Annotated in this window: 54 protein-coding genes and 1 tRNA gene; 33 read left to right on the top strand and 22 right to left on the bottom strand. The window is 70.9% G+C overall.

What is annotated here, in order from left to right:
• Positions 1 to 10 precede the first annotated feature (10 nt).
• Both ACERZO_RS42165 and ACERZO_RS42160 read right to left on the bottom strand, forming a co-directional pair.
• On the bottom strand, positions 11 to 685 hold the full coding sequence (locus ACERZO_RS42165; protein ID WP_003081747.1) for a Crp/Fnr family transcriptional regulator: 675 nt from the start codon (positions 683 to 685) through the stop codon (positions 11 to 13).
• Positions 686 to 832: 147 nt separating this feature from the next.
• Entirely contained in the window at positions 833 to 1084 is a 252-nt protein-coding gene (locus ACERZO_RS42160) for a hypothetical protein (protein WP_013230551.1), read from the bottom strand.
• A 227-nt stretch (positions 1085 to 1311) separates the two neighbouring features.
• Between ACERZO_RS42160 and nth the strand changes: the two genes are divergently transcribed.
• Genes nth through ACERZO_RS42140 form a run of 4 tightly spaced genes read left to right on the top strand, consistent with a single transcriptional unit; the run spans position 1312 to position 4472 of the window.
• Positions 1312 to 1995 (top strand): endonuclease III, encoded by a 684-nt coding sequence (gene nth, locus ACERZO_RS42155; RefSeq protein ID WP_372671586.1) that lies wholly within the window; start codon positions 1312 to 1314, stop codon positions 1993 to 1995.
• Positions 1992 to 2591, top strand: a complete 600-nt coding sequence (locus ACERZO_RS42150; RefSeq protein ID WP_372671585.1) for a TlpA family protein disulfide reductase — start codon at positions 1992 to 1994, stop codon at positions 2589 to 2591. The genes nth and ACERZO_RS42150 overlap by 4 nt, the downstream gene beginning before the upstream one ends.
• Positions 2588 to 3283 (top strand): NUDIX hydrolase, encoded by a 696-nt coding sequence (locus ACERZO_RS42145; protein ID WP_372671584.1) that lies wholly within the window; start codon positions 2588 to 2590, stop codon positions 3281 to 3283. The genes ACERZO_RS42150 and ACERZO_RS42145 overlap by 4 nt, the downstream gene beginning before the upstream one ends.
• 4 nt (positions 3284 to 3287) lie before the next feature.
• Positions 3288 to 4472 carry a MarP family serine protease gene (locus ACERZO_RS42140; protein WP_372671583.1) on the top strand — a complete coding sequence of 395 codons (1185 nt, stop codon included), beginning with the start codon at positions 3288 to 3290 and terminating at the stop codon, positions 4470 to 4472.
• Here ACERZO_RS42140 and ACERZO_RS42135 read toward each other — a convergent pair.
• Entirely contained in the window at positions 4469 to 5353 is an 885-nt protein-coding gene (locus ACERZO_RS42135; protein ID WP_372671582.1) for a TetR/AcrR family transcriptional regulator, read from the bottom strand. The two genes, ACERZO_RS42140 and ACERZO_RS42135, sit on opposite strands and share 4 nt — an antisense overlap.
• Before the next feature lie 110 nt (positions 5354 to 5463).
• On the opposite strand from ACERZO_RS42135, the gene ACERZO_RS42130 reads away from it, so the two are divergent.
• Positions 5464 to 6561, top strand: a complete 1098-nt coding sequence (locus ACERZO_RS42130) for an FAD-dependent monooxygenase (protein WP_372671581.1) — start codon at positions 5464 to 5466, stop codon at positions 6559 to 6561.
• Here ACERZO_RS42130 and ACERZO_RS42125 read toward each other — a convergent pair.
• Genes ACERZO_RS42125 through nhaA form a run of 3 tightly spaced genes read right to left on the bottom strand, consistent with a single transcriptional unit; the run spans position 6541 to position 9193 of the window.
• On the bottom strand, positions 6541 to 7458 hold the full coding sequence (locus tag ACERZO_RS42125) for an alpha/beta fold hydrolase (protein WP_372671580.1): 918 nt from the start codon (positions 7456 to 7458) through the stop codon (positions 6541 to 6543). The two genes, ACERZO_RS42130 and ACERZO_RS42125, sit on opposite strands and share 21 nt — an antisense overlap.
• Positions 7459 to 7462: 4 nt before the next feature.
• Positions 7463 to 7963, bottom strand: a complete 501-nt coding sequence (locus ACERZO_RS42120; RefSeq protein ID WP_372671579.1) for a phage holin family protein — start codon at positions 7961 to 7963, stop codon at positions 7463 to 7465.
• A 42-nt stretch (positions 7964 to 8005) separates the two neighbouring features.
• The gene (gene nhaA / locus ACERZO_RS42115; RefSeq protein ID WP_372671578.1) at positions 8006 to 9193 is read right to left on the bottom strand and encodes a Na+/H+ antiporter NhaA; all 1188 of its coding nucleotides are present in this window, start codon (positions 9191 to 9193) and stop codon (positions 8006 to 8008) included.
• 188 nt (positions 9194 to 9381) lie between these two features.
• Here nhaA and ACERZO_RS42110 point away from each other — a divergent pair, with 188 nt between their 5' ends.
• Positions 9382 to 10839: a peptide MFS transporter gene (locus ACERZO_RS42110; protein WP_372671577.1), complete on the top strand. Its 1458-nt coding sequence runs from the start codon at positions 9382 to 9384 to the stop codon at positions 10837 to 10839.
• Here the strand turns inward: ACERZO_RS42110 and ACERZO_RS42105 are convergent.
• The gene (locus tag ACERZO_RS42105; RefSeq protein WP_372671576.1) at positions 10836 to 11552 is read right to left on the bottom strand and encodes a VIT1/CCC1 transporter family protein; all 717 of its coding nucleotides are present in this window, start codon (positions 11550 to 11552) and stop codon (positions 10836 to 10838) included. The two genes, ACERZO_RS42110 and ACERZO_RS42105, sit on opposite strands and share 4 nt — an antisense overlap.
• 118 nt (positions 11553 to 11670) lie before the next feature.
• Here ACERZO_RS42105 and ACERZO_RS42100 point away from each other — a divergent pair, with 118 nt between their 5' ends.
• The gene (locus tag ACERZO_RS42100; protein ID WP_372671575.1) at positions 11671 to 12024 is read left to right on the top strand and encodes a cupin domain-containing protein; all 354 of its coding nucleotides are present in this window, start codon (positions 11671 to 11673) and stop codon (positions 12022 to 12024) included.
• A gap of 58 nt (positions 12025 to 12082) precedes the next feature.
• On the opposite strand, the gene ACERZO_RS42095 is transcribed toward ACERZO_RS42100, so the two are convergent.
• From ACERZO_RS42095 to ACERZO_RS42085, 3 genes are all read right to left on the bottom strand, one after another.
• Positions 12083 to 12553, bottom strand: coding sequence for a DUF6319 family protein (locus ACERZO_RS42095; RefSeq protein ID WP_372671574.1), 471 nt, complete (start codon positions 12551 to 12553; stop codon positions 12083 to 12085).
• A 143-nt stretch (positions 12554 to 12696) separates the two neighbouring features.
• Positions 12697 to 14679, bottom strand: a complete 1983-nt coding sequence (gene acs / locus ACERZO_RS42090; RefSeq protein WP_372671573.1) for an acetate--CoA ligase — start codon at positions 14677 to 14679, stop codon at positions 12697 to 12699.
• A 100-nt stretch (positions 14680 to 14779) separates the two neighbouring features.
• On the bottom strand, positions 14780 to 15382 hold the full coding sequence (locus ACERZO_RS42085) for a GNAT family N-acetyltransferase (RefSeq protein ID WP_372671572.1): 603 nt from the start codon (positions 15380 to 15382) through the stop codon (positions 14780 to 14782).
• A 112-nt stretch (positions 15383 to 15494) separates the two neighbouring features.
• On the opposite strand from ACERZO_RS42085, the gene ACERZO_RS42080 reads away from it, so the two are divergent.
• Positions 15495 to 15992 carry a phosphoribosyltransferase gene (locus ACERZO_RS42080; protein WP_372671571.1) on the top strand — a complete coding sequence of 166 codons (498 nt, stop codon included), beginning with the start codon at positions 15495 to 15497 and terminating at the stop codon, positions 15990 to 15992.
• The gene (locus ACERZO_RS42075; RefSeq protein ID WP_372671570.1) at positions 15985 to 16707 is read left to right on the top strand and encodes an oxidoreductase; all 723 of its coding nucleotides are present in this window, start codon (positions 15985 to 15987) and stop codon (positions 16705 to 16707) included. Before ACERZO_RS42080 ends, ACERZO_RS42075 begins: the two co-directional genes overlap by 8 nt.
• On the opposite strand, the gene ACERZO_RS42070 is transcribed toward ACERZO_RS42075, so the two are convergent.
• Positions 16704 to 17009 carry an ArsR/SmtB family transcription factor gene (locus tag ACERZO_RS42070; protein WP_372671569.1) on the bottom strand — a complete coding sequence of 102 codons (306 nt, stop codon included), beginning with the start codon at positions 17007 to 17009 and terminating at the stop codon, positions 16704 to 16706. The genes ACERZO_RS42075 and ACERZO_RS42070 overlap by 4 nt on opposite strands.
• Positions 17010 to 17070: 61 nt before the next feature.
• Here ACERZO_RS42070 and ACERZO_RS42065 point away from each other — a divergent pair, with 61 nt between their 5' ends.
• On the top strand, positions 17071 to 18267 hold the full coding sequence (locus tag ACERZO_RS42065) for an MFS transporter (RefSeq protein ID WP_372671568.1): 1197 nt from the start codon (positions 17071 to 17073) through the stop codon (positions 18265 to 18267).
• On the opposite strand, the gene ACERZO_RS42060 is transcribed toward ACERZO_RS42065, so the two are convergent.
• From ACERZO_RS42060 to ACERZO_RS42030, 7 genes are all read right to left on the bottom strand, one after another.
• On the bottom strand, positions 18200 to 19288 hold the full coding sequence (locus ACERZO_RS42060) for a HoxN/HupN/NixA family nickel/cobalt transporter (protein ID WP_372671567.1): 1089 nt from the start codon (positions 19286 to 19288) through the stop codon (positions 18200 to 18202). The genes ACERZO_RS42065 and ACERZO_RS42060 overlap by 68 nt on opposite strands.
• A 63-nt stretch (positions 19289 to 19351) precedes the next feature.
• On the bottom strand, positions 19352 to 20281 hold the full coding sequence (locus tag ACERZO_RS42055) for an N-acetylmuramic acid 6-phosphate etherase (protein WP_125308298.1): 930 nt from the start codon (positions 20279 to 20281) through the stop codon (positions 19352 to 19354).
• Positions 20282 to 20304: 23 nt separating this feature from the next.
• On the bottom strand, positions 20305 to 21279 hold the full coding sequence (locus ACERZO_RS42050; RefSeq protein WP_372671566.1) for a MurR/RpiR family transcriptional regulator: 975 nt from the start codon (positions 21277 to 21279) through the stop codon (positions 20305 to 20307).
• 238 nt (positions 21280 to 21517) lie between these two features.
• Entirely contained in the window at positions 21518 to 23239 is a 1722-nt protein-coding gene (locus ACERZO_RS42045; RefSeq protein ID WP_372671763.1) for a serine hydrolase, read from the bottom strand.
• Between the two features lie 46 nt (positions 23240 to 23285).
• A complete protein-coding gene (locus ACERZO_RS42040) occupies positions 23286 to 24545 on the bottom strand; it encodes an exo-beta-N-acetylmuramidase NamZ family protein (protein ID WP_372671565.1) in 1260 nt (419 codons plus the stop codon).
• Complete coding sequence (locus tag ACERZO_RS42035) at positions 24542 to 26281, bottom strand: glycoside hydrolase family 3 protein (RefSeq protein ID WP_372671762.1); 1740 nt, start codon at positions 26279 to 26281, stop codon at positions 24542 to 24544. The genes ACERZO_RS42040 and ACERZO_RS42035 overlap by 4 nt, the downstream gene beginning before the upstream one ends.
• 684 nt (positions 26282 to 26965) lie before the next feature.
• Positions 26966 to 27796, bottom strand: coding sequence for an HAD family hydrolase (locus tag ACERZO_RS42030; protein ID WP_372671564.1), 831 nt, complete (start codon positions 27794 to 27796; stop codon positions 26966 to 26968).
• Positions 27797 to 28409: 613 nt separating this feature from the next.
• Between ACERZO_RS42030 and ssd the strand changes: the two genes are divergently transcribed.
• From ssd to ACERZO_RS41985, 9 genes are all read left to right on the top strand, one after another.
• Entirely contained in the window at positions 28410 to 29483 is a 1074-nt protein-coding gene (gene ssd / locus ACERZO_RS42025; protein WP_372671563.1) for a septum site-determining protein Ssd, read from the top strand.
• The gene (locus tag ACERZO_RS42020; protein ID WP_372671562.1) at positions 29480 to 30067 is read left to right on the top strand and encodes a hypothetical protein; all 588 of its coding nucleotides are present in this window, start codon (positions 29480 to 29482) and stop codon (positions 30065 to 30067) included. Before ssd ends, ACERZO_RS42020 begins: the two co-directional genes overlap by 4 nt.
• Positions 30064 to 31215 (top strand): TadA family conjugal transfer-associated ATPase, encoded by a 1152-nt coding sequence (locus ACERZO_RS42015; RefSeq protein WP_372671561.1) that lies wholly within the window; start codon positions 30064 to 30066, stop codon positions 31213 to 31215. The genes ACERZO_RS42020 and ACERZO_RS42015 overlap by 4 nt, the downstream gene beginning before the upstream one ends.
• Positions 31212 to 31979, top strand: a complete 768-nt coding sequence (locus tag ACERZO_RS42010) for a type II secretion system F family protein (protein WP_372671761.1) — start codon at positions 31212 to 31214, stop codon at positions 31977 to 31979. The genes ACERZO_RS42015 and ACERZO_RS42010 overlap by 4 nt, the downstream gene beginning before the upstream one ends.
• A 121-nt stretch (positions 31980 to 32100) precedes the next feature.
• Complete coding sequence (locus ACERZO_RS42005) at positions 32101 to 32811, top strand: type II secretion system F family protein (protein ID WP_372671560.1); 711 nt, start codon at positions 32101 to 32103, stop codon at positions 32809 to 32811.
• Between the two features lie 28 nt (positions 32812 to 32839).
• Positions 32840 to 33004 carry a DUF4244 domain-containing protein gene (locus ACERZO_RS42000; protein ID WP_091389387.1) on the top strand — a complete coding sequence of 55 codons (165 nt, stop codon included), beginning with the start codon at positions 32840 to 32842 and terminating at the stop codon, positions 33002 to 33004.
• Positions 33005 to 33024: 20 nt separating this feature from the next.
• Positions 33025 to 33360 (top strand): TadE family type IV pilus minor pilin, encoded by a 336-nt coding sequence (locus ACERZO_RS41995; protein ID WP_372671760.1) that lies wholly within the window; start codon positions 33025 to 33027, stop codon positions 33358 to 33360.
• A complete protein-coding gene (locus ACERZO_RS41990; RefSeq protein ID WP_372671559.1) occupies positions 33347 to 33712 on the top strand; it encodes an Rv3654c family TadE-like protein in 366 nt (121 codons plus the stop codon). Before ACERZO_RS41995 ends, ACERZO_RS41990 begins: the two co-directional genes overlap by 14 nt.
• A gap of 731 nt (positions 33713 to 34443) precedes the next feature.
• On the top strand, positions 34444 to 35061 hold the full coding sequence (locus tag ACERZO_RS41985) for a bifunctional DNA primase/polymerase (RefSeq protein WP_372671558.1): 618 nt from the start codon (positions 34444 to 34446) through the stop codon (positions 35059 to 35061).
• Positions 35062 to 35144: 83 nt separating this feature from the next.
• Here the strand turns inward: ACERZO_RS41985 and ACERZO_RS41980 are convergent, their stop codons facing one another.
• Positions 35145 to 37598 (bottom strand): DEAD/DEAH box helicase, encoded by a 2454-nt coding sequence (locus tag ACERZO_RS41980; RefSeq protein ID WP_372671759.1) that lies wholly within the window; start codon positions 37596 to 37598, stop codon positions 35145 to 35147.
• Positions 37599 to 37948: 350 nt separating this feature from the next.
• On the opposite strand from ACERZO_RS41980, the gene ACERZO_RS41975 reads away from it, so the two are divergent.
• From ACERZO_RS41975 to ACERZO_RS41965, 3 genes are all read left to right on the top strand, one after another.
• Positions 37949 to 40243 carry a sodium-translocating pyrophosphatase gene (locus ACERZO_RS41975; protein ID WP_372671557.1) on the top strand — a complete coding sequence of 765 codons (2295 nt, stop codon included), beginning with the start codon at positions 37949 to 37951 and terminating at the stop codon, positions 40241 to 40243.
• A 149-nt stretch (positions 40244 to 40392) separates the two neighbouring features.
• Entirely contained in the window at positions 40393 to 40983 is a 591-nt protein-coding gene (locus tag ACERZO_RS41970; protein ID WP_372671556.1) for a hypothetical protein, read from the top strand.
• A gap of 41 nt (positions 40984 to 41024) precedes the next feature.
• Entirely contained in the window at positions 41025 to 41675 is a 651-nt protein-coding gene (locus ACERZO_RS41965; protein ID WP_372671555.1) for a hypothetical protein, read from the top strand.
• 18 nt (positions 41676 to 41693) lie between these two features.
• Here ACERZO_RS41965 and ACERZO_RS41960 read toward each other — a convergent pair whose 3' ends face one another.
• Entirely contained in the window at positions 41694 to 42500 is an 807-nt protein-coding gene (locus ACERZO_RS41960) for a S1 family peptidase (protein ID WP_372671554.1), read from the bottom strand.
• 296 nt (positions 42501 to 42796) lie between these two features.
• Between ACERZO_RS41960 and topA the strand changes: the two genes are divergently transcribed.
• The 10 genes from topA (at position 42797) to ACERZO_RS41910 (ending at position 54254) form a co-directional block, all read left to right on the top strand.
• Positions 42797 to 45676: a type I DNA topoisomerase gene (topA, locus tag ACERZO_RS41955; protein WP_372671553.1), complete on the top strand. Its 2880-nt coding sequence runs from the start codon at positions 42797 to 42799 to the stop codon at positions 45674 to 45676.
• Positions 45677 to 45794: 118 nt separating this feature from the next.
• Positions 45795 to 46403, top strand: coding sequence for a hypothetical protein (locus ACERZO_RS41950; RefSeq protein ID WP_372671552.1), 609 nt, complete (start codon positions 45795 to 45797; stop codon positions 46401 to 46403).
• 86 nt (positions 46404 to 46489) lie between these two features.
• Entirely contained in the window at positions 46490 to 47281 is a 792-nt protein-coding gene (locus tag ACERZO_RS41945; RefSeq protein ID WP_372671551.1) for an ESX secretion-associated protein EspG, read from the top strand.
• Positions 47274 to 47456, top strand: coding sequence for a hypothetical protein (locus ACERZO_RS41940; RefSeq protein WP_372671550.1), 183 nt, complete (start codon positions 47274 to 47276; stop codon positions 47454 to 47456). Before ACERZO_RS41945 ends, ACERZO_RS41940 begins: the two co-directional genes overlap by 8 nt.
• Positions 47449 to 48240, top strand: coding sequence for a hypothetical protein (locus tag ACERZO_RS41935; RefSeq protein ID WP_372671549.1), 792 nt, complete (start codon positions 47449 to 47451; stop codon positions 48238 to 48240). The genes ACERZO_RS41940 and ACERZO_RS41935 overlap by 8 nt, the downstream gene beginning before the upstream one ends.
• Positions 48241 to 49185: 945 nt before the next feature.
• A complete protein-coding gene (locus ACERZO_RS41930) occupies positions 49186 to 49797 on the top strand; it encodes a hypothetical protein (RefSeq protein ID WP_372671548.1) in 612 nt (203 codons plus the stop codon).
• Between the two features lie 148 nt (positions 49798 to 49945).
• Positions 49946 to 52075: a bifunctional MFS transporter/dTMP kinase gene (locus ACERZO_RS41925; protein ID WP_372671547.1), complete on the top strand. Its 2130-nt coding sequence runs from the start codon at positions 49946 to 49948 to the stop codon at positions 52073 to 52075.
• Positions 52072 to 53277, top strand: a complete 1206-nt coding sequence (locus ACERZO_RS41920) for a DNA polymerase III subunit delta' (protein WP_372671546.1) — start codon at positions 52072 to 52074, stop codon at positions 53275 to 53277. Before ACERZO_RS41925 ends, ACERZO_RS41920 begins: the two co-directional genes overlap by 4 nt.
• 83 nt (positions 53278 to 53360) lie before the next feature.
• Positions 53361 to 53900 (top strand): DUF6232 family protein, encoded by a 540-nt coding sequence (locus ACERZO_RS41915; protein ID WP_372671545.1) that lies wholly within the window; start codon positions 53361 to 53363, stop codon positions 53898 to 53900.
• An 18-nt stretch (positions 53901 to 53918) separates the two neighbouring features.
• Entirely contained in the window at positions 53919 to 54254 is a 336-nt protein-coding gene (locus tag ACERZO_RS41910; protein ID WP_372671544.1) for a hypothetical protein, read from the top strand.
• Between the two features lie 52 nt (positions 54255 to 54306).
• On the opposite strand, the gene ACERZO_RS41905 is transcribed toward ACERZO_RS41910, so the two are convergent.
• Positions 54307 to 55977 carry a hypothetical protein gene (locus tag ACERZO_RS41905; RefSeq protein WP_372671543.1) on the bottom strand — a complete coding sequence of 557 codons (1671 nt, stop codon included), beginning with the start codon at positions 55975 to 55977 and terminating at the stop codon, positions 54307 to 54309.
• 133 nt (positions 55978 to 56110) lie between these two features.
• Here ACERZO_RS41905 and ACERZO_RS41900 point away from each other — a divergent pair.
• Positions 56111 to 56184 (top strand) — tRNA-Thr (locus ACERZO_RS41900).
• A 398-nt stretch (positions 56185 to 56582) separates the two neighbouring features.
• Here ACERZO_RS41900 and ACERZO_RS41895 read toward each other — a convergent pair.
• Positions 56583 to 56767, bottom strand: a 185-nt coding sequence (locus tag ACERZO_RS41895; protein ID WP_372671542.1) for a tetratricopeptide repeat protein, incomplete at its 5' end; no start/stop codon positions are given.

The raw sequence follows: 56767 nt of genomic DNA, 5'->3' as shown, positions 1-56767 counted from the left end.
ACGTGAGAACTCAACGAGCCCGGCGAGCCAGCCGCTCCGGGTCCAGGATCAGCACGCTCTTGCCTTCGAGTCGCAGCCACCCGCGGTGGGCGAAGTCGGCGAGCGCCTTGTTGACGGTCTCGCGGGACGCGCCCACGTACTGGGCGATCTCTTCCTGCGTCAGGTCGTGCGTGACCCGCAGCAGGCCCGCCTCCTGGCTGCCGAACCGCTGCGCGAGCTGCAGCAGCGCCCGCGCCACGCGGCCCGGGACGTCGGTGAAGATCAGTTCCGCGACCATGTTGTTCGTCCGGCGCAGGCGGCGCGCGACCACGCGCAGCAGCTGCTCGGCGATCTCCGGGCGGGTCGAGATCCACTGGCGCAGGGCCGGGCGGTCCATGGTGACCGCGCGGACCTCGGTGACCGTGGTCGCGCTCGACGTCCGGGGGCCGGGGTCGAAGATGGACAGCTCGCCGAACATGTCGGACGGGCCGAAGATGCCCAGCAGGTTCTCGCGGCCGTCGGGCGACTTGCGGCCGATCTTCACCTTGCCGGACTGGATGATGTACAGCTTGTCGCCGGGTTCACCCTCGTTGAAGATGACATGGCCGCGGGGGAACTCCACGGATTCCAAGGTCTGGGCCAGCGCCTCCGCCGCTGCCGGCTCCACACCCTGGAAAATGCCCGCACGGGCCAGGGTTTCGTCCACCTCGGGTGCCTCCTCGTCGAGAAACGTTCACGCTCCCCCGTGTGTGGAAGAGCGTGACGCCGATCACTTGCGCGTCAGTCTAGGGCGTACTCCCGAGATCGCCCGTCGGACGCGCGCCCGCCGGATGATCTCGTTCGAACGTGGAGCCTAACTCCGCACGCGACGCGCGCGTAGCCTGGCTGCCCGTCCGCCCAGCCTACGCAGCCGGAACAGCTCCAGCGCGCGGCCGATGCCGTGCCCGTAGAGCGCCCGGACTTCGTTGGGTTGCGCCTGCTCGAGGAACTCTTCGACCTCGTTCTCCTGCACCGCGACGTGCTTGAGCCGGCTTTCCACGCGCTCCATGAACAGCGCGAAGAACATGATCACCAGGGGGACCAGGATGACGAACCAGACAGTCATGACCGGACCCCGAAACACTCAGTGAAAAGCATCTACTCCAGATCCTCGCTCATGGCGGCCGGAAAACTGCGCCGAGGTGGTGCTCTGGCGTGTCGGTCGTCCACCGGTGCACTGACCGGCTCGTCCGACGGCGCCCGTAGGCTATCGGGGTGCCACCTGCCACCACGAACGCCCCCCAAGAGGGCGCTGGTGAAAGCCGGTTAGCTCTGGTGAGACGCGCCAGGCGGATGAAGCGTTGCTTGGACGACGTGTATCCGGACGCCCACTGCGAGCTCGACTTCACCACTCCACTGGAACTGCTGGTCGCGGTCGTGCTGTCCGCGCAGACCACCGACGTCCGGGTGAACCTCGTCACGCCCGCGCTGTTCAAGCGCTACCGGACCGCCGCCGACTACGCGGGCGCCGACCGCACCGAGCTGGAGGAGTACCTCCGCAGCACCGGCTTCTACCGGGCCAAGGCGAACTCCGTCATGGGCCTGGGCGCGGCGCTGGTCGAGCGCTTCGACGGCGAGGTGCCGGGCAAGCTCGAGGACCTCGTCACTCTCCCGGGCGTCGGCCGCAAGACGGCCAACGTCGTGCTCGGGAACGCCTTCGACGTCCCGGGCATCACCGTCGACACCCACTTCGGCCGGCTGGTCCGCCGCTGGGGCTGGACGGCCGAGGACGACCCGGTCAAGGTCGAGCACGCGGTCGGCGAGCTGATCCCCCGCAAGGAGTGGACGATGCTCTCGCACCGGGTGATCTTCCACGGCCGGCGCGTCTGCCACGCCAAGAAGCCCGCCTGCGGCGCCTGCCCGCTGGCCCGGGACTGCCCGTCGTACGGCACCGGCCCGACCGGCTTCGAAGAAGCCGCGAAACTGGTCAAAGGCGTCGAAAAGGACCACATCCTCAAGCTGGCGGCGCCCCGGTGACGACCGTCACCAAATGGGCGCTCGCCGCCGCCGTGCTGGCGGTGGCACTCATCGTCGCGCTGCTGCCCCGCGGGGGTGGCGACAGCGCCGCGAAGCCGGCCGAAGACCTGGGCCCGGCCCGGTCCGGGGCGGCGCTCCAGCCGTGTCCGGCGCCGAGCGCGAAGGAGCCGGTGAAGCAGCTCGAAGGCGTCAAGGCGGACTGCCTCGGCGACGGCGCGAGCGTCGACGTCGGCAAGGCCCTCGCCGGGTCTCCGGTGCTGGTCAACGTGTGGGCGTCGTGGTGCGAGCCGTGCCGGACCGAGCTGCCCGTGCTCCAGGAGTACGCGAAGCAGCCGGGTGCCGTGCGCGTGCTCGGCGTCCAGGTGCAGAGCCCCGCGAAGGACGGCTTGGAACTGCTCGCCAAGCTGGGCGTGCACCTGCCGTCGATCTACGACGGTGACGGGCAGAGCGGGCCCGTCCGGACGGCGCTCAAGGTGCCCTCGGCGCTGCCGGCGTCCTACTTGGTCACCGCGTCCGGCGAAGTCCGGTTCATCGCGAACCCACGGTTGTTCGGTAACACTGACCAGGTGCGCGCGGCAGTGGGAGGGACTTCATGATCGGACCGCTGGTCGAGCCGGAGTCCGTCCCCGAGTGGCTCCGGCCGCTGGTCAAGGTCAGCGGCGAGGTCGATTCGAAGACGTTCACCCGGTTCAGCCCGCCCGAGGGCACCTATACGCGCGCCGCCGCGGTGCTCATCCTCTTCGGCGAACGCGAGGCCGACGGCGAGCCCGACGTCCTCCTGCAGCGCCGCGCCGACACCCTGGGCTCGCACGCGGGCCAGGTCGCCTTCCCGGGCGGCGGCGCCGAGGACGGCGACGACGGCCCGATCGGCACCGCGCTGCGCGAGGCCGAGGAGGAGACCGGGGTCGTCCCGGCCGGGGTCCGGCCGGTCGCGGTGCTGCCGGAGCTGTTCGTCCCGGTCTCGAAGTTCGCGGTGACGCCGGTGCTGGCGCACTGGGACACGCCGTCGCCGGTGCACGCCGTCGACCCCGGCGAGACGGCGTCCGTCGCCCGCGTCGCGCTCGCCGACCTGGCCGACCCGGCCAACCGCTTCATGGTCCAGAAGGCCGGCGCACCGTGGAAGGGCCCGGCGTTCGAGGTCTCGGGCCTGTTCGTCTGGGGTTTCACCGCCGGGTTGCTGTCCGTCCTGCTCGGCCTGGGAGGCTGGGAGCGCGAATGGGACTCGGGCGACGTCCGGGACCTCGACGAGGCGCTCGCCGCCTACCAGGCGCGGTTGACGGAAGGGTGACGCGGTGAACTGGGTCGATGTGCTGGTCCTGCTGCTGGCCGTGCTGGCGGCGGTGTCCGGCGCATACCAGGGCGTGATCGTCGCGCTGCCGTCGCTCGTCGGCGTCGTGCTCGGCGCGCTCGCCGGGATCAAGCTCGCGCCGGTGGTCGTCGCCTTCTTCGACGACCCGGTCTGGAAGGTCGCCTTCGCGGTCGCGACCGTCGTGTTCCTCGTCGCCTTCGGCGAGGCGATCGGCGTCTACGTCGGCCGCAAGCTCCGCCAGAAGATCAACCCGGACCGGCTCTCCGGCATCGACAAGACGCTCGGCGCGATCGTGCAGGCCCTCGTCGTCTTCGTGGTGGCGTGGCTGATCGCGACGCCGCTGACGACCGTGTCCGGCGTGCCGGGGCTCGCCAAGGCGATCAACGGCTCGGTGGTGCTCGGCAAGGTCAACGACGCCATGCCGGAGGCCGCGCAGGGCTTCCCGAGCCAGCTGCGCAAGCTGCTCGACGCGTCCGGCTTCCCGTCCATCGTCGACCCGTTCCAGAAGGCCCCGACGGCCGACACCTCGCCGCCGGACCCGGCGCTGCAGAGCAGCGGGACCGTCCAGCAGCTGCACGGCAGCATCGTCAAGATCCGCGGCAGCGCCAGCTCGTGCTCGCGGTCGCTGGAAGGCAGCGGGTTCGTGATCGCGCCGCAGCGGGTGATGACGAACGCGCACGTCGTGGCCGGCACCGACACCGTCGGCATCGAGACGACCCAGGGCGACTACCCGGCCCGGGTCGTCTACTTCGACCCGGAGGTCGACATCGCGGTGCTCGCCGTGCCGCGGCTGCGCGCCCCGGCCCTGCAGTTCGCGTCCGAGACGGCGCTCGCGGGCGACAGCGCGATCGTGCTCGGCTACCCGCTCGACGGCCCGTACCGCGCGACGCCCGCCCGGGTGCGCGGCCGGATCAACCTGCGCGGCCCGGACATCTACGACGCCAACACCGTGCAGCGGGACGTCTTCACGGTCCGCGCCGAGATCCGCAGCGGCAACTCGGGCGGCCCGATGGTGACGCCGGACGGCCGGGTCATCGGCGTCGTGTTCGGCGCGGCGGTCGAGGACCCGGAAACCGGCTTCACGCTGACGGCCGAGCAGGTGCGGGCCGAGGTCGACGCGGCGCCGTCGCAGACGACGAACGTGTCGACCGGCTCCTGCGCGGCCTAACGCCCGAACCGCAGCGCGAGGCCGTCCAGCAGCGCCCGCATGCCCGACTCGACGATGTCGTCGAGGACGAGGTCGTAGCCGGTCTCGGTCAGGTCGGCGAGCATCTTGGCGAACGTCGGGTGCCCGGCCGTCATCGCCGCGACCGCGGGGCCCTGGTGGTCCATCCAGTCCTCTTCGGTCAGCCCGGACGACGCCAGCGCGCTCTGCTCGCGTTCCAGGTGGACTGCCATGCCCTGGACGTGGCTGAAGAACAGGACGTGCAGGTCGCACAGCGTCGCGGCGTCGACGTCCAGCTCGGCCAGCGCGGAGAGCGCCCACTCGCCGTGGACGGCGAGGTTGCGCAGCGGCAGCGGGCGCGTGATCGGCCCGAGCTGCGCCAGCCACGGGTGGCGCTTGAAGAGCGACCAGAGCGTGCGGCCGCCGAGCGTCAGCCGTTCGCGCCAGTCCCCGGACGGCTTCGCCGGGTAGCCGTGCTCGCCGAACGCGGCGTCGGCCATCAGCAGCACCAGCTCGTCCTTCCCCCGCACGTACCGGTACGGCGCCATCGCCGCGACGCCGAGGCGGGCCGCGACGCCCCGCATCGACACCGCGGCGAGGCCTTCGGCGTCGGCGATCGCGATCGCGGTCCGCACGAGCTGCTCGCGGGTCAGCCCGCGCCGGCCGCCGCCGCGGTGGTTGCGGCCGGCGACGACCGTGCCGGACCGCGGCTCGGCGTGCACCAGGCCTTCCTGGCCCAGCAGGGCCAGCGCCTTCGCCGCGGTCGCCATCGCGACGCCGTGCTCGGTCGCGAGCCGCCGGGTCGACGGCACCCGTGCGCCGGGAGCGAGCTCGCCGCGGGCGATCCGGCCACGCAGCTCGTCGGCGATGGCCAGGTACTTCACGGCGGTCTCCTGTTCTAGTACAGCGGCCCATCTGTGCTAGCACAGAACTTGGCTTCCAGCTGGGGCAACTCCAGGCTGAACGGAGGAAGTGTACGACTCTGGAGGACAAGATGCGGAACGTGCTGATCTCGGGGGCCGGCGTCGCCGGCGGGACGCTCGCCTGGTTCCTGGCGCGCCAGGGCTTCGCCGTGACCGTGGTGGAGCGCGCGCCCGGCCCGCGCACCGGCGGCCAGGCGATCGACGTGCGCGGGGCGGCGCTCGACGTCGTCGACCGGATGGGCCTCGGCGACCGGATGCGCGCGCTGCGTACCCGGATGCGGGGAATGTCCATGGTGGACGGTCAGGGCCGGGAGCTGTTCCGGTCGGAGGAGTTCACCTACAGCAGCGGGCGGCTCGACAGCGCCGACTTCGAAATCCTGCGTGACGACCTCGTCGCGATCCTCCACGAGGCGACCGACGTGGAGTACGTCTTCGGCGACGCGATCACGGCGTTGACCGAGGAGCCGCACGGCGTGCGCGTGGAGTTCGAGCACGGCGGCTTCCGGACGTTCGACCTGGTCGTCGGCGCGGACGGCCTGCACTCGGCGGTGCGGCGGCTGGCCTTCGGGCCGGAGGAGGAGTTCGTCCGCCACCTCGGCCAGTACCTGGCGATCTTCCCCACGGCCAACTTCCTGGGCCTCGAGGACTGGCAGGTCTGGTTCCGGCACGACGAAACCGGCGGCGTGGTCTACCCGGTCCGCGACAACACCGAACTGCGCGTGACGCTCGGCTTCGGCTCGGAGCCCCTGCCGCGGATGGCCGTCGCGGAGCAGAAGCGGCTGATCGCCGAGCGGCTCGGCGGCGTCGGCTGGGAGGTGCCGAAGCTGCTGGAAGCGATGGCGGACGCGGACGTCTTCTACTTCGACGCGATGGCCCAGATCCACCTGGACCGCTGGTCGGCCGGCCGCGTGGTGCTCGTCGGGGACGCCGGCTACTGCGCGTCCGCGTTGTCCGGCCAGGGAACGAGCCTCGCGCTCGTCGGCGCGTACGTCCTCGCGCAGGAACTGGGCCGCGCGGAGCACGAAACCGCCTTCGCGGCTTACGAACGGCGGATGCGGCCGTTCGTGACGCTCAACCAGGCGCTGGCCACGGAGAACCCGACCGGTGGTCCGTCGGAGGAGTCGACCGAGCGGGCGAAGAACGCCATCTCACTCGAGGAAGTCCACTAGCGCCGCCGACGTGCGGTCCGGTGCCTCGAGGTGGGGGAAGTGCCCGACGCCCGGCCAGAGCTCCGGCTCGGCGTGCGGGCCCGCCCATCGCACCGACGCCGTCGCCGTCTCGGGGAGGATGCAGGTGTCGTCGGCCCCGTGCAGCTGCAGGGTCGGCGCCGCGATCCGCCCGCCCACGACGTCGGTGAACCGGCGGCCCTCACCGCGGAACTGCGCGCGGAACGCCCACCGGTAGTACTCGAGGGCGCTGTGCGCGACGCCGGGGACGAGCATCGCCTGCCGGAAGGCCTCGACGCTGCCGTCGAAGTCCGGAGTGGACCGCCAGCGGCTCCCGGCCCAGGCGCCGAACAGGTCCGCGACGGCTTGGGCGTCGTTCTTCACGAGCCACTTCTCCGGCGCCATCGGCAGCTGGAAGCGGAAGAGGTGCCCGGCCGCGCGGCCCTGGCCGCGCCACGGGCGGACCGACGAGCGCAGCGCGAGGGGGTGGGCGGCGCCGATCGCCGTCACCGACGAGACGAGCCGGGGGTGCAGCGACGCGACCGTCCAGGCGAGCAGGCCGCCCCAGGCGTGCCCGACGAGGTGGGCGCGGCGCGCCCCCAGCGACTTGATCAGGCCGCCGACGTCACCGGCGAGCGTCCACGCGTCGTAGCCGCGCGGCGGCTTGTCCGAGTCGCCGTAGCCGCGCAGGTCGACGGCGACCGCGCGGAACCCGGCTTCGGCGAGCGCGCGCAGCTGGTGGTGCCAGGTCCACCAGAACTCGGCGAACCCGTGCAGCAGCACGACGACGGGCCCCTCGCCGAGCTCGGCGACGTGCAGCCGGATGCCGTTCGCGGACACGTCGCGGTGCGCCCACGGGCCGTCGAGCCGGACGCTCGACGGGTCGGGGGACGGGTGCAACGACTCAGTCGCGCGTGGTGGTCAGGTCGGCGTCGGGCGCCTTCTGCGGCTTGAGCGCGGCCGCCGTCTCCTTGACGCTGGCGATCGTCCGCTCGGGCGCCTTGAACTTCTTCACCTTGCGGTAGCCCAAGAACCCGGCCACGGCCACGACCAGCAGCATCAGGACGAACACGATGCCGAACGCGCCCCAGCGGTGCAGCGGCCGGAACCAGTCCGCGAGGCCTTCGGACAGGAAGAAAAAGAAGAAGAACGAGCTGTACAGCAGGACGGTCAGCGCGATCAGGAAGTAGACGGCCCCCTTGAGGCCCTTCTTCACCTCGCCGACCAGCTCGGACTTCGCCAGCTCCATCTCCGCCCGGACCAGGGTCGAGATGTGCTGGGTCGCGTCGCCGACAAGCCTGCCGATCGACTGGTCGCCGGGGACGTCGGTGTCGGAGGACAGCGGGAGGTAAGGCACGGCCCCCACGCCGTCGGGGCCGGTGCGTTCGTGCTTGGGGCTGCTCACCGGGTCATCGTGCCATGTGTCCGGAAACCGGGCGCGGCGGCGTCACAGTGTGTCGGAGATTCGGGCGTGCACTTTGCTACGGCGGAGTAGCAGGGCCGCCGCCAGGAGGGACGCCGTCGCCGACGCGATCAACACCGCCGCCTTGGTCAGCTCGCTCGTCCCCTCGGGCAGGGCCAGCTCCGCGATCAGCAGGCTGACCGTGAACCCGACCCCGCCGAGCACGGACAACGCGGCCATGTCCCGCCAGCCCATCCCACGCGGCTTCTCCGCCACGCGCAGCTTCACGGCCAGCGCGCTCGCGCCGAGGATCCCGACGACCTTGCCGCCGAGCAGCCCGGCGAACACCGCGAGCGGCAACGCCGTCGTGAACACCGCGCCGAGCGCACCCCCGTTGACCGAGATCCCGGCCGCGAACAGCGCGAACACCGGCACGGCGACGGCCGCCGACCACGGCTGGAGCCGGTGCTCGAGCCGCAACGCGGGCGCCTCGGCCTCACCTTCGTCGGGCCGGACGCGGGTGAGCAGGCCGAGCGCGACGCCGGCGATCGTCGCGTGGATGCCCGCCGAGTGCACGGCGACCCAGACGACCAGCGCGAGCGGCACGTACAGCCACGCCGTGCGGACCCGGCGGTGCTGCAGGAAGGCGTACAGCGCGAGCGCGGCCACCGCCACGGCCACCGCGACCAGGTCGAAGCCGGTCGTGAAGACGACGGCGATGACGACGATCGCGCCGAGGTCGTCCACCACGGCCAGCGACAGCAGGAAGACCCGCGCGCTCGAGGGCAGGTTCGACGCGGTCAGCGCGAGCACGCCGAGGGCGAACGCGATGTCCGTGGCCACCGGGATCGCCCAGGCCCGTTCGATGCCCGGCGTGCCCCAGCCGACCGACAGCGCGACGAGCGCGGGCACGACCATGCCGCCGAGCGCGGCCACGACCGGCAGGATCGCCTGCTTGAACCGGGACAGCTCGCCGATGACGAGCTCGCGCTTGAGCTCGAGGCCGGCGACGAAGAAGAACAGGGCGAGGAGGCCGTCCTTCGCCCAGTCGCCGAGCGTCAGGTTCAGGTGCAGGAACTCCGGACCGAGCCGGAGGTCGCGCAGCGCGTGGTAGCTGTCGCGCAGCGGGGAGTTGGCCCAGACCAGGGCGATCGCGGTCGCGCCGAGCAGGATGAGGCCGCCGGTCGTCTCGGTGCGCAGGTAGCGGGCGAACTCGGTCAAGGGGCGGGACACGGCGTCTCCTCGGGTCGTCGATCACCATTGCCGACCAGACTTCCCGGCGCACCTTTGACGGTATTTTAATACACCTTTGTCACCGACTGTTATGGCCACTGCCACAAGGGGTACCGGTGGTGAGTTCACCGGAAGTGCTCATAGCATGCCAAGCGACAACGAAGTCCGAGACAAAGGAAGACAGAGTTGTGAGCACCTCTACCGAGGTCCAGCAGGACACGAGGTTCTTCGGGCACCCACGAGGGCTGGCGAACCTCTTCGGCGTGGAGATGTGGGAACGCTTCTCCTACTACGGGATGCTCGGCATCCTGCCGATCTACCTCTACTACAAGGTCGACCAGGGCGGCCTGGGCCTGGCGCAGGAGTCGGCGCTCGGCATCGTCGGCGCGTACGGCGGCCTCGTGTACCTCTCCGCCGTCGTCGGCGCGTGGGTGGCCGACCGGCTGCTCGGCTCGGAACGGACGTTGTTCTACAGCGCCGTGCTGATCATGATCGGCCACGTCAGCCTGGCCCTGCTGCCGGGCCTGACCGGCATCGGCGTCGGCCTCGTGTGCGTCGCGGTCGGCAGCGGCGGGCTGAAGTCCAACGCGACGGCGATCGTCGGCACGCTCTACGCCGACGGCGACGAGCGGCGCGACGCCGGCTTCACGATCTTCTACATGGGCGTCAACCTCGGCGGCTTCGTCGGCCCGCTGCTGACCGGGCTGGCGCAGACCGAGGTCGGCTTCCACCTCGGCTTCGGCCTCGCCGCGATCGGCATGGCGCTCGGCCTGATCCAGTACACGTTCGGCCGCAAGAACCTCGGCGACAAGGCCAAGGAGATCCCCAACCCGCTGCCGTCGTCGCAGCGCGCGCTCGCGATCGGGGCCGCCGTCGTGCTGGTCGCCGCGATCGTCCTGCTGGTGGTCACCGGGGTCGTCAACCCGGGCAACCTCGCCGATGTCGTCGTCGTGGTGGTCGGCGTGATCTCGGTGATCTACTTCCTCGTCATCCTGACCAGCCGCAAGATCACGAGTGTCGAGCGCAGCCGGGTGTTCTCGTTCATCCCGATGTTCATCGCCAGCGCGGTGTTCTTCTCGCTGTACCAGCAGCAGTTCACGGTCGTCGCGGCCTACACCGACCAGCGGCTGGACCGGAACCTGTTCGGCTGGGAGCTGCCGGTGTCCTGGGTCAACTCGATCAACCCGGTGTTCATCATCGTCTTCGCGCCCATCCTCGCGGCGCTGTGGACGAGACTGGGTGAGCGCCAGCCGTCGACGCCGATGAAGTTCGTCCTCGGCACCGTGCTGATGGGCGCGGCGTTCCTGCTGTTCCTGCCGATGGTGGGCAGCGGCAAGAACGCGAGCCCGATGCTCGCGATGGTCGGCATCCTGTTCGTCTTCACGATCGCCGAGCTGTGCCTGTCGCCGGTCGGGCTGTCGCTGTCGACGAAGCTCGCGCCGGAGGCGTTCCGGACGCAGATGGTGGCGCTGAACTTCCTGTCGATCTCGTTCGGCACCGCGATGTCCGGCAAGCTCGCCGAGTACTACTCGGTGGACGACGAAGCGCCGTACTTCAGCACGGTCGGCGGCGTCGCGATCGGCGTCGGCGTGCTGCTGTTCCTGGGCATCCCGTTCATCCGCAAGCTGATGAAGGGCGTCCACTAGCCGACGGTGACTCCGAAGATCACCCCGACGAAGTAGGTCACCACCATCGTGAGGGCGCCGACGCCGACGTTGCGGAGGATCGCGCGCCCCACGTTCGCGTCGCCGAGCCTCGCGCTGACCCACCCGGTCAGCGTGAGGCCGACGACGACCGCGGCCGCGCACGCCCACACCCGCAGGGAGACGCCGGTCCAGGCGATGGACAGGATCGGCAGCAGCGCGCCGACGGAGAACGCGAGCAGTGACGCCCACGCCGCCTGCCACGGGCTGGTCAGGTTGTCCGGGTCGATGCCGAGCTCGGCCTCGGCGTGCGCCTGCAGGGCGTCCTTTTCGGTCAGTTCGCGCGCGACGCGGCTCGCGAGGTCCGGCGAGAGGCCCTTGTCTTCGTAGATCCCGGCGAGCTCGCGCTCCTCGGCCTCCGGCATCGTCCTGAGCTCCTGCTTTTCCAGCCGGAGCAAGGCCTGTTCGGTGTCGCGCTGGGTGCTCACGGAGACGTATTCCCCGCCGGCCATGGAAAAGGCGCCGGCGACGAGCCCGGCGATTCCGGCGGTGAGGATCGTGGTGCTTTCCGTGGTCGCGCCGGCGACCCCGACGACGATGCCCGCGACGGACACGATCCCGTCGTTGGCCCCGAGAACCCCGGCCCGCAGCCAGTTCAGCTTGCCGCCCACGCCCTGGTGCGGTTCGTGGGCGTGCTCCACGGCGATATCGGTCACGGGACAAGTGAAACACGAATGGGGAATCGTGGCGAGACTTGTTCTTTTTGTCAGGTACGCCTAATTGATGCGTGCCTTACCTAAGCCGTCCTGTGTGGACTCTCAGCCGCGATGGGTCATGATGTCGGGCATGGAGGACCAGGTGTGGCAGCCGCTGCGGACGGTGGAGGGCCTCCCGCTGAACGGCGGCGAGGGCCGCTTCCGGCTGCTGGAGACGGCGTCGAGCGGGCTGGCGTATTTGATCCACTACCCGGCGGGGGTGGCCTCGCCGACGCACGCGCACGACCACGACTCGATCGTCTACGTGCTGTCGGGCCGGCTGCGGGGCGCGGTGGACGGCGTGGAGGCCGTCCTTGAGCCCGGCGATTCGGTGGTCCACCCACGCGGGGTGGCCCACCATGTGGAAGCGCTGACGGACTCGATGTGGGTGGAGTTCAAGTCACCCTTGCCGGAGCGGCCACCAATCGCCTGAAAAGCGGAAACGCCCGGCCCCGCTCGAGGCGGAACCGGGCGTTTCTTGGAGTGAAGCCTCAGGCGTCCAGCTCGGCGAGGGCCTGCTTGGCCTTCTCGAGCTCGGCCTCGAGCGCCGCGACCTTCGCCGCCTGCGCCTCGCGGGCCTGGTTGATCACCTCGTCGATCGGGCCGGACAGGTCCGCGTGCAGCTCCTTGGCCGCGCGCGACACCGCCGCCGCGGGGATCTCCAGACCCTTCGCGACCCACTTCGAACCGTTCTTCAGCTCGGCCTGCCACTCGCCGTCGGCGGTGCCGGTGACCGTGAGGATCAGTTCGACCGTGCGGGTCTTCTTCGCCGTCGACGCCGTCGCACCCTTCGGGCGGCCGCGCTTGGGCTTGGGGGCCTCTTCCTCGGCGGCCGGCTCGGGCGAGCCTTCCGGAGAGGGGGACGCGGACTCGGCGACAGCGGCCTCGGCAGCGGGAGCCTCCGGAGTGGAAGCCGGAGCGGAAGCCGTTTCCTCGTCGTGCGTCAGGACATCCACGGTCATCGTCGTGTCGTCTCCTTGCCCGGGGAAGGGGGTGTGGTTCGCGGCACAGCGTAGAACATGCGTTCGAGCCGTGCCACTCGGGGGGTCATGACAGAGCCCTCCCGGCGCGAAGCCGGAAGGGCTCTGACGGGGAGAACGCTAGCTCACTCCTCCGACTTGCCCGACTTCAGGCCCGACGAGATCAGGTCCATCACCGACGAGTCGGCCAGCGTGGTGACGTCGCCGACCTGCCGGTTCTCCGCGACGTCGCGCAGCAGCCGGCGCATGATCTTGCCCGAGCGCGTCTTCGGCAGCTCCGGCACGACCATGATCTGCCGCGGCTTCGCGATCGGTCCGATCTCCTTGGCGACGTGGTTGCGCAGCGCCTGGATGGCCTCCTCGCCGCCGTCCACGGCGTTGCCGCGCAGGATCACGAACGCCACGATGCCCTGGCCGGTCGTCGGGTCGGTCGCGCCGACGACCGCGGCCTCGGCGACCGTCGGGTGCGAGACCAGCGCCGACTCGACCTCGGTCGTCGAGATGCGGTGGCCGGACACGTTCATCACGTCGTCGACGCGGCCCAGCAGCCAGATGTCACCGTCGTTGTCGTACTTCGCGCCGTCGCCGGCGAAGTAGAAGCCCTGCTCCTTGAAGCGCGACCAGTACGTCTCCTTGAACCGCTCCTCGTCGCCCCAGACCCCGCGCAGCATCGACGGCCACGGCTTGTCGAGCCCCAGGTACCCGCCACCGCCGTGCGCGACCTCCGTGCCGGTGTCGTCGACGACCTTCGCCGAGATGCCCGGCAGCGCCTTCTGTGCGGAACCCGGCTTGGTCGACGTGACGCCCGGCAGCGGCGAGATCATGATCGCGCCGGTCTCGGTCTGCCACCACGTGTCGACGATCGGGGCCTTGCCCGCGCCGATGTTCTCGCGGTACCAGATCCACGCCTCGGGGTTGATCGGCTCGCCGACCGAGCCCAGCACCCGCAGCGACGACAGGTCGTACTTCTCCGGGATCTCCGCACCCCACTTCATGAACGTGCGGATCAGCGTCGGCGCGGTGTAGTAGAGGGAGACCTTGTACTTCTGGACGATCTCCCAGTGCCGCCCCTCGTGCGGGGTGTTCGGCGTGCCTTCGTAGACGACCTGCGTGACGCGGTTGGCGAGCGGGCCGTAGACGATGTAGCTGTGGCCGGTGATCCAGCCGATGTCCGCGGTGCACCAGTAGACGTCTTCGCCGGCCTTGTGGTCGAAGACGTTGTGGTGCGTGTATGCCGTCTGCGTCAGGTAGCCGCCCGACGTGTGGAGAATGCCCTTCGGCTTCCCGGTCGTCCCGGACGTGTAGAGGATGAACAGCGGGTGCTCGCTGTCGAACGCTTCGGGAGTGTGCTCTTCGGACTGTCCGTCGACGAGCTCGTGCCACCACAGGTCGCGGTCGTCGGTCCACGGGACGTCGCCCTCGAGCTTGTCGCCCGTGCGCTTCACGACGATGACCTTCTCGACGGTTTCGGCGCCTTCGAGCGCTTCGTCGACATTGGCCTTCATCGGCGCGGCCTTGCCGCGGCGGAACTGGCCGTCGGAGGTGATCACGATCTTCGCGGCGGCGTCGTCGACGCGCGCCCGCAGCGCCGTCGGCGAGAAGCCGCCGAAGACGACGTTGTGCAGCGCGCCGATCCGCGCGCACGCGAGCATCGCGAAGATGGCCTCGGGGACCATCTGCAGCTGGATCGCCACGACGTCGCCGGCGGTGACGCCCAGCGACGTGAGTGCGTTGGCGGCCTTGGAAACCTCGGTCTTCAGCTCGGCGTAGGTGATGTCCCGCGTGTCACCCGGCTCGCCGACCCAGTGGATCGCGACCTGGTCGCCGTGCCCGGACTCGACGTGCCGGTCGACGCAGTTGTACGCGACGTTCAGCTTGCCGCCTACGAACCACTTCGCGAAGGGTGCATTGGTCCAGTCCAGTACCGTGGTCCACTTCGTGTCCCACGTCAGCCGCTCCGCCTGCTTGGCCCAGAACGCTTCGCGATCGGCGTCCGCCTCGGCGTAGAGATCGGCCTTGGCGTTGGCCTGGCCAGCGAATTCGTCACTGGGCGGGAACGTGCGGCTCTCGGTGAGCAGGTTGTCCAGAGCGGGGGACTGCTCGGTCATGGTTGCAAGGCCTCCTGTAGTGCGCCGACATGACGGCTAGCGGCACGCTAGCGACGTTAGTCCGCCTTGTAAAAGGTTGCACCCACGTTGCCCGGCCGTTTCACCGAGGCAGGCGAGCCGCGGTGACTAAGCGTTCGTTCAGCCGGGCCTTCGCGGCCGGCCATTCCGGCGCCAGCATCGAATAGGTGACGGTGTCGCGGGACGACCCGTCCGGCCGGATCCGGTGTGCGCGCAGGACGCCTTCGCGTAGCGCGCCAAGCCGTTCGATGGCGCGTTGCGAACGCAGGTTGCGGATGTCGGTCTCCCAGGCGACCCGTTGCGCGCCAAGGGTTTCGAATGCGTGCCGCAGGAGGAGCAGCTTCGCCTCGGTGTTCAGCCCGGTCCGCTGCCAGTCCGCGCCGATCCACGTGTGCCCGATCGACAGGATCCGGTGCTGCTCGACGACCTGGTAGTACGACGTCGTCCCGGCGACGCGCCCGGACGCGGCGTCGATCTGCGCGAACGCCCGGCGCGCGGGGTCGGCGAGCGCGTGCGCGACCATCCGCTCGGCCGCCGGAAGATCCCCCGGCTGCCGGATGCTCAGCCACGCCCAGATGCCCGGATCGGCGCCGGCCTCGAGCAGGCCCTTGGCGTGCTCGAGCGTCAGCGGCTCCAGGCGCACGTGCTCGCCGGACAGGGTCGGTCGGGTGTTCCAGTCACTCACCTGCTCACCGTAAGCGGCGCATTGGCTTCCTGTGATAGCCAATTTTCGAGCATTGTCAAAGGCCACTTCGAGGTTGCCTATGCTCAGTCGACCACGACGAAGGGCAAGTTCGATGGGCGAAGAGCGGGAAGAGCTGAGCTGGGAGCTGTTCGGCACGGCGAGCCGTGAACTGGCTCACACCATCGCCGACGACGGCTTCGCGCCGGACCTCATCCTCTCCATCGCCCGCGGTGGCCTGTTCGTCGCCGGCGCGCTCGGCTACGCGCTCGACGTGAAGAACCTGCACGTGATGAACGTCGAGTTCTACACCGGCGTCGACCAGCGCCTCGACCTGCCGGTGATGCTGCCGCCGGTGCCCAACGTCGTCGACCTGACGAGCAAGAAGGTGCTGATCGCCGACGACGTCGCCGACACCGGCGCGACGCTCAAGCTGGTCCGCGACTTCTGCCTCGAGCACGTCGCCGAGGTGCGCTCGGCCGTCGTCTACGAGAAGCCCCACTCGACGGTGAAGTGCGAGTACGTCTGGCGGCACACCGACCGCTGGATCAACTTCCCGTGGTCGGTGCTGCCGCCCGTGGTCTCCCGCGAAGGCCAGGTCCTCGATGCCTGATCCGCTCAAGCCCCTCCTCGACCTCGAAGGCGTCGCGGCGGCGGCGAAGTCCGCGCAGGACGCGGTGTTCGCGGTCCACCGCCTCCCGGCCAACCTCCGCGGCGGCGCGGCGACCGCGGCCGAGGCGTCGGTCCGTGCGGCCCGCGCGTCCGCCGGCATCGAAGGCGCGAACCCCGAGCTGCCCGCCGACGGCGCGGTGGCGGACCCCGTGCTGGCCGGCGCGCTGCGCGTCGCGGAGACTCTCGAAACGTTGCTCCCGACGTGGCGCCGCGCGCCTCTGCAAGCCCTGGCGCGCTTGCACGTTCTCGCCGCGGCCGACCTCGTCGACGACCTGGATGCGTTGGGGCGCCCGCATTCCGGCGGCGGTCGGCTCGAGCTGCTGGCCCAGCTGGTCACCGGCGCGACGTCGGTGCCTGGCCCGGTGCTGACGGCCGTGGTGCACGGAGAACTGTTGGCGCTCAAGCCGTTCGGCAGCGCGGACGGCGTCGTGGCCCGCGCGGCCGCCCGGCTGACGATGGTCGCGACGGGCTTGGACCCCAAGGCGTTGAGCGTCCCCGAAGTCGCGTTCTTCCGCCGCGTCCCGCGCTATCTCGAAGCAGCGGAAGGCTTTGCGAGCGGTGAGCCCGAAGGTGTCCGCGCGTGGCTGCTCTTCTGCTGTGAAGCGTTCGAAGCCGGTGCGCGCGAAGCGAAGTCCATTTCGGACGCGGCTTCTTAGGCCAGAACGGCGTTCAGCAATCCCGGGAACCGCTTCTGCAGATCGTCGCGCCGCAGCACGATCCACCGCCGGCGGCCTTCGACGGTAGTCGTGGTCAACCCCGCTTCGCGCAGCACACGCCAGTGGTGCGACAGCGTCGCGGCGGTGATGTCGAGGTCGTACTCCTCGAGCGCGCAGCTGCGCGGCTCGGTCTCCTGCGCCAGCTCGCGGACGATCTCCAGGCGCACGGGGTCGGCGAGCGCCTGCAGCACCGTCACGATCTCGATCGCTTCGCGCGCCGGCTGGGGCAGTGTCCGGGCCACCGTGGTCTCCCAACACTTGGATCGTTTGACAACGATCAAAGTATAGCTCCATCATGACCGCATGACGATTCGACGATCATCTAATGATCGGCTGGGGGTCCTGCTCGTCCTCGCGGTCGGCACGTTCACCGTCGGCACCGACGGGTTCGTGCTCAACGGCCTGCTGCCGGTCATCGCCGCCGACCTGCACGTGACGGAGCCGGTCGCGGGTCAGCTCGCCACGGTCTTCGCCCTGACGTACGCGGTCGCGTCGCCGCTCATCGCCGCGTTCACCGGCACCTGGGACCGCCGGTGGGTGCTGGCCGGCGGCATGGTGCTGTTCACCGCCGGCATGGCCGGGCAGGCACTGGGGACGACGTTCGCCGTGGTCGCCCTCGCCCGGGTGGTCGCGGCGGTGGGCGCGGCCGCGTTCCAGTCCAACGCCTACGTCCTCGCCGGCGCCCTGTCCTCCGACGAGCGGCGTGGCCGGGCGCTGTCCACGGTCGCCGCCGGGATGAGCGTCTCGATGGTGCTCGGCGTCCCGATCGGCGTGCTCGCCGGGCAGTGGCTCGGCTGGCGCGCGGTGATGTGGGCGATCGGGGTCGTCGCGGTCGTCGTCGCGGTGCTGATCCCGGTCATCCCCGAGGTTCGCGTGCCCGCGGCGGGACTGCGCGAGCGGCTCGCGGTCGTCGTGCGGCCGGCGGTCGCCCGCGTCCTGCTCATCACGGTCCTCGGCACGCTCGCCGGGTTCACCGTGTTCGTCTACCTGCCGGTGCTGGTCGCGCCGGTCGCGAGCGGCGCCGTGCTGTCGTGGGTGCTCGTCGGGTTCGGGCTCGGCCAGCTCGCCGGGACGACGGTCACCGGCCACGCGACCGACCGCCTCGGCCCGGTGCGGGTCCGCGCGCTGTCCCTGGCCGGCACCGCGGTCGTGCTCGCCGTCGTGGACCTCGCGGTGCGGTCCCTGCCCGGTGCGCTGCTGTTCGCGGTGTTCGCCGGTGTCTTCGGCGGGATGCTGATGGTGCCGCAGCAGCACCGGCTCTTCACGATCGCGCCGGACGTCCCGACCGTCGCGCTCGGCGTCAACGGCTCGGCGATCTACGTCGGCGGCGCGCTCGGCCCGGCGCTCGGCGGGATCGTCCTCGCCGCCGCGGGGCCGGGGTGGGTCGGCCCGGCCGGGGCGCTCGCCGCCGTCGCGGCGCTCGCGCTGAGCGTCAACCGGACAGCTTCGCCGACCACTTCTCCTCGATCCGCCCGAACCGCCACACCGCCAGCGCGATGACCCAGGTCAGCACGAACAACCCCACGATCCCGAAGCCGACGTAGTCCAGGTTCACCGACGCGATCGCGGCCAGCGGCCCCGAAGTGATGTCCAGCTTCTCGGCGAGGATCGACACCAGCTCGATGGTCCCGATCACCAGCGCCACCGCGACCGACAGCGCGGTCACCGTGATGTTGTAGAAGATCTTGCGCACCGGCTTCGCGAACGCCCAGCCGTAGGCGAAGTTCATGAAGCAGCCGTCCACGGTGTCGAACAGGCTCATCCCGGCCGCGAACAGGATCGGCAGCACGAGGATCGCGTACCAGGGCAGGGCGAACGTCGCGGCGCCCGCGGCCAGCACGAGCAGCCCGATTTCCGTCGCGGTGTCGAAGCCCAGCCCGAACAGCAGGCCGACGGGGTAGATGTGCCACGGCTTGCGCACGGCCTTCGTCGCCCCGCGCAGCAGCCGGTTCATGACGCCGCGGTTGTCCAGCTGGTGCTCCAGCGCGGCTTCGTCGAACTCGCCGTGGCGCATTTTCCTGAAGACCCGGAGGATGCCGACCAGCACGACGAGGTTGAGGATCGCGATCACGTACAGGAACACGCCGGACACCGACGTCCCGATGAGGCCGGTGGCGTTGTGCAACGCCGAGGAGTCGTCCTCGACCTGCCCGGCCAGCGCGCGGACGCCGAGCGAAAGCAGCAGGCACAACGCGAACACGATCGTCGAGTGCCCGAGCGAGAACCAGAACCCGACCGACAGCGGACGCTGGCCGTCGGCCATCAGCTTGCGGGTCGTGTTGTCGATCGCCGCGATGTGGTCGGCGTCGAACGCGTGCCGCATGCCGAGCGTGAACGCCGTGACGCCCAGCCCGATCCCGAACACGCCCGTCGTGCCCAGCGCGTAGTGGTGCGGTGCGACGAAGGCCGCCAGCACCACCCAGCCCACGACGTTGAGGAGCAGGACGAACCCCGCCATCCCGCCGATCGACACCCACTCGCGGCGCGAAAGCCCGCGCCGCGAGTCGTCCGTCCCCGCCATCGCCCACCCGCCTCCCTCTCATCTGAGAGGTTAGACAGGTGAACAGATGAACGGCAATGAGTCTCAGCTGGCGCGCACGCGCACCAGATCAAGTGCCTTCCGCACGTGCCCACCGGACGCGTGCAACGCCTTCGCGGCGCTCTTGACGTCCTCGCCGGACAGCAAGTGCACCAGCGCCACCTTGAGGTCGCCCCCGGCCTCGGTGAGCGCGTCCGAGCAGTCCGCCATCGTCATGCCGGTGGCTTCCTGCAGGATCCGGATGGTCCGGCCGCGCAGCTTCGCGTTCGTCGCCCGCATGCTGACCATCAGGTTGGAGTAGGTCCGGCCCAGCTTGATCATCGTCGCCGTGGAGAACGACGTGAGGATCATCTTCTGCGCCGTGCCCGCCTTCATCCGGGTCGAGCCGGCGATCGCCTCCGGACCGGTGTCGACGGCGATGAGCACGTCGACGCCGGCGGGCTTGGCGGCCTTCGGGTTGCCCGAGACCAGCCCGGTGCGGGCACCCTGGCGCGACGCCGCGGCCAGCGCACCCAGCACGTACGGCGTCCTGCCCGACGCCGTCAGCCCCAGCACGAAGTCGCCCGGCTGGACCATGGCGGCCATCTCGGCCGCGCCGGCCCCGTCGTCGTCCTCCGCGTTTTCGACGGCGCTGCGCAAGGCCTTCTCGCCGCCGGCGTGATGCGCGATGAACCAGTCCGCCGGCACGTTGAACGTCGGCACCAGCTCGGCCGCGTCCAGCGTCGCCAGGCGCCCGGACGTCCCGGCGCCGACGTAGTGCACCCGGCCGCCGGCTCGCAGGGCGTCGACCGCGTAGTCCACCGCGCGCGCCACCTGGGGCAGCACCGCGGCCACGGCGCCGGCGACCGTGCGGTCCTCGGCGTTGATGGCGCCCAGGATCCCCGCGGTGGACATCAGGTCGATGTCCGTGGTGCGGGGATTGCGGGTTTCGGTCGGCGAATCGACGTGCACCGCCTGGGTGGGGACGGTCATCATGCGCCTCACATTTTCTCCGGTCATTACTTGCCGGTTTCCCGCGGACGGCGACGACCGTCCGGCCTGACCCCCAAGCGGTGCGAGCCGACCGCGTCCCTGGTCGCGTCCAGGGCGCTGACCGACGCGTCCATGTGCCGCTGCGCGACGCCGATGAACAGGCAGTCGATGACGGTGAGCTGGGCGATGCGGCTCGCCGTGGCCCCCGAACGGAAGGTGGTTTCCCGCGCCGCGGTCGTCAAAACGTAGTCGGCGACCTCGGTGATCGGAGACCGCGGGAAGTTCGTCACGGCGATGGTGATCGCGCCGTGCTCCCGGGCCACCCGCAGCGCCTCGACGGTGTCGGTGGTCGCGCCGGTGTGCGAGACGCCGATCGCGACGTCACCGGGGCTCAGCACCGCGGCCGAGGTGAGCATGATGTGCGTGTCCGACCACGAGAAGCAGACGCGGCCGATGCGGTGCAGCTTCTGCTGCAGGTCCGCGGCGACGAACGCGCTGGCGCCCACGCCGTAGACGTCCACGCGGCCGGCGCCGGCGACGACCTCGATCACGCGCTCGAGCGTGGCGACGTCGAGCTGGTCGGCGGTCTCTTCGACGGCGCGCGCGTCGGCGAAGCTGACCTTGCCGATGACGGCGGCCAGGTCGTCCTCCGGGCCGATCTCGCCGCCGAGGTTGCGCGTGGTGCGCGCCTCGGTGCGGGCGGTGTCCGCGGCCAGCGCGATGCGCAGCTGCGGGTACCCGCCGACGCCGACGGCCTTGCAGAACCGCGTCACCGTCGTCTCGCTCGTGTTGGCGGCCAGGGCCACCTCGGTGATGCTGCGTCTCGCCACCGAGGCGGGATCTTCCAGCACCACCTTCGCCACGCGCTGCTCGGCGCGGGCCAGGCCGGGGAGCAGGGACCGGATCCGGACCAGCGGGCTGGCGTCCGCGTCGCGCACGGTCGGCTGGACCGCGACGGCTTCGGACGGTGCCGCGCTGATTACGGATTCGGTATCACTCACCGTCGGAAAGTTACTAACCGTTGGCATCTGCGACAAGGCTACCCACACCCTTCGGTCGGATCGCAACCCGTCCGTGTCTGCGGATCTGGATTTGCGATTAATCACTGACCAGAAAGTCGCCAACCAGGTCGGTCTTGTTAACGAGGTCAAGCTAACGACTTGGCAACTTAGTGTCGCGGTGCAAGCGGCAAGCGGACGGTAAATTCGGCCGGATGTTCGACGGTCAGCGACAGCGCTGTCACCTAGAGCTCAAGTGCCAACCCTCCGCGACGAACGCGGCGGGGTTTCGTTCACCGTCGAGGAGTGATCGGCCGCTCTCGGTGACTTTCACACCGTCGACCGAAACACCGCGGCCCGTGTAACTCGGGTCGGTGCTGTAACGCCAGCGCAGGCTCACCGCCGTGCCGCGCGGCAGCGTGCCCGCGGCCCGCCACCAGGCACGGTGCCCGTGTCCGGAGAGCGACGTCACATCTCCGGAGGGTGCGCCCGGACCGGAAACCGATAGCGCGATCGGTTGCCAGTTCACCCCGTCGGTGGACGCCTGCAGCTGAAGTGGATCAGTGCTTCCCTCGGTGTCCACGAAGGCGTAAAAGGACACGCGTGCTTGATCACTTTGCGTAGTAAACGGGCCGGTACTCAGCGTGGCGGCGCTCGCATTACCCAGCGTGCTCGTCCAAGCGTCCTTCCCGGCTTGGGGCTCGACGGCCATCGCCCTGGCCAGCGACGTCGCCCAGACCTGGCGCGCGGTGTTGATCGAGCCCCAGTTGCGGGTCGGGTGCACGCGGTTGGTGAGCAGGATGGCGAAGGAGCGCGACTCGGGGTCGATGACCAGCGTCGTCCCGGTGAAGCCGGTGTGCCCGGCGGTGACCGGCGACGCCAGCGCGCCCATGTACCAGGGCTGGTCGAGCTCGAAGCCGAGGCCGTGGGAGTCGTCCGGGAACTGCTGGTTGTAGTTCGTCAGCATCTGCCGCACGGTGTCGCCGCCGAGGATCCGGTGCCCGCGGTAGGTGCCGCCGTTGAGGATCGTCTGGGCGAGGACGGCCATGTCGTTCGCGGTGCTGAAGACGCCCGCGTGCCCGGCGACGCCGCCCAGCGACCACGCGTTCTCGTCGTGCACGCTGCCGCGGACCATCCCGCGCGGCGGGTTGGCCTCGTACTCCGTCGCGGCGATCCGGTTCAGCTTCGACGCGGGCGGGTTGTAGCCGGTGTCGACCATGCCGAGCGGCGCGGTGATCCGGTCGTGGACGACCTTGTCGAGGCTCTGCCCGGTCAGCTTCTCGACGATGAACCCGAGGGTGAGCAGGTTGATGTCGGAGTACAGGTAGGTCGTGCCCGGCTTGTTCTTCAGCGGGCTGTCGAGCACGGCCTGCCGGCGCGACGGGATGTCCGGATAGCCGGCCCACAGCGACGGGATCGGGTCGGCGTCGAACCCGGAGACGTGCGTGAGCAGCATCTTGACCGTGATGGCGGCCTTGTCGCCGGTCGCGAACTCCGGGAAGAACTTCGACACGGGCGTGTCGATGGTCAGCTGCCCGCGTTCGACCAGCTGCAACACGGCGATCGAGGTGAACAGCTTCGAGATCGACGCCATGTCGAAGATGGTGTCGTTGCGCATGGGCACCTGCTGGTCGGCGGGCAGTTCGGTGCCCGCGGCGTCGGCGTAGCGCAGCGCGCCGCCGACGGCGTAGCGGTCGACGACCACACCTTGGTGGGCCAGCAGGCCGACCGCGCCGGAGAAGTGCGGGTGCCCGGTGGCGTCCGGTTTCGTCCAGCTCGCCAGGAAGTCCTCGGCGGCCTTGAGCGGCGCCGGGTCGAGGTTGACCTCCTGCGGCCGTCCGTCGCGCAGGGTCGTCCACGGCGCGGCGAAACCGTGCTGCGGCCGGTCGAAGCGGCCCGCGTCGTCGTCGTGACGTCCGATGGCGCTGGCTCCCGAAGTGAGTGTGGTCAGCGCGACCAGCACTCCGGTGGCCGCGGCGATGACCTTCCTAGCACGCACGAGTTCCCCCTCAGCGGTAGAGCAGGTGGCGACGACGTTTCCGGTCGAACTCGGCGAGCTCGGCCCGCCAGGCCCCGGTGACCTCGTCGACGCCCGCGCCGGCGTCGACCATGGTCCGCAGCCGGTCGGACCCGGAGAGCTTGTCGATGTAGTTGTCCGGGCGCCAGGCGAAGACGTCCGGGTGCAGCGCCTTCGCCGTCACGAGCATGGCGACCGCGGTGCGGATGGCGTCGAAGGACCGCGGGTCGGCGACGCCGACCTGCACGCCGCCGCAGGTCTGGTTGACGAACTTGCTGAACGTCGGCACGAAGTAGATCTCGCGGAACGTCGCCCCGGGCAGCCGCAGGTCTTCGAGCTTTTCGCGCCAGCGCCAGTCGAGCCCGGGTGCGCCGATGATCTCGAACGGCCTGGTCGTGCCGCGGCCTTCGGAGAACACCGTGCCCTCGAACATGCCGGTGCCGGGGTAGACGAGCGCCGTGTCGGGTGTCGGCATGTTCGGGCTCGGCAGCACCCAGTTCAGGCCGGTCTGCGCGAAGAGCGTGTCGCGCTGCCAGCCGCGGACTCCGACGACGTCGAGGTGCTCGAGCTGGACGCCCTCGCCAGGCAGGAACTCCGCGGCGAAGAAGCGGGCGAGTTCGCCGACGGTCATGCCGTGCTGCTGGACGATCGGCTTCCGCCCGATCCCGGACGCGAACTTCGGGTCGAGCAGCGGGCCCGCCGCCCGGCCGCCGATCGGGTTGGGCCGGTCGAGCACGACGAACGCCGCTTTGACCTGCGCGGCGGCGACCATCGCGGTGTAGAGCGACCAGATGTAGGTGTAGAAGCGCGCGCCGACGTCGGCGATGTCGAACACGACCGTGTCGACACCCGCCTTGGTGAACAGCGTCGCGAGCTTCGTCGCGTCGACGCCGTACGCGTCGTACACCGGGACGCCCGTGCGCGGGTCGGTGTAGTCGCCTTCGGAGCCGCCGGCCTGCGCGCTGCCGCGGAAGCCGTGCTCGGGCCCGAAGGCCGCGACCGGCTTGACGCCGGCCGCGACCATCGAGTCGACGATGTGGTCGCCGTTCAGCAGGACGCCCGTCGGGTTCGACAGGACGCCCAGCTTGCGGCCCTGCAACGACCGCCAGCCCTGCGCGGCCAGCTGCTCCGCGCCGGTGAGGACGCGTCCGGCCCGGTTATCGGGTTCGGCTCCCGCCACCGCCGAGCCGCCCGCGAGAGCCGGGACCGCGAGCGCGCCCGCGCCGAGGAAGTGGCGCCGGTTCAGGTTCACCAGGTCAGCCCGTGGCCGAAGGGGTACTTGACGGTGTGCACGTCGGCGCCCGCCGGGATGTCGACCGGCAGCTTCCCGACCGGCTTCGTCTCGCCGAGGATCACCTTGGCCAGGGCTTCGAGCGTCGGCCCGATGTAGCCGTAGGTCGCCAGCCAGGTCTGGACAGCGCTCGGGTAGCCGGCGTCGTACGGGATCTGCGCGGCGACCGCGACGACCGGCTTGCCGGTGGCCTGCAGCGCGTTCAGCAGCTTGGTCTGCAGGGGGAAGCCGCCGATGTTGTTCGTCAGCACGACGACCAGGTCGGCGTTCTTGGCGTTGGCGACCGACTGGGCGATCTGGGCGTCCGTCGGGGCCTGACCGGTCTGGTACGCCGTCGCGGCCGTGCCGTGGGCGGTCAGCTTCTGCGCGAGCGTCGCCGTCGTGGTGGCGCCCCAGCCGGTGACGAGGGCCGTGGCGGGCTTCTGCTTCAGCGGCAGCAGGCCGGCGTCGTTGGCGACGGCCGTGATGCCGCGGTCGGCGATGTCCTGCGCGGTGGCGAGGTTCGCCGGCGTGCCGACGGTCTTCATCACCCGGTTCGGGTCGACGAACGGCGCGAACAGCATGCCGCTCTTGAACTTCAGCTTCAGCACGCGCAGCACGCTCTGGTCGATCCGCTGGATCGGGATGTCACCGGTCCTGACCGCGTTGAGCACCGAGTTGATGGCGACGTCGAGGTGCACCGGCATGAGCAGCTGGTCGACACCGGCCTTGAGCGCGAGGACCGGGATCTCGGCGTCGGTGTGCAGCTCGCGCACGCCCTGCATCTCGAGGGAGTCGGTGATGACGACGCCGTTGTAGTGCAGTTCGTTGCGCAGCTTGCCGGTCACGATCGGCTTCGACAGCGTCGCCGGCTCCAGCGACGGGTCGAGGCTGGGGAACTGGATGTGCGCGGTCATGATCGAGTCGACGCCGGCCTTGATGGCGGCCTTGAACGGCGGCACGTCGGTGGCCCGCCACTGGTCCTCGGTGCTGTCGATCCGCGGCAGGCCGGTGTGGCTGTCGGTCGGCGCGGCGCCGTGGCCTGGGAAGTGCTTCGCGGTCGCGGCCACGGACTTCTGGAAGCCGCCGACCTCGGCGGTGACGAAGTCGCCGGCCAGGCCGGGCTGCCCGGCGAAGGACCGGACGCCGATGACCGGGTTCACCGGGTTGGAGTTGACGTCGGAGTCGGGCGCGAAGTCCTGGTTGATGCCGACGGCCCGCAGCTCCTGGCCGAGGATGGTCGCGGCCTTCGTCGCGCGGCCGGTGTCCCGCCCGGCGGAGATGGCCATGGCGTTCGGGAACTCGGTGGCCGGCGCGCCCATCCGGGTGACGGTGCCACCCTCCTGGTCGGCGGCGACCTGCAGCGGGATGTGCGCCCCGCTGGTGATGGCGGCCTTCTGGAGCCCGTTGGACAGCTTCGCGACCTGGACGGGGTCGTCGAAGTTGTCGCGCGAGTCGTTGTTGAAGTAGATGACGCCGCCGAGGTGGTACTTCCGGACGACCTGCGCCGGGGTGTCGACCCCGAAGTCGGTCTGGTTCTTCGGGTTCACCTCGTCGGCCGACTTGCCGTTCACCCACGTGACGAACAGCTGCCCGACCTTTTGCTCGAGCGTCAGCCCCCGCAGCACCTGCGACGCCGCGGCTTCCGCCTGCGCGTCGGCGCTCACCCGCGGTGCGCTCGCCGCGGTCGCGACACCCACACCGGTGAGGGCGAGCACCCCCGCGACGGGCAGGGCGAGCGCATGGAACCTCCGATTTCGGGTCGTCACGACCAGCCTCCCAGAAAGTTGCGGGCGCCCGGCGGACGTGAGAAGTCCACTCGGAGGCGCCAGTATCGGGAAGCTACTCACCGAATCCGTCGATGTCCATCGACCGACCGCGCGAACGGTCCAGTCGTACCCGGATCGGTAGGAAAGTCGCCGTTCGCAACATGTGCGGCGGCCGAACGGACGGCGGACCACCTCGGCGTCTGGGCTGTACCCGGCTTTCCACATAGACGAGGCGGGGCCCGTGGCCTAGGGCCAACGGGCGCCGCCTGCAAGCGCGAACTTCTCGGGCGACCAAGCGTGCAACTCTGGTCGTACCTACATGGACTCGGCGTGTGGCGTCCCACTACGCAGTCCCTAGACGACGAGCCTCCCGCGGCGCGCTGCGCGTGGGTACCCGGAGTCCGCGCACGGAGGTTTGCCGGGGTGGAACAGGCTTCTCTTCTACCTGCTCCCTGGCCGACCGAACGTCCGCACCTACTTTCTACGCCGTGAGCCCGGTCACTTCAAGTGCGCGGATGGGTGCACCGGTACAGAGGCTGGATCGGGTGACACCGGCACCCTGCGCGACGGACAATTCGAGGCTGGGCCAAGCAAACCGGAAGCCCTGCGGCCGTGTGGGTGGCGGCTGATCGGCTATCGGGACCGACGGCGACGGTTGAGGCCGTACCAGGTCGCCCCGGCCGCCACCGCGCCGACGCCGAGCGCGACCATCCCCGCCGATCGGGCCGGGAGCCGGCTGCGCAGCGACATCGGCCGGTCGAACGCCAGGATCGGCCACCCGCGCTCGAGGGCCTCCCGCCGCAGGAGCTTGTCCGGGTTGACCGCGTGCGGGTGCCCGACGACTTCGAGCAGCGGGATGTCGGTGCTCGAATCGGTGTAAGCGAAGCACTCGGCGAGGTCGTAGCCGTGGGTTGCGGCGAGCTGCTTCGCGGCGACGGCTTTGTTGGCGCCGTAGCAGTAGAAGTCGACTTCGCCGGAGTAGCGGCCGTCGACGATCTGCATCCGCGTCGCGACGCTGCGGGTCGCGCCGAGCATCTCCGCCACCGGCGCGACGACCTCTTCGCCGGTCGCCGACAGCACGATGACGTCGTGCCCGTCCTCGCGGTGGCGCGCGATCAGCTCCGCCGCCTCCGCGTACACGAGCGGGTCGACGACGTCGTGCAGGGTTTCGCGGACGATCGCCGAAACCTGGGCGACGTCCCAGCCCGCGCACAACGCGGAAACCTCGGCCCGCAGCCGCTCGGTCTTGTTTTCGTCGGCGCCGGCGAGAGAAAACACCAGCTGCGCGTAGGCGCTTCGCAACGCGGCGCGACGGTTGATCAATCCTTCTTTCAGCAACGGTTTGCTGAACGCCAGCGCGCTCGACGAGGCGATGATCGTCTTGTCCAGGTCGAAGAACGCGGCCACCGCGTGCTCCGGGCCCGGCTTCCGGATGCGCGACGGGGCGCTGCTCGGTTCGGCCACTTGCCCAGGATAGGAGCTTGATCGCGGCGCGTCCCGTCGATCCGCCACCCGCGCGGCGCGGCGGGCGGAAAATCCATGACAGTCAGGCACTTCCGGCGCGCTGTGCCGTTACCGAACTGTGTGCCTCGCCCGGCGCGCGAACCGGCCACCGGCGGAGTTACAGTGATGGAGCCCGGTGTCCAACCGGGCCGGTTCAGTCCGACCCCCCGGGGCTGAACCCACGGCGGCCCCCGTCCCTCCCCCCTGGCGGGGGCCGCCCTCTTAACTCTCCTCTTACCTTTCGGCCTGCGCCTTCGGCGCAGGTCTTTTTGCCTTCGTCTAACCTTTCTCGATTCCGTTTACCCAGGCCCTCTCGGCCATTCTCGGATTTGGTCGAATTCGTCGAATGCGGATATTCGTCCGGCTTTCCCGCCGCATGTGCGTCGCGGGCGGGCGCGATCTTGCCACACCCCACCGACGAAACCGGCTCGCGAGCCGCGTCCCGGGCGGCAGTTGTCCACAACACCCCGGTTGTCCACAGCCGCCCGTCCGCCCCGTTGCGCCCCCGCACCGCCCCCCGCGACGGTGGAACCCGGGCCACCCACGGCCCCCACCGACGACGGGGGAGGAACGCATGACGGGGGAACGACCGCTCGTGGTCGCCGCGGACGAAACCGTGCTCGACGAAATCCTGCGCGTGGCCGCGGTCGCGGGCTGCGAGCTCGACCGGGCACCGGACCTGACGGCGGCCCGCGGCCACTGGGCCCGCGCGCCACTGGTGGTCCTCGACGAAGAAGCCGCACGGTTACCACCTGTGCTGCCTCGGCGAGGTGGGATCCTGCTGGTCTGCAAGGGCAACCCGGGGCCGCGGACGTGGGAGAGCGCGTTCCGCGGCGGCGTCGAGCGCGTGATCTCGTTGCCGGACGAGGAGACCGAACTCGCGGGCGCTTTCGCCGACGTCGTCGAGACCCCGGCGGAGGAAGCCGGCCTGGTGCTCGGCGTGGTCGGCGGCCGGGGCGGCGCGGGCGCGTCCGTCTTCGCCGCGGCGCTGGCGCTGGCGGCCGACCGGGAACCGGGTGGCGCCCTGCTGGTCGACTGCGATCCCCTCGGCGGCGGCCTGGACCTGTTGCTGGGACTGGAAAAGACGCCGGGACCGCGCTGGTCGGAGGTCCGGCTGAGCGGCCGCGTCTCGGTACCGGCGCTGGCGGCGGCGCTCCCGCAGCGAAGACATCGCGGCGGCAGCCTGCCGGTGCTGGCGTGCGGCCGGGAGGGCGAAGGCCCGGCGGTCGAATCCCTGTCGGCGGTCCTCGCGGCCGGCCGCCGCTCGGGCCGCACGGTGGTCTGCGACCTCCCGCGCACGCTGACCGACGCGGCGGCCGAGGCGGTCGCGGTGGCCGACCTCGTAGTCCTGATGGCACCGGTGGAGTTCCGCGCGTGCATGGCGGCGAAACAGGTGCTGCGACCGCTGTCGGCGTTGACGGCCCGCCTCGGCGTGGTCGCGTGTAGACGGTCCCGGTCCGGCATCGCGGCAGCCCAGACGGCCGGCCTCCTCGGCCCGCCACTGCTGGCGACGATGGAGCCGGAGCGAGGCCTGGCAACGGCAATCGAGCGCGGCGAGTTCCCGGCAAAGCCGGCAGGCCCGCTGGCGGGGGCGGCAGCGACGGTCCTGTCGGTAGCACGCCGCGAAGCCCGGGCGGCGGCCCGATGAGCCCCCGCATCCACTCGCCGGCCCCGCTGGTCCAGCCGTCCTCGTCGGTCCAGCTGTCGTCGGTCTCGGTGGCCGCGTCGCCCTTGCTGCCGTCGTCGGCTCCGCTGGCCCAGCCGCCGGCGTCGGTCCCGTCGCCCTCGCCGGCGCCGGCGGCCTCGCTGGCACCGCTGGTCCAGCTGCCCTCGTCGGTTCAGCCGTCGTCGGTCTCGGTGGCCCAGCCGCCGGCGTCGGTCTCGCCGTCGTCGCCGGTCCCGTCGCCCTCGTCGGCGCCGGCGGCCTCGCTGGCACCGCTGGTCCAGCTGCCCTCGTCGGTTCAGCCGTCGCCGGTCTCGGTGGCCGCGTCGTCCTTGGTGCCGTGGTCGGCCCAGCCGCCGGGCCAGCCGCCCTCGTCAGTCCAGCCGGCCTCACCGCCCTCGCCGCCCTCATCGGCCCCGCCGATCAAGGTGGCCGAGCTCCTGCTGCCCACGGTCCTGGCCCTCGCCGGCCGCGGCCCGGTGAGCGCGGAGACCTTCCTGACCGCGCTGGCGGGCACCCGCGTGACAGCCCACCCCGGCACCACCCAGCCCCCGGCGGTGCGCCCGTGACCACCGACTTCGTCGACCGCGTCCGCAACCGCCTCGCCGGCGACCGCCGCCAAGCCGATCCGGTCGCGGTCGCGACGGCCGTCCGGGCCGAGGCCGGCGGAGCCCTCGGCCACGACGCGGTGCTCGACGCGGCCCGCCGGGCCAGCGCCGAGTTCATCGGCGCCGGCCCCTTGGCCCCGCTCCTGGAGAACCCGGCGACGACCGACGTGCTCGTCACCGGCCCGGCCGAGGTCTGGACGGACGGCGCGGAAGGCCTGACCCGCACCGAAATCCGTTTCCAGGACGAGGAAGCCGTCCGCCGGCTGGCCCAGCGTCTGGCGCTCGCGGCCGGGCGCCGGCTCGACGACGCACAGCCCTTTGTGGACGGCTGGCTCCCCGGCGCCGGCCCCCACGGCCGCATCCGCGTGCACGCAGTACTCCCGCCGGTCGCGGCGAACGGCACGTGCCTGTCGCTGCGCGTCCTGCGCCCGGCGACGCACGACCTCGCGAAGCTGCAGGAGCTCGGCGCGTTCGACGAGAACGGCGCGAAGGTGCTGCGGACGGTCGTCTCCCGGCGGATGGCGTTCCTCGTCACCGGCGGCACGGGCGCGGGCAAGACGACGCTCCTGGCCGCGCTGCTCGGCGCGGTGGAGCCGGCCGAGCGAATCGTGTGCGTCGAGGACGCCGGCGAGCTGCACCCGGCGCACCCGCAGTTCGTCAGCCTCGTCGCCCGCCCGGCCAATGTGGAGGGTGCTGGCGCGGTGGGCCTGCCGGAGCTGGTCCGCCAGGCGCTGCGCATGCGGCCCGACCGCCTGGTGGTCGGCGAGGTCCGCGGCGCCGAGGTGGGCGCGTTGCTCGCGGCGATGAACACGGGCCACGACGGAGGCGCGTGCACGGTCCACGCGAATTCACCGGCCGAGGTCCCGGCCCGCATGGAGGCGCTGGCGGCACTGGGCGGCCTGGGCCGCGACGCCGTCCACAGCCAGCTCGTCGCGGCGATCCGCGTGGTCCTCCACATGAGACGCGACCCGGGCGGCCGTCGACGCCTCGCAGAAGTGGGCGTGCTCCGAGCAGAACACGGCCGAGCACGAGTCGTTCCAGTATGGCGAGCGGGCCGCTGGACGATCGACCGCCACCTCTTCACCACGACGGGAGCGATCGCGTGCTGAGCGCGCTTCTCACCCCTTGGTTCCCGCTGTGCTTGGGAGCGGCTCTGGCCTGCTGGCCCGCGGCACCGACCCGCCTCCAGGCCGCGGTAGAGCCCCCGGCGACGGTCCGCGTCCCCAACGTATGGGCGCTGCTCCGCTGGCTACTACCCACCGCGTCGGCAGGGGCACTGGCGGGCGCGGGAGGCGCGATCGCCGCAGCCGTCCTGACGCTGGCATGGCACCAGGAGCGCCAAGCCCACCGCCGAACGACGGCGGAAATCGAGCTGGCAACCCACACGGCAACGGCATTGCGAACCATGGTCTCGGAGCTGCGTTCCGGCGCCCACCCGGTAACGGCGGCAGAGGCGGCAGCCGAGATGGTCCCACCGCTGGCAGGCGACTTGCGGTCCTTGGCAACATCGGCCCGCCTGGACGGCAACCTGAAGTCACCGGCCCTCCCAGAACTGGCCGCGGCGTGGACGCTGGCCAAGCGCCACGGCCTCCCGATGGCGGACGTCCTGGAAGCCACCCGCCGAGATGCGGAGGCAACGTTGACCTTCGCGCGCAGAACTCGGGCAAAGCTGACAGGCCCCCGAGCAAGCGCAGCGGTCCTCACCGGTCTCCCGATGCTGTGCATAGCGCTCGGCCAGGTGATGGGCGCATCCCCGCTGGAGGTTCTGACGCAGAGCACGCCAGGCCAGCTGCTGCTGGTGGCTGGCAGCACCTTGCTCTGGGCAGGGACAGCTTGGTGCAGAGCCTTGACGGGCCGGGTGCACCTCCGATGACCGCGACCTCACACACCACCCGCGCCCGGCTCGGGCGGCCGCGAGCGTCATGTCCGTGCCTGCTGGGAGCGACACTCCCGCTCGTCGCGCAACGTCCCCTGAACGACCGGAGGCGAAGCCGATGACTGCAACCGCTCTCCTTCTCTGCGGCGCTGCTCTCCTCATCTGGCCGAACGAAGCCGCGGCAAGACGATTCACCTGGCTGTCCGGCACCACCCCCAAACCCCGCAAGCGGCCTCGAGCGATCCCCGAACTCGCAACCACCCTCGGCGGCATCTCGACCGCAGTCCTGATCGGCGGCCTACCCGGAGTGGCCGTAGGAGCCCTGCTGACCGCCGCCGGGTGGTGGGCGGTCCGCCGCAGCCGCCGGCCGCGCGCACCGACCCTCGACATAGCCGCCAAGCTCCGGCTCGCCAGAACACTCGATCTCCTCGCGGCCTGCCTCCGCGCCGGGCTACCGGTCCCCTCGGCTCTCGACGCGGTGGCCGATACCGCCTCGCCCGACGCGAGTGCGGCCCTCCGCTCGACCGCCGGCCTGCTCGCCCTCGGTTCCTCGGCGGAGGAGGCCTGGGTCCAAACCGTCCCGGGCCTCGGCGAACTGGCGGCGGCGGCGATCCGGACGTCCCGTTCGGGCGCCGCGTTCGCCACGGCGGCCGCCGACCTCGCCGGCCGGTTCCGCGACGAACTCGCCACCGAAGCCGAGGAACGCGCGGAACGAGCCGGAGTGGCGCTGGCACTGCCCGTCGGCCTGTGTTTCCTGCCGGCCTTCTTCTGCCTGGGCGTGCTGCCGGTCGTCCTCGGCCTGGCCGGACGGCTCGGCCCGCTCTTCTGACCACCGACAAGTACTGAAGGGAAACCCCATGCGCGCGCCCCGGTCCGACGACGGTTCCACCACGGTCGAGTACGCGATCGTCACGGTCGCCGTCGCGGCTTTCGCGGCCGTCCTCTACACCCTGCTCACCGGCGACTCGGTCGTCTCGTGGCTGACGAACCTGGTCATGAAGGCCCTGACGGTGCCGTCGTGAGCCGAAGAGACGAAGGAGCGATAACGGTCGAAGCCGCCCTCGGCCTGGCCGGCCTGACGGTAGCAACGGTCCTGCTGGTCGCAGCCCTGACGGTCATGACGAGCCAGATCCGCTGCACAGACGCAGCCCGCGAGGCCGCGCGGCTCGTGGCCAGAGGCCAGCCACACGAGGCGGCGTCGGCGGTCCACCAGATCGCCCCACCGGGCGCCAACCTCGCCATCCGCCGAGACGGCGATGCGATAAAGGTCGAGGTGACCGCTTACCCGACAGGCGGGCTGCTGCCCGCGCTCCACCTGAACGCGACGGCCTACGCGGTCGCCGAACCCGGAACGGAGGCCACTGATGAAGGAGGCTGACCCAAACCAGGACAGCGGCGTGGCCACCATCTGGACAGCAATGGCGGTGGCAGCGCTGACGGGAGTGGCGGTCCTCGGCTGCTGGCTGGCGACGGCGGTCCTCGCCCGTCACCGTGCCGAGACAGCCGCCGACCTGGGCGCGCTCGCGGCCGCCTCGCACGCAGTGGAAGGCCCAACCCGGGCTTGCGAGCGCGCCAGATGGATCGCGGAGCGGATGGCGGTCACGCTCCTGACCTGCAGATGGCAGCAACTGGACGCGTTCGTCGAGGTGCAGGCACCAGGCCTGGCGTTCGGCGGACTGCCCGGTCCCTCCGCCCGGGCCCGAGCCGGACCCGCGGACCGGCCACCGTGACCGGCTCGCCGGCCAGAGCTGGGCCAGTCCGCCAACAGGCCGTTGTGACTGGCTTTCGGTCACGGCTCACGCGGGGCCCCGCCGGCTGGCCGCGGTGGCCGGCTCATCGGCGGGAGCCTGGGCTGGCCATGGCGACCGGCTCATCGGCCAAGGCTTGCGTCGGACTCACCCGCCAGGCCGCTGCGACCGGTCGGTCGGCTGGTCCATCGACTGGAGCCCGCGCGGCCCCAACCGGCAGCTCCTCGCACGAGGCCCCCGTGCGGGACCGGCGCCGGATCGCCGTGCCGGCTGACCGCTCACCGGGACCCCACAGCACGCCCGCTCGCCGGACGCCGACCGGTCGGTATGCCACGGTGACCGGCTGATCCGTCCGGGCGGACGATAAGTGGCCAATTGTCACGGGCAGCGGTCGGTAGTGCACGGTGAGCGGTCGACCACGCTGCTCACCTGGGCCGATACCCCACGCGAAAGCCGCCGCTCGCCCCATCGACAGGCCTCCGCTCCAGGGGATTCGCGCGACGAACGGTCCTTGGGCGGCTGCCGTTCACCGTCGATCCGCGCCGATGGGTTCGGTCGGGCCGTAGGGACTACCGGGCGTTCATCGCCGCGTAACCACCGGTTGTCGCGCGGGGGTTCCGGGCAATGTGCAATTTGCCGTTAAGTGAGATGTGCGACACCACGGCAGGGTCCCAGGCGGTCGCGGAGAACCGGAACCTAAGGCAGGAAAGACAATGTTGGACGCGAATTGGCCGGACAGCTGGCGCGGCGCCTTCCGCATCGAACTGCGGGCGGAGGCGATCGGTCTCGCCTGGCGTGGCTGGCCGGTGCTCCCGGGCGTCAACCCCGCTCCGCTCACCGACGGCGACGACCTGACCTGGCGTCGTCCGGTCCCGGCCAGTGACACCTGGCGCGAGCAGATCGGCACCCACGCCCACGAGGTCGCCACCTGGTTCTCCGACCGGACCCACAGCCTCCTCGTCGCCACCGGCACCGTGCTCGACGCCATCGAGGTCGACGACGAACTCGGCAAGCGCGCCTGCCGCCTGCTGCGCGCCATCGGGCACCCCGCGCCCATCATCGCGCTGCCGAACGGCCGGTGGCTCTTCCTGACCACCGTCGCCGACCGCATCCCGGCCGAGCTGGCGGCGCGCGCCGACATCCAGTGGCACGGCAAGGACAGCTACATCCCGCTGCCGCCGTCGCCGTTCCAGCACGGTGTCGTGCACTGGCGCGTCAAGCCCGAGGTCTGCGGCTGGCAGCTGCCGGACGCCGGCGAGGTGCACGACGTTCTCGTCCGCGCGCTGGCCGGTGCCGAAGCCCCGCAGCTGGTCCAGTCCACCGCGGCCTGAACCACCCGAACCACCGCCGCCGGCCGGTCCCAGCCCGGCCGAGGCGGAGCACGACACAACTCCATGAACCACCAAGTGGCCGTCTAGGCACCGTGTTGACGCAACGCCCCGAGCACGGTTCCCAAGACAGCCACCGCCCCCGCCTTGTCCAGCGGATCGTTGCCGTTCCCGCACTTCGGCGACTGGACGCAGGACGGGCATCCCGTCGGGCACTCGCAGGAGACGATCGCCTCCCGCGTTGCGGCCAGCCACGGGACAATCGCGGCATAACCGCGTTCGGCAAATCCCGCACCCCCGGGATGGCCGTCATGCACGAACACCGTCGCCTCCCCGGTGTCTTCGTGCCACGCGGTACTCACCCCGCCGATGTCCCACCGGTCGCACGTAGCGAACAGCGGTAGCAGGCCGATCGCCGCGTGCTCGGCGGCATGCAGGGCACCGGGGACTCGTGCCGGAACCAATCCGGCACTCCCCGGTGCCCTGCCACCCTCGTGAACGGGCCCCCGACCGTTCGCCAGGGGTTCCTCCCCGGTCCCCACCGGCCCCGCAGATTCGGTCCCCACCCGATGGCCCCCGGTCCCCACCTCGCCATCAGCGGAAGCCGAGGCCGAACCCGAAGTCGAAACCCGCGGACGTACCGCCGGACCCAGCAGCGGCGACGAGATCGTGTACCAGACCGCCCGCGTGTGCAGGCTTTGCTCCGGCAGGTCCAACGGCGTGCTGTCCAGCACCTCGCCCGACGGCCGTCGCCGCAGGTAGCCGACCACCTGCGACGTCACCGCCACCTCGCCGAGGCACACGCTCACCCCGCCGAACTCCTGCTTCTCCTGCGTGCTCAGCACCGCGATGTCCACGATCTCGCGCGGCGTCGTCGTCCAGTCCGGGTTCTCCGCGTGGACCATCGCCAGCCCCTGGTCCAGGTCCAGCTCGTCGACGACGTACGACGACCCTTGGTGCAGGTAGACCGCGCCGGGGTGGACCGCGAAGCACGCCGACCCCGGGTCGACCGTGCCCAGCATCCGCCCGGAGTCCGACTCGACCACCGCGATCTGCTCGCCGCCTGTCCCGCGGATCCCGACCTCGGCGTGCGGCCGGTCGCGGGACGTCCAGTACCAGCCGCTCGACCGGCGGCGCAGCAGCTTCTGCTCCGCCAGTTCGGCCAGCACCTCCTGGGCCGCCGCGCCCCCGAACATCTCCAGCTCGGGGACGGTCAGCGGCAACTCCGCCACCGCGCACGCGAGCTGCGGCGCCAGCACGTACGGGTTCGCGGGGTCGAGTACCGCCGTCTCCACCGGCCGCGAAAGCAGCGCCTCCGGGTGGTGCACCAGGTACGTGTCGAGCGGATCGTCGCGCGCGACGAACACCACCAGCGCCGAGTCGCCGGAGCGGCCCGCCCGGCCGGCCTGCTGCCAGAACGACGCGAGCGTGCCCGGGTAGCCGGCCAGCACCACCGCGTCCAGCCCCGCGATGTCGACGCCCAGCTCCAAGGCGTTGGTCGTCGCGACGCCCAGCAGCCGTCCCGACAGCAACGCCGCCTCCAACGCGCGACGCTCTTCCGGAAGATAGCCAGACCTATACGCCGCAACGGTTTCCGTCAACGCCGGGTCCACTTCGGACAGTATGCGACGCGCACCCAGTGCGGCCAGCTCCGCGCCCCGCCGGGACCGGATGAACGCCAGCGACCGCGCGCCTTCGACGACCAGGTCGGCCAGGATCCGCGACGTCTCCGCGCCCGCCGAACGCCGGACCGGCGCGCCGTTCTCCCCGGTCAGTTCCTCCAGCAGGGGCGGCTCCCAAAGGGCCACCGTCCGAGCGCCGCGCGGCGACGCGTCCTCCGTCACGGCCTCACAAGGCACGCCCGTCAACCGCGAAGCGAATGAAGCAGGCGAAGCCGTCGTCGCTGATGCGAGCACGAACACCGGCGAAGCACCGTAATGCTCGGCAACGCGCCGAAGCCGCCGAAGCAGCAGAGCGACGTGCGAGCCGAAGACGCCGCGGTAGCTGTGGCACTCGTCGACGACCACGCAGCTGAGCCGCCGGAAGAACGCCGCCCACCGCCCGTGCTGCGAAAGGATCCCGCGGTGCAGCATGTCCGGGTTGGTGAACACCCAGTTGGCGTGCGCGCGCACCCAGTCACGTTCCACCATCGGCGTGTCCCCGTCGAACGACGCCGCCCGGACGCCCGGGACGTCCAAAGAGGACACCGACCGCAGCTGGTCCGCGCCCAGCGCCTTCGTCGGCGACAGGTACAGCGCGTTCGCCTTCTCGCCCGCGGCCAGCCGGGACAGCACCGGCAGCTGGTAGGCGAGCGACTTGCCCGACGCCGTGCCGGTCGAAATCACGACGTGCCGGCCCTCGTACGCGTGCGCCGCCGCCTCCGCCTGGTGCGCCCACGGCAGCGACACCCCGCAGTCACCGAACGCGCGCACCACCGCCGGATCGGCCCACGACGGCCACGGCACGCACGTCGCGGACCGGCCCGGCAGGTCCGCGACGTGCGTGATCGGGTCGTCGCGCGCGGGGATGCCGGCGGTCACCCGCCCCAGCAGCCGCCGCCCCCGTGATTCGTCCACCCGCCGAGCTTGGCACAGGGGTACGACAGTTCCGCCAGATCGCCGGAGCCCCAACGGAATCCGGCCGGAGGGATCGATCAAGTGAGGAGGCTCACAAGGTAACGGAATGTACTGTCCCGGGGACGCCTTAAAGGCGCTGGTTGCGATACCAATACACTCCCGCAATCCACACCCTCTGTGGTGAGCGTCATGCGAGACGTGCATCGCCGCACGGCTAGCGTGTCGCTCGGTACAGGGTCCATGCCAGCGTCGGCCGTGTCGAACCCCCGGCTTGCCGTCGACGCTGGCGATCGGCGACGTCTCCTGGAGGACGAATGTCACGGCAGTTCCTCGCGGAGGGCGGGTCCATCACGCTCTCCGGAGGTGGCTACACGATTGTCGGTGTAGTCGCCGTGGTCGCGCTTGCCGCACTCGTCATCGGCTACGTCCTGCTCAAGGAGGTGCTGGCCGCAGGCCAGGGCACCGCCAAGATGCAGGACATCGCCAAGGCGGTGCAGGAAGGCGCGGCCGCTTACCTCAAGCGGCAGCGGAACACCCTCGCCATTTTCGGCGTGATCGTGTTCCTCCTGCTCTTCGCACTTCCCGCCGACGACTGGAACGAGAAGATCGGTCGCTCGATCTTCTTCCTGGTCGGCGCGGCGTTCTCGTTCGCGATCGGTTACCTCGGCATGTGGCTGGCGACGCAGGCGAACCTGCGCGTGGCCGCCGCGTCGCGCGAGGAAGGCGGCCGCGAGGTCGCCATGCGCGTGGCGTTCCGCACCGGCGGCGTCGTCGGCATGATCACCGTCGGCCTCGGCCTGTTCGGTGCCGCGGTCGTCGTGCTGGTCTACACCGGCCAGGCGCCCAAGGTGCTCGAAGGCTTCGGCTTCGGCGCCGCCCTGATCGCGATGTTCATGCGTGTCGGCGGCGGTATCTTCACCAAGGCCGCCGACGTCGGCGCGGACCTGGTCGGCAAGGTCGAGCAGGGCATCCCGGAGGATGACCCCCGCAACGCCGCGACCATCGCGGACAACGTGGGCGACAACGTCGGCGACTGCGCCGGCATGGCCGCGGACCTCTTCGAGTCCTACGCCGTCATGCTCGTCGCCGCGCTGATCCTGGGCAGCACCGCCTTCGGCGTGCACGGCCTGATCTTCCCGCTGATCGTGCCGGCCATCGGCGTCATCACCGCCGTCATCGGTGTCTACATCACCAAGGCGCGCGCGGGCGAAGGCGGTCTGGTCACGATCAACCGCTCCTTCTACATCTCCGCGGTCATCTCCGCCGTCCTGTCGGCGATCGCGGCGTTCGTGTACCTGCCGAGCAGCTTCTCCGACTTCGGCGCGGGCTTCGAGAACTCGGGCAACCCGGCGGTCATCGCGACCATCGCGGTGATCATCGGCATCGTGCTCGCCGCGGTCATCCTGAAGCTGACCGGTTACTACACCGGCACCGAGTACAAGCCGGTCAAGGACGTCGCGGAGACGTCGGAGACCGGTGGCGCGACCGTCATCCTGTCCGGCATCTCGGTCGGGTTCGAGTCCGCTGTGTACACCGCGCTGGTCATCGGCGCGGCCGTGTTCGGCGCGTACCTGCTGGGCGGCGGCGTCGCGCTGTTCGCCGTGGCGCTCGCCGGTACCGGCCTGCTGACCACCGTCGGCGTCATCGTCGCGATGGACACCTTCGGCCCGGTTTCGGACAACGCGCAGGGCATCGCCGAGATGTCGGGCGACGTCGACGAGAAGGCCGCGCAGATCCTCACGGAGCTGGACGCGGTCGGCAACACCACCAAGGCCATCACCAAGGGCATCGCGATCGCGACGGCCGTCCTCGCGGCGACCGCGCTCTTCGGGTCCTACTCGGACGCGATCACGAAGACGCTCACGGGCATGGGTAACGGCGTGGCCACCGGCCTCGACGCGGCCAAGTCGTTCGTCAACGAGATCGTCAGCCCGAACACGCTGGTCGGCGTGATCATCGGCGCGGCCGTGGTGTTCATGTTCTCGGGTCTCGCCGTCAACGCGGTCTCCCGCGCGGCCGGCGCGGTGGTCTACGAAGTCCGCCGCCAGTTCCGCGACATCCCGGGCATCATGGAGGGCACCACCCGCCCCGAGTACGGCAAGGTCGTCGACATCGTCACGCGCGACTCGCTGCGCGAGCTGACGACGCCGGGTCTGCTGGCCGTCTTCGCCCCGATCGCGGTCGGCTTCGGCCTGGGCACCGGCGCGCTCGCCGGCTACCTGGCCGGCGCGATCGCCTGCGGCACCCTGATGGCGATCTTCCTCGCCAACTCCGGTGGCGCGTGGGACAACGCGAAGAAGCTGGTCGAGGACGGCAACCACGGTGGCAAGGGCTCGTCCGCGCACGAGGCCACCATCATCGGTGACACCGTGGGTGACCCGTTCAAGGACACCGCCGGCCCGGCGATCAACCCGCTGATCAAGGTCATGAACCTGGTCTCGGTCCTGATCGCGCCCGCCGTCGTGCAGTTCTCGATCGGTCCGGACGAGAACGCCGCGGTGCGCATCATCATCTCGCTGGTCGCGGTCGCCATCATCGTGGCGGCGATCGTGGTCTCGAAGCGCCGGGGAACGGTCCTTTCCGACACCCCGACGGAGATCAAGGCCTGACGCACCACCGTTCCCGGGCCCGGCACGCAGCGTCGCGTGCCGGGCCCGGGGCGTGTCCGGTCTTCCCACACTGGCTCGGCGACTTGCGAAGCAGCACCGAATCGGTACCGTCGGCCCTTCCGGGACGTCGTCGAGCAGGAGGTGTTCAGGTGCGGCCGCGGTCAACCGTCTTCGCCGCCCTAACCACGACGATCACGATCGGCCTCGCCGGCTGCGGGCAGCAAGCTCCCGCGCAGTCGCCGGCGCGGGACCAGGGTCTGTCGGTGACGACCGTGGTGCCGCAAGCCGATCCCGCGGCGAGATGGGCGGACGCTTACTGCGGTGCGGTGACGCACCTCGTCCGCACCCTGGCGGACCTGCCGACCGTGGACCCCAGCACGCCGCAGCAGGCGTCGAGGACGTCCAGCGACCTGCTTTCCTCGGTGGTCGGCGGGCTCGACCAGAGCCTGGCGGGGCTGAACGCGCTCGGCGCGCCCCCGGTGCCGTCCGGGGACGGCGGCCGCGAGCACGTCATCGGCCAGTTCTCCGAGATCCGCACGCAGGCCGAGAACGCCCGTCAGCGCATCGACGCCGTCCGTGGCGACGCGGTGGCGACGAAGGAGGCGCTCGGCGAGGCCAAGGCCACGCTCGACCGCATCGATGCCCTCGACTACCTCAAGGGCCTCGAGGGCGTGCCCGCGCTGGCCGCGGCGGAGCAGCGCGCCCCGGCGTGCCGCCAGCTCGATCAATCTCCCAGGTGAAGATCTCGCGCAGAATCGAACTTGTGTTCTAGTATGGCGCGGTGGATCGGACGATCTCGCTCTTCTCCGCCGAGGCCAGCGGGCCGGGTCTGGGCGACCTGGCCGGCCTGTTGTGCTGCCACGGCCAGATCACCGGCTTCGGGCGCACGGCCGCCCGGCTGTCGGTCGTCGTCGAGGAGCCGTGGCGGGCGCACGTCCTGGCGCGCGAGTTCCGCTGCCGCGGTGCCGACGCCCAGGTCTCGAAGGCCGATTGCGGCAATCCGCAGGTGCGCACGTCCTTCCGCGTCGACCTGCTCCCGCTGGCGCTCAGATGGCTGCGTGAGGGCTGCGCGGGCCCGGTGGAGGACGACTCGGGCAAAGCCGTCCCGGACGGCTTCCGGCTGAGCGGGGCGATGCTGCGGATGTGGGTGCTCGCCGGCGGCCGCCCCGGCACGCAGGGCTACCTGCTGGGCGTCGACCCGCTGGCGCCGGGCATGCACGAGCGGCTGGTCGAGGCGTTGACGCCGCTGGGCGTCGCGGCGAAGCTGACCGGCCCGAAGGCCGAGGTCCCGGCCGTCAAGGTCACCGGGAAACGCCGGTTGGAGGCGCTGCTGGAACTGATCGGGCAACCGCCACCGGGCGCCGAAGCGGCGTGGCCCGGCGCGGCACCGCAGCCGGTCCCGCACCCGGAGGCCGTGACGAGCACGGCCTGACCGGGCGCGGGCGGCGCGTCACGGCCGGGGCAGGGTGCAGCCGGCCTGCGTGAGGGCGATTTCGTTGGCCGAAGTGAGGCACGCGGGAATGCCGTACGTCTCCTGGCCGTAGTTAGTCTTGTAGTGCACGGTGACGTTCCCGGCCTGGTCGACCTCGCACGGGTTGTTCTCGGTGCAGCGAGCGCCGTCCTCGTTGCCGGTGTTGTTCACGCCGACGACCTTGCCGCCGGAGACGATCGGCGAGCCCGACGTGCCGCCGATGGTCTGGCAGGCGGACGTGTAGCGGATCGAGTCCTTCCAGGTCCAGCTGCCCTCCTTCAACCGGAAGACGAAACCGTCGATGGTGCAGGAGTAGATCCGCTTCCAGTAGCCGGAGACGACGTCGATCGCGGCGCCGGCGGTCGGGTGCGCGTTGGACAGCTCCAGCGGCGAAATCCCGTAACTCGACTTGATCTGCGCGTAGGTGGTGGTGAGCTGGTAGAGCGACACGTCCGTGTCGGTCATCGTCCCGTAGACGATCTTCTTCGCGCGCAGGGTGCCCGCGTTGCCGCCGCTGGCGTTGAGCAGCGTGAACGTGCGGCTCGACGACCGGTTGGTGATGACCTGCCCGGGCGCCGGGAAGCCGGTCTCGAGGCAGTGCCCGTTGGACATGACGAGCGCGGGGGCGGTGTCGGGCGTCGCGGCCGGCTTCACCACCGAGCCCGAGCAGTTGGACAGCGCTACCGTGCCGGCGAAGTTCGCCGCGGCCGCACTCGCCGGGGTCGTCCCCAGTAATACTGTGGCGGTCGCGGCGGTGAGCAGGGCGCCGAGGAGGCGTCGGGTCATGGCGGATCCTTTCGGCTGAGCGGGGAAACCAGTGAAGCGGTCACGTCCCCGCGCCCACCACCGTCGAACGGAGGGTATCCGGACGGTCACGCGCTAGGCTGCGCGGGACGTGGCCGAAATCACGTGGCAGGTACGTTGGGGAAACATCGTCGAGGTCAGCGGCGATGCGCTGGGCACAGGACCGGCGGCGTGTTGGGCCACCTCCGCGCCGTCCGGGCCGGAACAGCGTGCACACTGGCAGGTCGAGACGCGGGCCCTGGGCAGGGACGTGGTGCAGTTCCGCCTGGCGGGACGAGATGAGCGGAGAGCAGGACAGCGTGGCAGGAGCACGGACCAAGAAGAACGGAGCCTCGGCGGACAACGGCGCCGGGCACCGGCGGCTGGTGATCGTCGAGTCCCCGACGAAGGCCCGCAAGATCGCCCCCTACCTGGGCGGCGGGTACGTCGTCGAGTCCTCCGTCGGGCACATCCGCGACCTGCCGCGTGGTGCCGCCGACGTGCCCGCCCAGTACAAGGGCGAGTCCTGGGCGCGCCTCGGCGTCGACGTCGACAACGGCTTCAAGGCCCTCTACGTGGTCACCCCGGACAAGAAGTCCAAGGTCACCGAGCTCAAGGGCCTCCTGAAGGACGTCGACGAGCTCTACCTCGCCACGGACCCCGACCGCGAGGGCGAAGCCATCGCGTGGCACCTGCTCGAGACGCTGAAGCCGAAGGTCCCGGTCCGCCGGATGGTCTTCCACGAGGTCACCGAGCAGGCCATCCGCGCGGCCGCCGACTCGACCCGCGAGCTGGACGCCGACCTCGTCGACGCCCAGGAGACCCGCCGCATCCTCGACCGCCTCTACGGCTACGAGGTCTCGCCGGTTCTGTGGAAGAAGGTCATGCCGAAGCTCTCGGCGGGCCGCGTGCAGTCGGTGGCGACCCGGATCGTGGTCGAGCGCGAACGCGAGCGCATGCGCTTCACCTCGGCGTCCTACTGGGACATCTCGGCGACGATGGACGCGGGCGAGGAAGCTTCGCCGCGGAACTTCCCGGCGCGCCTGGTCGCCGTCGACGGCGCGCGCCTGGCCACGGGTCGCGACTTCGGTTCGGACGGGCAGCTCAAGGCGTCGAACAACGAAGTCCGCGTGCTCGCGGAGGCCGACGCTCGGCGCTTGGCCGACGCGCTGAAGCAGCGTGACTTCAAGGTCTCGAGCGTCGAAGAGAAGCCGTACACGCGGAAGCCGTACGCGCCTTTCATGACGTCGACGCTGCAGCAGGAGGCCGGCCGCAAGATGCGGTTCACCTCCGAGCGCACGATGCGGATCGCGCAGAAGCTGTACGAGAACGGCTACATCACCTATATGCGTACCGACTCCACGACGCTGTCGGAGTCGGCGATCTCGGCCGCGCGCAGCCAGGCCACGCAGCTGTACGGCAAGGAGTACGTCTCGCCGTCGCCGCGCCAGTACACGCGCAAGGTCAAGAACGCGCAGGAGGCCCACGAGGCGATCCGGCCGTCGGGCGAGGTCTTCCGCACGCCGGGCCAGGTCGCGGGCGAGCTGGACACCGACGAGTTCCGGCTCTACGAGATGATCTGGCAGCGCACGATCGCGTCGCAGATGGCGGACGCCAAGGGCACCACGATGTCCGTGCGCATCGTCGGCAACGCGACTTCGGGCGAGGAGTGCACCTTCGCCGCTTCGGGCCGCACGATCACCTTCGCGGGCTTCCTCAAGGCGTACGTCGAGGCGGTCGACACCGAGACCGGTGGCGAAGCGGACGACAAGCAGAGCCGCCTGCCGGTGCTGGAGAAGGACCAGGCGCTCACCGCGTCGGACCTGAACCCGGACGGCCACACCACCTCGCCGCCGGCGCGGTACTCGGAGCCGAGCCTGGTCAGCAAGCTGGAAGAGCTGGGCATCGGCCGCCCGTCGACGTACGCGTCGATCATCAAGACCATCCAGGACCGCGGCTACGTCTGGAAGAAGGGCTCCGCGCTCGTCCCGTCGTGGGTCGCGTTCGCCGTGATCGGCCTGATGGAACGGCACTTCGAGCGGCTCGTCGACTACGACTTCACCGCCGGCATGGAGGACGAGCTCGACCGCATCGCGGCCGGCAACGAGCAGCGCGCGCAGTGGCTGTCGAAGTTCTACTTCGGCGGTGACATGGGCGTCGACGGCTCGATCGGCCGCCTGGGCGGGCTGAAGAAGCTGGTCGAGGGCAGCGTCGAGGACATCGACGCGCGCGAGATCAACTCGATCCCGCTGTTCAGCGACGCCGACGGGCACACGGTCGTGGTCCGCGTCGGGCGCTACGGGCCGTACCTCGAGCGCGAGGTCAACGGCGAGTCGCAGCGCGCGAACCTGCCCGAGGACCTGCCGCCGGACGAGCTGTCGCAGGAGATCGCGGAGAAGCTGTTCGCGACCCCGCAGGAGGGCCGCACGCTGGGCACCGACCCGGTGAGCGGGCACGACATCGTCGCGAAGGAAGGCCGCTTCGGGCCGTACGTCACCGAAGTGCTGCCGGAGATCGAGATCCCCGAAGACGCGACGGCCGCGCAGAAGAAGGCCGCCAAGGCGAAGGCGCCGAAGCCGCGTACGGGCTCGCTGTTCAAGTCGATGGACATCGAGACCATCACGCTGGACGACGCGCTGAAGCTGCTCTCGCTGCCGCGCGTGGTCGGCAAGGACCCGGAGTCCGGGGACGAGATCACCGCGCAGAACGGGCGCTACGGGCCGTACCTGAAGAAGGGCACGGACTCGCGCTCGCTCTCGACCGAGGACCAGCTCTTCTCGATCACGCTCGAAGAGGCGCTGAAGATCTACTCGGAGCCGAAGCAGCGTGGGCGCTCCGCGACGGCGAAGCCGCCACTCAAAGAGCTCGGCGAGGACCCGGTTTCGAAGAAGCCGATGGTCGTCAAGGACGGCCGGTTCGGCCCGTACGTGACCGACGGCGAGTACAACGCCACGCTGCGGAAGGGCGACGAGATCGAGTCGCTGACCGCGGAACGGGCGTCCGAGCTGCTGGCCGAGAAGCGGGCCAAGGGCCCGGCGCCGAAGCGGAAGGCGCCGGCGCGCAAGCCGGCTTCGACGACGGCGAAGACGGTCAAGGCGGGCACGAGCAAGACCGCCAAGGCCGCGGCCACCAAGTCCACCACGACGAAGCGCAGCTCGACCGCGACGAAGGCCAAGTAAGACCGCTCGTGAAGGCCCCTGGTGCGCCGGGGGCCTTCATGGCGTCCGGCCACACTTTCGGGTGGCACCTCGAACGGATGTTCGGGAAATTGTCGGTGGTCCCGGGTCCAATGGACGCGTGACCAAGACACCACGCACCGTGCACACGGTGACCACCAAGATCCTCAAGCCGGTCCGGGCGGCGGCCGCCGGCAGTGCCACCGCCATGGACATGATGGAGTCGCTGACCGGCTTCATCGGCACCGGCGGCGTGTGCGGCATCGCCGTCGCGATGTCCGGCGAGCCCTGGACTTCGGCGTTCTACGACGACCGGTCCGAGTTCGGGATCGCCGGGGACGGCCTCAGCCTGTCCGGGCGCTCGCCGGGTGGAGTCGCGGAGCTGCTTCGCCTGGCGTTGACGCGCCTGTCGCCGCTGCCGCCCGCGCCGGGTGAGGGGCTGTACCTCGACGCCGACGAGCGGGGCGTGCTCGAGCCCGAGCAGGAGTGCCTCGTCCTCGATCTGATGGACGACCTGCGGCGCCCCCGGCGCGGCACCGTCCAGTTCGACATCGCCCGCGATGGCTCGCCTTCGCGGTGGGAGGTGCTCGCGTTCGTCGACGACGACCGCGGACGGCACCTGGCGGCCCTGAGCAGACCGCGGGGTGGCCACCGTCGGCTCTGGTGGCTGCCCGGGAGTGTCGACCGGCTGGCGGAGTTCGTCGAAGGTCGGGTGCCGGAGCATGCGTGAGCCGCTCGCCGACCGTTCACCGACCCGCGTCACCCTCTCGAACATATGTGCGAGAAATTGTCGGTGCCAGGGTGTTCAATCTAGGGGTGAACACTTCAGTCGCCGTCTTCGACGTCATCGACGAGGTCATCGCCCCGCTGTCGGCCGAGGTGCCGGAGCGGCCCTCGGTGATGGAGTTCTACGACCCCGAGTTCGAGATCCCGCCGGTGCTGGCGGACACCGAACCGCTGCCGGGGCGTCGCTCCTCGCCCGCGTCGAGCCTCGCCGACGAGGTGGAGCAGTACACCCGGTTCGTCGCCGGGATGTCCGCGATCGGCCTCGCCCCGGGCGGCGAGGTCACGGCGGAAGCTGTCGGGCTGTACCGGGCGCTGCGCGGCGGGTTCATCCGCGGTGTGGTCACCGGTGTGTTCCCGGCCCGGCGGGAGCCGTGGGAGGTGCGGTTCTTCGGCGACGAGGACTACACCACGGTGCTGCACAAGCTGGGCAACCGCGCGCGGCTGCGGTCCGGCTTCCTGAGCGAGCTGCCGGGCTGGGTGTTCGACGGCCTGCCCGACCGGCCGCCGGGGCCCGGGGCGCACCTGCGCATCGAGACCGACGAGGGCGGCCTGATCCCGCGCCGGTGCGAGCGGGCGGTGGAGCAGATCCGGGAGTGCGCGGCCCGGCCGCGGCTGGGCACGGTGCTGGTCGACCTCGCGGTGCGCGACGCGATCTTGGCCGAGTACCCGCACGGCGCGTTCGGGCTGGTCGACAACGACCTGGGCCGGTACCAGTTCAGCGCGGCGGTCGGCCGGACCGGGCGCTGGACGGTGACGTGGGGTCCTGCTTCGCGGAGCACGGCCGAGCAGTGGATCGTCGAGGCGGTGCAGAGCCATGCCTGAGCGGGAGGCGGTGCGGACGACGTCCGGGGAGGGGGTGGACAGGGTGGTCGCGGCGGCTCCGCGGGACCTGACGGTGCGGGACGCGATCCTCGAGGCGGCCGAGCTGAACAGCGGTGTCCCGGAGCCGCGCGCGGACGACGAGTCCGGTCCGAGCGAGAGGGGAAGGAATGGCTGAGCGCACGGCGGCCCGGGAGCTGCTCGAGCTGGCGGCCGGCCCGGTGCTGGTGGCGATGCCGGACCGGGACCCGGTCGACCGGCTCTACAACCCGGAGGTCAGCGACCACGACATCCTGGTCCACGGCCCGGTCTCGGACGACCCGGCGGACCTGGTGGCCGAGGTCGAGCGGCACACGGCGTGGGCGGCCTGGATCGACGGCACGCCGTTCGGCGAGGACGGCGAGCTCAACGAGGTCGGCTTCGAGGTGGTGTCGCTGATGCTGCGCGGTTCGGTGCGGGCGGCGCTGTGCGGCGTGTTCGACGGCGAGCCGGAGACGGCGGACATCCGCTGCTACGCGGACGGCGAGCGGGCGTTCATGATGGGCGCGCTGCCGGGCCGCACGGCGATCCACCTGGCCGACTTCGAGGAGCTGCCGGAGATGCTGGTGGCGGAGCTGCCGGAGGCGCCGTTCGGGGCATCACCCCGGGCGATCTGGCTGTCGGTGGACGACGACGGCCTGGTCCACGACGGCCAGGACGACGACGTGTGGGCAATGCGCGAGCTCCTGGCCAGGCCCCGCTCGGGCACAGCGGTCCTGGACATGCTGGCGTTCGGAGGCTTGTGCGCGGAGTTCCCCGACCACGGGTTCGTCCTGGTGGACACGGACCTGGGGAGGTTCGCCCTAGCCGCCCTGGACCGCGGCGACGGCTTCCGTCAGCTGGTACTGAGCCCCTTCAGCCGCGGCATGCTGCGCGACTGGTGCCGGAAGATGATCGACCTGGGACAGGAGGAGATGCCCTGACCGGAAGGTAGCTTCGCCCGGGCCGGGCCGGGCCGGGCCGAGCCAGACCAGGCCAGGCCGAGCTGACCTGAGCCGAGTCGGGCTGGGCCGAGCCGGACCGAGGGGTCCGGATCGAGCCGAGCCGAGCCAAGCCGGGCCGAGGGGTCCGGATCGAGCCGAGCCCAGCCCTGCCGAGCCGGACCAAGCGGGGCCCGGCCGGGCCGAGCCGGGCCGGGCCGAGGGGTGCGGATCGAGCCCAGCCAGGTCGAGTCGAGCCATGCCGAGCCGAGCCATGCCGAGCCGGGCCGGGCCGGGCCGGACCGAGCCGAGCCGAGCCCGGCCGAGCCCGGCCGAGGGGGCCGGACCGAGTCGAGCCCAGCCCAGCCAGGCCGGGCCGATCCCGAGTCGAGCCGGCCCAGGCCAGTCCGGCCGAGCCGGCCCCGGGTCGAGCCGAGCCCGGCCCAGCCGAGTCGGGCAGTCGGGACCCGAGCCGAGGCCCTTCCGGCCCAGCCGGGCCGGCGGCAGCGCGCGAGCCGAAGCGCGGTCCTCCGCGGGCCGAGCGCGGCCGCAACCCCGTCCCCCGGCCGAACGCCCCTGCCACCCGCCGTTCGCTCCCAACCCGCCACTGCTCCAACCGGCCAACCCGCACCCCCAACCGGCCCACCCCCACTACCCCTGTCTCCAGGCAAACCCATGCCCAACCCGACCAGAACCCCGCAAACTGGTCGCCAATGGCCACCCGCCGGCCACCTGCCCGCCGGAAGCCGCTGTGATCGGACTCACTACAATCCGTCACCATTGGCGGTCGACCGGACCACCGGCGGACTGGACACTGCAGGGGGTTCGGGCGCGGGCTTGCGCTGCGTGACCGACCCTCCAATGGAGACAGAGCCATTGGGCGGATGCGTTATCCGCCAGCGTCGCTACCCTGGAAAGGCGAGGACATTCAGTAGTGAGGTGGTCACCATGAGCGCGAACGGTGAGGCTCCCTTCTTCAATGCCCCCGAGCTCACTCAGCGCGACGGCACTCTGTCCGCAGCACCCGGCGAGATGTTCGCCGACCCCGTCTCGGGGCTGGTCACGGCCGACCCCGAGCCACGTACCGCGGTCGCGAATGGCCACGAGCCCGTCGCCGTCCCGGTGGCGGGGCCGGTGCCGCACGACGATGAGGCCGTGCGCCGGATGGTCGAGGAAACCCTCCGGGAGGAGGACGCCAAGACCCCGGAGGCGATCCCGCCCGCGGGCACCACGAGCAGCGTCGGCGAGGAAGTTGCCCCGCCGATGGGGCTGCTCCCGCGGCAGCGGAACCGGCGGCGCACCTGGCCGAACCGGCCGCCGCTGCAGCGGCCCCTGAAGCGGAAGCCGCCCGTGGACACCGGCGACGACTTCGACGAAGACCTCGAGGTGGTGCCCGTCAAGCGGCGGCGGCTGCCGGCGATGTCGATGCCGGCGTTCAACCGGCCGTCGTCGAGTGCGGCCGGGGTCATGCTCGCCGTGGTGTTGCTGATCGTGTTCGGATTCGTCGCCATCGAGATGGTCTCCAGCCTGGTCAGCAGCGTGACCGGGCTGTTCGACTAGCGTCCGCTCGCTGGTCCCTGCCCCGGCGGGACCTCGGGGCCGTCCGCGCGGCAAGGGCCGATCGGGCTACCCTGACTTCACGGTCGGGCGACCTCACGAGGGCGTCCGGCACCGCCGTGACTAGTGGGGTGGGCGTATCAGCGAGGGCGTGCGATCGGTACCCGGGGCCGGCCCGGGTGGGTCGTCGGGCGCCGAGGCGTCCACGATCAACCGGGTCCGGCGGGTACTGGCGATCAAACCGTTCCGGCGCCTGTGGGGCGTCACGTACCTGTGCAGCGTGGCCGACTGGCTGAACATCCTCGCCCTCACCGGCCTGGCCACGAAGCTGACGGACAACTACTTCGCCCAGAACTTCGCGTTCGTCGGCGTGGTGCTCACCGGCCTGGCGCCGGGGCTGCTGTTCGCGCCCGTCGGCGGGCTGCTCGCGGACCGGTTCGACCGCCGCAAGGTGATGGTCGTCGCCGACCTGCTGCGGTGCGGGTTCCTGCTGTCGATCGCCTTCGTCAGCGCGCCGTGGTGGCTGCTCGTCGGCAACTTCCTCGTCGGCAGCGCGGCGAGCATGTGGATCCCCTCGAAAGAGGCCGCGGTCCCGAACCTGCTCCGCCGGCCCGACCAGGTCGAGACGGCCAACCAGCTCGGCATGGTGATGACCTACGGCCTCGCCGTCATCACCGCGGCCGGCGCCAACGCGATCATCACCGGCGTCAACACGACCTTCCACCTGTTCCCCGGGGACAGCGCGAGCCTGAGCATCGCGAAGCTGGTCGTCATCATCACCGGCCTGCTCTACCTGGCCAGCGCGATCATCATCGCCACCCGCATTCCCGAGCTGTCGCTGCGCAACGTCCACGCGCTGCCGGAGCAGAAGGTCAAGGCCGCGGACGAGGAGAAGCTCGGCGTCGGCGCGATGATCGCCGACGGCTTCCGCTTCATCCGCAGCACGCCGCTCGTGCGCGGCCTGCTGGTGGGCGCCTTCGGGGCGTTCGCCGCCGGCGGTGCCGTGATCGGCTCGGCCAAGCCCTACTCTTCGAGCCTGCTGGCCGGTGACTCGGCGTTCAGCCTGCTAGTCCTCGCGGTCTTCCTCGGCCTCGCCACCGGCATGGTTTTCGCGCCGAAGCTCGCCCACCGGCTCCCGCACGACCGGCTCTTCGGCCTCTCGATCATCGCGGCCGCGGTCTCGCTCCTGCTGGTGGCGTTGTCACCACACTTGACGATCTCGCTGATCGCCGTCGTGCTGGTCGGCGTCTGCGCCGGCACCGCGTTCCTCACCGGCGTGACGATCATCGGCTCCCGCGTCGAAGACGCGATCCGCGGCCGGATCAACGCGATCTACCAGCTGATGATGAAGCTGGTGCTGTTCGGCACCACGGTCACCGTGCCGCTGCTCGTCGGCGCGGTGCAGCGGCACACGATCACCGTCTGGGGCAGCCCGCTCACGATCGACGGCACCCGCCCGGTGATGATCGGCGGCGCCGCGATCGCGCTGGTCGCGGGCCTCTTCGCCTACCGGCAGATGGACGACAAGCGCACCGAGCCGATCCTGTCGGACCTGCGCAACGCGCTGCGCCGCACGCCGCGGCGCGTCAACGGCTTCCTCATCGCCGTCGAGGGCACCACCGCGATCAACACGGCGATCCAGGCCGTCAACCTCGCCGACTGGATGCGCGGCGGCACCCGGCCCGTCGTCGTCGCGGCCGACCCGGCCCTCGACGACAAGCGGCTCACCGCCCTCGTCTCCGGCGCTTCGCTGACCGGCGCGCGGGCCCAGGCGCTGGCCGCCGCGGCAGTGCGGGCCGACATCGTCGAGCGGCACGTCCAGCCGGCGCTCGACGCCGGTTCGGTCGTGGTGATGGAGCGGTTCGTCGACTCGCCGCTGGCGCACCTCTCGGCCGTCGCCGGCCTGGACAGCGACGAGCTCGAAGGCCTCGCCGACTGGGCGACCGGGCGGCTGCGCCCGGACCTGACCGTCCTGCTGGACTCCGCGCCCCACGGCGCGCCGCGCGACCGGTCGACCGCGATGAACGACCAGTGGCGCGTCCAGCACCTGCTCACCGAGATGGCCGCCGCCGACCCGGACCGGTACGTCGTGATCGACGCCGACGGCACCGACGCCGAGGTCGCCGAGCGCATCCGCACCGCGCTGCGCGCCGTGTTCATCGGCCGCCTGTCCGCGCTTGCGCCGACGACGGAGAAGCCGGTGACGCTGCCGCTGGACGTCGACGTCGACGTCACCCTGCCCGTCGAAACCCCGGAAGAGCCTCGCGTGGAGGCGAAGTGACGACGACCGAGCGCATCGGCGTCTGGAACCAGGTGGTCGGCCAGGAGGCCGCGGTCGAAACGCTGACCGCGGCCGCGTCCGCCGCCGCGAAGATCGTCGCCGGCGAGCCCGCCCCGCCCGGCGCGATGACGCACGCGTGGCTGCTCACCGGCCCGCCCGGGTCCGGCCGCTCGGTGGCCGCGCGGACGTTCGCCGCGGCCCTGCAGTGCAGCACCGGGACCGGCTGCGACGCCTGCCCCGGCTGCCACACGGTGATGGCGGGCACCCACGCCGACGTCCGGCTCGTGGTGCCGGAAGGCCTGTCCATCTCGGTTGCCGAGATGCGCGCCCTGGTGCAGGCGGCCGCGCGCCGCCCGACCACCGGCCACTGGCAGGTCGTGATCATCGAAGACGCCGACCGGCTCACCGAAGGCGCGTCGAACGCGCTGCTGAAGGCCGTCGAAGAACCGCCGGACCGCACGGTCTTCCTGCTCTGCGCGCCGTCGGACCACCCTGAGGACGTCTCGGTGACGATCCGCTCGCGCTGCCGCCTGGTGGCGCTGCGGACCCCGCCGCCGGAGGCGATCGCGGACGTCTTGGTGCGCCGCGACCACGTCGACCCCGAGCGCGCGCAGTGGGCTGCTTCGGTGTGCGGCGGTCACGTCGGCCGCGCGCGCCGGCTCGCCACGGACGAGGCCGCGCGGCAGCGGCGGGCGACCGTGCTGCGGATCCCGCTGGGGCTCAGGCGCCCGAGTGACGTCTTCACGAGCGCCGACCAGCTGATCAGCGCGGCCGAGGCCGACGCGGGCGAGGCGAGCAAGACCCGTGACGAAGACGAGCGCAACGAGCTGCGGACGGCAATGGGCGGCGACGGCGTCGGCAAGGGCGTCGCCGGTGCGAAGCGGGCCGCCGAAGCGGCGGTCAAGCAGCTGGAGAAGAAGCAGAAGTCCCGCGCGACCCGCACCCAGCGCGACACGCTCGACCTCGCCCTGATCGACCTGGCCGCCTTCTACCGCGACGTCCTGGTGACGACGACGCGGTCCGGCGCGACGCTCAACCACCCCGACCACGCCGACCAGATCCGGGAAGCGGCGCAGGCGTGGACGCCGGAGTCGACGCTGCGCCGGCTCGAAGCGGTGCTGGAATGCCGTGAGGCGATCGACTTGAACGTGAAGCCGCGCATCGCCGTCGAGGCGATGGTCACGACTCTTCGCCAAGGCTGAGGTCCGCCCGAAAGGACATTGTTCCGGGCACGCATTGCGGTGACGCTTGTTCCGTTGCGGTTTCCGCGCGGAAGGACCGGAAAATGCCCCACCGAGATGGTGACATAGAGGTCAAAGTCAGTCAGCAAATCCTCTGGGTGGGCGGCGAGGCGTACCCGCTGCGCAACATCGCGCGGGCGCGGGTGGTGCGCCTGACGGTCCGCCGCGGCGCCGCGTTCGGCCGCTTCATCGGCTTCGCGCTGCTGTGGCTCGTCCTGGGCCTGGGCGCGACCGTCGCGTTGCGAGCCGCCCGGAGCCAGGGAGTCCGCCTCGACCGGGACCTCGACCAGGCCGTGGTCATCGTGACGGGCGTCCTGATCGCGCTGGCCGTGCTGCGGTTGCTCTACCTCCTGCTGCGCCCGGCTCTTTTCGCGCTCGTGATCGAAACGGCGGGAAATCCGCACACCGCGTTGATCACCACCGACGAAGCCATTGTCGCGCAAATCGTCCGGGAAATCATGGCGGCGATCAACAATCCCGCCGCGCGGTTCCGCTACACCGTCAACAACATCCACAACGGGAACAAATACGGCGGCGACCACGTCTCGGTCAGCGGTCCCGGTATCGGCAAGATCGTGCACTGAAAGAGAAGGGACCGATCGATGAGCGGTAACTACCAATACGGCGACACCTACGGTGGCGACCGCGTCGAGGTCAGCGGTCCGGGCATCGGCAAGATCGTGTACCAGGGGCCGGCGGACCAGAAGGTGGCGCTGCGGGAACTGCTCGAGGCCGTCCAGGCGTTGCGCCCCCAGGTGACCGGCACCGACCGCCAGGTCATCGACGAGTCGCTGGCCACCCTCCAGGCGCCGCGGCCGGAACCGGCCCGGCTGCGGCGGGCGCTCGGCGCCGTTTCCGGCGTCGCGATGATGGTCGGCCAGGTCGGCGCCCCGGTCGTGGAAGCCGTGCGCAAGGTCATGGCCGCCCTCGGCAGCTGAAGACGAAGGAGCCCGCCAGGCGCGCCTGGCGGGCTCCTTCACACCCCTCGGGTCACTCGCGCGGACGCGGTGACGGCTTGAACGGCTTCTCCTCGGCCGCAACCGCGACCGCGAGCGGACGCCGGCGCGTGCCCGGCATCGCGGCCACCATCACCACGCCGAGCAGCAGCATCGCCGTGCCCGTCCAGAACAGCGGCACGGTGTCGTACGCGCCGCCGGTGTAGGCGAGGTTCTTCACCGGCCCCTTCGGTGCCTGACCGCCCGCGGGCGGCGTCGACGTCGACCCGCAGACGACGCCGCCGGTCGGCGCGTAGGCCCGCGCGACCTGCTCGCCCAGCGACAGCTGGGCCAGCGACGACGGCAGGTTCTTCGCCTGGTCGTCCGGCAGCAGGCTCTTGAGCTTCGTCGTCGGCAGCAGCTGCAGGTCGAACAACCGCGCCGACGCGCCCAGCTGGAAGCCCTTGAACGGCGTGGTCATCTGCGCCGACTTCTGGTCCAGCCCGGCGATGCTCAGCCGCAGGACGCCCAGGTCCAGCACCGTGCCGGCGGTGTTGCCGACCTGCTGGATGCCCTTGGTCAGCGTCGAGACCAGCCCGCCGACCACCGGAATGTCGTTCAGCTGCCCGAACTGGTCGCTCAGGCCCTTCAGCGGCAGCCCGATCGGGATGTCCTTGGTCGGGTGCGCCGCGTCCAGCGTGTACAGCGTCTTGCCGCCCGCGGCGATGGTCAGCACCGGCGCGGTGTACTCCACTTTGGACGTCTTCGCGTCACCGGTGGACGTCACCTTCAGCGTCGGCTGGCTGGCCACCTTGATGCTCAGCGCCAGCGGCGTGCCCTTGAGGATCTCGATGTCCGCGGCCTGCAGCGTCGACGTCGACTGCACGGCCTTGTTCTTCGAGCCGGGCACGTCGACCAGCTTGACCTGCGACCGCGACGACAGCGTGTTCGGCAGGCTCAGCAGCGAGCCGGTGCCGTCCTTCGCCGTCTGCCCGCCGCCCTGCAGCAGGCCACCCAGGCTCTGCAGGCCCTTCGTCAGGTCGAACCCGCTGGCCAGCGAGCCCGGGTCGAGCTTCGGCTTCAGCGCGTCCAGCCCCAGGTTCGGCATCGACGGGATGACGTTCAGCAGCGACAGGCTCGCCACCGACGTGCTGGCGTCCGCGATGGTGTCGACGCACGGCCCGAGCGTCGGGCTCCACCGCGCGTGCGCGCTCCCGTTCAACAGACCGACGTTGAGCAGCGGGTTCGACGGCGCGTTGAGCCCACCGCTGATCGGCTGCGGGTTGTCGGGCAAGGCGGTCTGCACGACGCTGCCCGGCGTCTGCGGCGCGTTCCCGCCCACCGACAGCCCGAACGGCGACGCCTGCGCGATGGCCTTCTCGTAGCTCAGGTAGGCGTCCGAGTTCGCCGACGCGCTCGACAGGCCCATGCCCGCCTCGAGCGCCGACTGCTTCGGCAAGGTGTCCCCGAACCCGGGCAGGATGGTCTTCGTCGGCACGGCGTTGGGCAGCAACCGGATGATCCCGAGCGCGGTCCCGGCATCCCCGACGGCCTGCCCCAGCGGCTGCGGCCCGATCGGCGCCGAGATCGGCGCCTGCCCCGGGTTCGCCGGCTGCGGGATCGGCGTGGTCGGATAGGTCGGATCGGCATTCGCCGGCGCCGCGCTGAACAGGAGCAACGCAGCAGCCGCCGGCAGCGCCACCGAGCGGGGCAGTCTTCGCCGCATGTGCCAGAGCCTCCAGATAGGTCGACCGGGGAGTGAGACCGACGTCATAGGGCCCTAACGACAGTCCCCCCGGAAAGTGACGCGCACAGCCTCCGCTACACTTGCTATCGTCGCCAGCGCGAGCCGGAGACATGCCGCCTTAGCTCAGTCGGCCAGAGCGATTCACTCGTAATGAATAGGTCGGGGGTTCGATTCCCCCAGGCGGCTCCGCAGGTCAGGCCCCATCCGAGACATCTCGGATGGGGCCTGACTCGTACGGTGGGTGACTAAGTGGGTGACTACGGCACCTGGTCGGTGGGCGAAGAAAGTTCCGCAGGTTCACCCGTCGCGGGGAAGGTCAGATCTGCGCGATCGCGCCCAATTCAACCATCGGTAGACCAGCTTCGTCGCGGTCGTGCCGCTATGCTCAACCAACTGCGAGATCTCTTGCACGGAGTACCCCAGTCGACCCCGCCACGTCGACCTCCAAGCGCAGGCGCCCTGGAACTCGCATGTTCAGAGATTCCTTACTTGCCAACGCGGCCCCGCCAGGGGCTGAGTACTACGTTCATCTGTGGTTTGCCGCCGTCGTAGGACCACGCATGGCGCGCCACGGTACGAGTCGCTTACTCTTCAGCCAGAGATGCGACCAGTTCGGAAGCGCGTTCCGCTCGCAGCCCGAACCGGTTGGGATCGATGCGAGCCAGTTCCCGGTAGAACTCGACGGCTTCCTGAGCGGCGGCCAGCGCTTCGGGTCGTCGACCCGCGTCACTCAGCCGGTTCGCGAGGTTGTTGATCGACATGGCCAGGT

Origin of the sequence: Amycolatopsis kentuckyensis (assembly GCF_041679295.1) — a bacterium.
In the GTDB taxonomy this organism is placed as follows: Bacteria; Actinomycetota; Actinomycetes; order Mycobacteriales; family Pseudonocardiaceae; genus Amycolatopsis; species Amycolatopsis kentuckyensis_A.
This window is presented reverse-complemented; position numbering and strand designations above follow the sequence as displayed.

Bases quoted from the DNA above. Each gene is read 5' to 3' on its own strand.
- nth (WP_372671586.1), top strand. From the start codon at position 1,312: ATGAAGCGTTGCTTGGACGACGTGTATCCGGACGCCCACTGCGAGCTC.
- ACERZO_RS41910 (WP_372671544.1), top strand. From the start codon at position 53,919: ATGAGCGGTAACTACCAATACGGCGACACCTACGGTGGCGACCGCGTC.
- ACERZO_RS41935 (WP_372671549.1), top strand. From the start codon at position 47,449: ATGGCTGAGCGCACGGCGGCCCGGGAGCTGCTCGAGCTGGCGGCCGGC.
- ACERZO_RS42065 (WP_372671568.1), top strand. From the start codon at position 17,071: ATGACGATTCGACGATCATCTAATGATCGGCTGGGGGTCCTGCTCGTC.
- ssd (WP_372671563.1), top strand. From the start codon at position 28,410: ATGACGGGGGAACGACCGCTCGTGGTCGCCGCGGACGAAACCGTGCTC.
- ACERZO_RS41960 (WP_372671554.1), bottom strand. From the start codon at position 42,500: ATGACCCGACGCCTCCTCGGCGCCCTGCTCACCGCCGCGACCGCCACA.
- ACERZO_RS42000 (WP_091389387.1), top strand. From the start codon at position 32,840: ATGCGCGCGCCCCGGTCCGACGACGGTTCCACCACGGTCGAGTACGCG.
- ACERZO_RS42100 (WP_372671575.1), top strand. From the start codon at position 11,671: ATGATGTCGGGCATGGAGGACCAGGTGTGGCAGCCGCTGCGGACGGTG.
- ACERZO_RS41985 (WP_372671558.1), top strand. From the start codon at position 34,444: ATGTTGGACGCGAATTGGCCGGACAGCTGGCGCGGCGCCTTCCGCATC.
- ACERZO_RS42005 (WP_372671560.1), top strand. From the start codon at position 32,101: ATGACTGCAACCGCTCTCCTTCTCTGCGGCGCTGCTCTCCTCATCTGG.
- ACERZO_RS41990 (WP_372671559.1), top strand. From the start codon at position 33,347: ATGAAGGAGGCTGACCCAAACCAGGACAGCGGCGTGGCCACCATCTGG.
- ACERZO_RS42130 (WP_372671581.1), top strand. From the start codon at position 5,464: ATGCGGAACGTGCTGATCTCGGGGGCCGGCGTCGCCGGCGGGACGCTC.
- ACERZO_RS41975 (WP_372671557.1), top strand. From the start codon at position 37,949: ATGTCACGGCAGTTCCTCGCGGAGGGCGGGTCCATCACGCTCTCCGGA.
- ACERZO_RS42020 (WP_372671562.1), top strand. From the start codon at position 29,480: ATGAGCCCCCGCATCCACTCGCCGGCCCCGCTGGTCCAGCCGTCCTCG.
- topA (WP_372671553.1), top strand. From the start codon at position 42,797: ATGAGCGGAGAGCAGGACAGCGTGGCAGGAGCACGGACCAAGAAGAAC.
- ACERZO_RS42145 (WP_372671584.1), top strand. From the start codon at position 2,588: ATGATCGGACCGCTGGTCGAGCCGGAGTCCGTCCCCGAGTGGCTCCGG.
- ACERZO_RS42080 (WP_372671571.1), top strand. From the start codon at position 15,495: ATGGGCGAAGAGCGGGAAGAGCTGAGCTGGGAGCTGTTCGGCACGGCG.
- ACERZO_RS42160 (WP_013230551.1), bottom strand. From the start codon at position 1,084: ATGACTGTCTGGTTCGTCATCCTGGTCCCCCTGGTGATCATGTTCTTC.
- acs (WP_372671573.1), bottom strand. From the start codon at position 14,679: ATGACCGAGCAGTCCCCCGCTCTGGACAACCTGCTCACCGAGAGCCGC.
- ACERZO_RS42055 (WP_125308298.1), bottom strand. From the start codon at position 20,281: ATGATGACCGTCCCCACCCAGGCGGTGCACGTCGATTCGCCGACCGAA.
- ACERZO_RS41940 (WP_372671550.1), top strand. From the start codon at position 47,274: ATGCCTGAGCGGGAGGCGGTGCGGACGACGTCCGGGGAGGGGGTGGAC.
- ACERZO_RS41905 (WP_372671543.1), bottom strand. From the start codon at position 55,977: ATGCGGCGAAGACTGCCCCGCTCGGTGGCGCTGCCGGCGGCTGCTGCG.
- ACERZO_RS42095 (WP_372671574.1), bottom strand. From the start codon at position 12,553: ATGACCGTGGATGTCCTGACGCACGACGAGGAAACGGCTTCCGCTCCG.
- ACERZO_RS41930 (WP_372671548.1), top strand. From the start codon at position 49,186: ATGAGCGCGAACGGTGAGGCTCCCTTCTTCAATGCCCCCGAGCTCACT.
- ACERZO_RS42060 (WP_372671567.1), bottom strand. From the start codon at position 19,288: ATGGCGGGGACGGACGACTCGCGGCGCGGGCTTTCGCGCCGCGAGTGG.
- ACERZO_RS41915 (WP_372671545.1), top strand. From the start codon at position 53,361: ATGCCCCACCGAGATGGTGACATAGAGGTCAAAGTCAGTCAGCAAATC.
- ACERZO_RS42075 (WP_372671570.1), top strand. From the start codon at position 15,985: ATGCCTGATCCGCTCAAGCCCCTCCTCGACCTCGAAGGCGTCGCGGCG.